Annotated in this window: 51 protein-coding genes and 4 tRNA genes (1 of these 55 running past the window's edge); 29 read left to right on the top strand and 26 right to left on the bottom strand. The window is 41.6% G+C overall.

Annotated features, from left to right (window positions below; all coding sequences use genetic code 11):
* Positions 1 to 589: the end of a S9 family peptidase gene (locus PSH54_RS16175; RefSeq protein ID WP_443197778.1), read on the top strand. Its footprint begins 1,529 nt before the window's first position; the window shows 589 of its 2,118 coding nt (coding positions 1,530-2,118); its start codon lies off the left edge, out of view; the stop codon is at positions 587 to 589.
* Between the two features lie 60 nt (positions 590 to 649).
* Complete coding sequence (locus PSH54_RS16170; RefSeq protein WP_273606593.1) at positions 650 to 1,048, top strand: hypothetical protein; 399 nt, start codon at positions 650 to 652, stop codon at positions 1,046 to 1,048.
* Between the two features lie 16 nt (positions 1,049 to 1,064).
* On the opposite strand, the gene PSH54_RS16165 is transcribed toward PSH54_RS16170, so the two are convergent.
* Positions 1,065 to 1,820, bottom strand: coding sequence for a LytR/AlgR family response regulator transcription factor (locus PSH54_RS16165; protein ID WP_273606592.1), 756 nt, complete (start codon positions 1,818 to 1,820; stop codon positions 1,065 to 1,067).
* A 240-nt stretch (positions 1,821 to 2,060) separates the two neighbouring features.
* Between PSH54_RS16165 and PSH54_RS16160 the strand changes: the two genes are divergently transcribed.
* Entirely contained in the window at positions 2,061 to 5,003 is a 2,943-nt protein-coding gene (locus PSH54_RS16160) for a TonB-dependent receptor domain-containing protein (protein WP_273606591.1), read from the top strand.
* 236 nt (positions 5,004 to 5,239) lie between these two features.
* On the opposite strand, the gene PSH54_RS16155 is transcribed toward PSH54_RS16160, so the two are convergent.
* Positions 5,240 to 5,713 (bottom strand): Dps family protein, encoded by a 474-nt coding sequence (locus PSH54_RS16155; RefSeq protein WP_138540456.1) that lies wholly within the window; start codon positions 5,711 to 5,713, stop codon positions 5,240 to 5,242.
* 346 nt (positions 5,714 to 6,059) lie between these two features.
* On the opposite strand from PSH54_RS16155, the gene PSH54_RS16150 reads away from it, so the two are divergent.
* Positions 6,060 to 6,269: a hypothetical protein gene (locus tag PSH54_RS16150; protein ID WP_055015542.1), complete on the top strand. Its 210-nt coding sequence runs from the start codon at positions 6,060 to 6,062 to the stop codon at positions 6,267 to 6,269.
* Here PSH54_RS16150 and PSH54_RS16145 read toward each other — a convergent pair.
* Positions 6,266 to 6,871, bottom strand: a complete 606-nt coding sequence (locus PSH54_RS16145) for a PGAP1-like alpha/beta domain-containing protein (RefSeq protein WP_055015543.1) — start codon at positions 6,869 to 6,871, stop codon at positions 6,266 to 6,268. The two genes, PSH54_RS16150 and PSH54_RS16145, sit on opposite strands and share 4 nt — an antisense overlap.
* Positions 6,872 to 6,888: 17 nt before the next feature.
* The gene (locus PSH54_RS16140) at positions 6,889 to 7,425 is read right to left on the bottom strand and encodes a YaeQ family protein (RefSeq protein ID WP_024033976.1); all 537 of its coding nucleotides are present in this window, start codon (positions 7,423 to 7,425) and stop codon (positions 6,889 to 6,891) included.
* 91 nt (positions 7,426 to 7,516) lie between these two features.
* Between PSH54_RS16140 and ylqF the strand changes: the two genes are divergently transcribed.
* From ylqF to fusA, 8 genes are all read left to right on the top strand, one after another.
* Positions 7,517 to 8,461, top strand: a complete 945-nt coding sequence (ylqF, locus tag PSH54_RS16135) for a ribosome biogenesis GTPase YlqF (protein WP_054983594.1) — start codon at positions 7,517 to 7,519, stop codon at positions 8,459 to 8,461.
* A 562-nt stretch (positions 8,462 to 9,023) separates the two neighbouring features.
* A complete protein-coding gene (locus PSH54_RS16130; RefSeq protein ID WP_273606590.1) occupies positions 9,024 to 10,265 on the top strand; it encodes an OprO/OprP family phosphate-selective porin in 1,242 nt (413 codons plus the stop codon).
* 11 nt (positions 10,266 to 10,276) lie between these two features.
* Entirely contained in the window at positions 10,277 to 11,248 is a 972-nt protein-coding gene (locus PSH54_RS16125; protein WP_273606589.1) for a Bug family tripartite tricarboxylate transporter substrate binding protein, read from the top strand.
* Positions 11,249 to 11,259: 11 nt separating this feature from the next.
* Positions 11,260 to 11,727 carry a tripartite tricarboxylate transporter TctB family protein gene (locus PSH54_RS16120; protein WP_004587461.1) on the top strand — a complete coding sequence of 156 codons (468 nt, stop codon included), beginning with the start codon at positions 11,260 to 11,262 and terminating at the stop codon, positions 11,725 to 11,727.
* Between the two features lie 3 nt (positions 11,728 to 11,730).
* Positions 11,731 to 13,272, top strand: a complete 1,542-nt coding sequence (locus PSH54_RS16115; RefSeq protein ID WP_004587462.1) for a tripartite tricarboxylate transporter permease — start codon at positions 11,731 to 11,733, stop codon at positions 13,270 to 13,272.
* Positions 13,273 to 13,283: 11 nt separating this feature from the next.
* Positions 13,284 to 14,906, top strand: a complete 1,623-nt coding sequence (locus PSH54_RS16110) for an ATP-binding protein (protein ID WP_273606588.1) — start codon at positions 13,284 to 13,286, stop codon at positions 14,904 to 14,906.
* A gap of 16 nt (positions 14,907 to 14,922) precedes the next feature.
* Complete coding sequence (locus PSH54_RS16105; protein WP_273606587.1) at positions 14,923 to 15,648, top strand: response regulator; 726 nt, start codon at positions 14,923 to 14,925, stop codon at positions 15,646 to 15,648.
* Positions 15,649 to 15,853: 205 nt separating this feature from the next.
* The gene (gene fusA / locus PSH54_RS16100) at positions 15,854 to 17,938 is read left to right on the top strand and encodes an elongation factor G (protein ID WP_024033968.1); all 2,085 of its coding nucleotides are present in this window, start codon (positions 15,854 to 15,856) and stop codon (positions 17,936 to 17,938) included.
* Between the two features lie 352 nt (positions 17,939 to 18,290).
* Here fusA and mdoH read toward each other — a convergent pair whose 3' ends face one another.
* The 14 genes from mdoH to PSH54_RS16030 form a co-directional block, all read right to left on the bottom strand.
* On the bottom strand, positions 18,291 to 20,252 hold the full coding sequence (gene mdoH, locus PSH54_RS16095; RefSeq protein WP_273606586.1) for a glucans biosynthesis glucosyltransferase MdoH: 1,962 nt from the start codon (positions 20,250 to 20,252) through the stop codon (positions 18,291 to 18,293).
* Positions 20,224 to 21,843, bottom strand: coding sequence for a glucan biosynthesis protein (locus PSH54_RS16090; protein WP_054983610.1), 1,620 nt, complete (start codon positions 21,841 to 21,843; stop codon positions 20,224 to 20,226). Before PSH54_RS16090 ends, mdoH begins: the two co-directional genes overlap by 29 nt.
* Before the next feature lie 325 nt (positions 21,844 to 22,168).
* On the bottom strand, positions 22,169 to 24,898 hold the full coding sequence (locus tag PSH54_RS16085; protein WP_273606585.1) for an ExeM/NucH family extracellular endonuclease: 2,730 nt from the start codon (positions 24,896 to 24,898) through the stop codon (positions 22,169 to 22,171).
* A 130-nt stretch (positions 24,899 to 25,028) separates the two neighbouring features.
* Positions 25,029 to 26,039 carry a porphobilinogen synthase gene (hemB, locus tag PSH54_RS16080; protein ID WP_273606584.1) on the bottom strand — a complete coding sequence of 337 codons (1,011 nt, stop codon included), beginning with the start codon at positions 26,037 to 26,039 and terminating at the stop codon, positions 25,029 to 25,031.
* A gap of 12 nt (positions 26,040 to 26,051) precedes the next feature.
* Entirely contained in the window at positions 26,052 to 27,899 is a 1,848-nt protein-coding gene (locus PSH54_RS16075) for a sensor domain-containing diguanylate cyclase (RefSeq protein ID WP_273606583.1), read from the bottom strand.
* Positions 27,899 to 28,684 (bottom strand): TatD family hydrolase, encoded by a 786-nt coding sequence (locus PSH54_RS16070; protein WP_273606582.1) that lies wholly within the window; start codon positions 28,682 to 28,684, stop codon positions 27,899 to 27,901. The genes PSH54_RS16075 and PSH54_RS16070 overlap by 1 nt, the downstream gene beginning before the upstream one ends.
* Positions 28,684 to 29,214, bottom strand: a complete 531-nt coding sequence (locus tag PSH54_RS16065) for a hypothetical protein (RefSeq protein ID WP_054983614.1) — start codon at positions 29,212 to 29,214, stop codon at positions 28,684 to 28,686. Before PSH54_RS16065 ends, PSH54_RS16070 begins: the two co-directional genes overlap by 1 nt.
* 1 nt (position 29,215) lies before the next feature.
* On the bottom strand, positions 29,216 to 29,956 hold the full coding sequence (gene tatC, locus PSH54_RS16060) for a twin-arginine translocase subunit TatC (protein ID WP_004587473.1): 741 nt from the start codon (positions 29,954 to 29,956) through the stop codon (positions 29,216 to 29,218).
* 48 nt (positions 29,957 to 30,004) lie between these two features.
* Complete coding sequence (gene tatB / locus PSH54_RS16055) at positions 30,005 to 30,328, bottom strand: Sec-independent protein translocase protein TatB (protein ID WP_256846361.1); 324 nt, start codon at positions 30,326 to 30,328, stop codon at positions 30,005 to 30,007.
* Between the two features lie 11 nt (positions 30,329 to 30,339).
* Positions 30,340 to 30,594 (bottom strand): Sec-independent protein translocase subunit TatA, encoded by a 255-nt coding sequence (tatA, locus tag PSH54_RS16050; protein WP_004587475.1) that lies wholly within the window; start codon positions 30,592 to 30,594, stop codon positions 30,340 to 30,342.
* 79 nt (positions 30,595 to 30,673) lie between these two features.
* On the bottom strand, positions 30,674 to 32,278 hold the full coding sequence (gene ubiB / locus PSH54_RS16045) for a ubiquinone biosynthesis regulatory protein kinase UbiB (protein ID WP_138577397.1): 1,605 nt from the start codon (positions 32,276 to 32,278) through the stop codon (positions 30,674 to 30,676).
* A gap of 9 nt (positions 32,279 to 32,287) precedes the next feature.
* Positions 32,288 to 32,971, bottom strand: a complete 684-nt coding sequence (locus PSH54_RS16040; RefSeq protein WP_273606581.1) for a ubiquinone biosynthesis accessory factor UbiJ — start codon at positions 32,969 to 32,971, stop codon at positions 32,288 to 32,290.
* An 11-nt stretch (positions 32,972 to 32,982) separates the two neighbouring features.
* Complete coding sequence (gene ubiE, locus PSH54_RS16035) at positions 32,983 to 33,738, bottom strand: bifunctional demethylmenaquinone methyltransferase/2-methoxy-6-polyprenyl-1,4-benzoquinol methylase UbiE (RefSeq protein WP_004587478.1); 756 nt, start codon at positions 33,736 to 33,738, stop codon at positions 32,983 to 32,985.
* Positions 33,739 to 33,833: 95 nt separating this feature from the next.
* Positions 33,834 to 34,820, bottom strand: coding sequence for a GGDEF domain-containing protein (locus tag PSH54_RS16030; protein WP_055019619.1), 987 nt, complete (start codon positions 34,818 to 34,820; stop codon positions 33,834 to 33,836).
* Between the two features lie 355 nt (positions 34,821 to 35,175).
* Between PSH54_RS16030 and PSH54_RS16025 the strand changes: the two genes are divergently transcribed.
* Both PSH54_RS16025 and PSH54_RS16020 read left to right on the top strand, forming a co-directional pair.
* Positions 35,176 to 36,954, top strand: coding sequence for a DUF885 domain-containing protein (locus PSH54_RS16025; protein ID WP_273606580.1), 1,779 nt, complete (start codon positions 35,176 to 35,178; stop codon positions 36,952 to 36,954).
* Positions 36,955 to 37,050: 96 nt separating this feature from the next.
* The gene (locus PSH54_RS16020) at positions 37,051 to 38,532 is read left to right on the top strand and encodes an FMN-binding glutamate synthase family protein (protein WP_273606579.1); all 1,482 of its coding nucleotides are present in this window, start codon (positions 37,051 to 37,053) and stop codon (positions 38,530 to 38,532) included.
* A gap of 36 nt (positions 38,533 to 38,568) precedes the next feature.
* Here the strand turns inward: PSH54_RS16020 and mtnK are convergent, their stop codons facing one another.
* Positions 38,569 to 39,786 (bottom strand): S-methyl-5-thioribose kinase, encoded by a 1,218-nt coding sequence (mtnK, locus tag PSH54_RS16015; RefSeq protein ID WP_126008583.1) that lies wholly within the window; start codon positions 39,784 to 39,786, stop codon positions 38,569 to 38,571.
* Positions 39,787 to 39,914: 128 nt separating this feature from the next.
* Here mtnK and mtnA point away from each other — a divergent pair, with 128 nt between their 5' ends.
* Positions 39,915 to 40,940, top strand: a complete 1,026-nt coding sequence (gene mtnA, locus PSH54_RS16010) for an S-methyl-5-thioribose-1-phosphate isomerase (RefSeq protein ID WP_273606578.1) — start codon at positions 39,915 to 39,917, stop codon at positions 40,938 to 40,940.
* 48 nt (positions 40,941 to 40,988) lie between these two features.
* On the opposite strand, the gene PSH54_RS16005 is transcribed toward mtnA, so the two are convergent.
* Genes PSH54_RS16005 through PSH54_RS15995 form a run of 3 tightly spaced genes read right to left on the bottom strand, consistent with a single transcriptional unit; the run spans position 40,989 to position 42,834 of the window.
* Complete coding sequence (locus PSH54_RS16005) at positions 40,989 to 41,531, bottom strand: 1,2-dihydroxy-3-keto-5-methylthiopentene dioxygenase (protein WP_029772882.1); 543 nt, start codon at positions 41,529 to 41,531, stop codon at positions 40,989 to 40,991.
* Positions 41,528 to 42,211 (bottom strand): acireductone synthase, encoded by a 684-nt coding sequence (gene mtnC / locus PSH54_RS16000; protein WP_096042480.1) that lies wholly within the window; start codon positions 42,209 to 42,211, stop codon positions 41,528 to 41,530. Before mtnC ends, PSH54_RS16005 begins: the two co-directional genes overlap by 4 nt.
* Positions 42,211 to 42,834, bottom strand: a complete 624-nt coding sequence (locus PSH54_RS15995) for a methylthioribulose 1-phosphate dehydratase (protein WP_273606577.1) — start codon at positions 42,832 to 42,834, stop codon at positions 42,211 to 42,213. Before PSH54_RS15995 ends, mtnC begins: the two co-directional genes overlap by 1 nt.
* Before the next feature lie 212 nt (positions 42,835 to 43,046).
* Between PSH54_RS15995 and PSH54_RS15990 the strand changes: the two genes are divergently transcribed.
* The 5 genes from PSH54_RS15990 to PSH54_RS15970 all read left to right on the top strand — a co-directional run bounded on the left by PSH54_RS15990 (position 43,047) and on the right by PSH54_RS15970 (position 47,787).
* Complete coding sequence (locus PSH54_RS15990; RefSeq protein WP_273606576.1) at positions 43,047 to 44,189, top strand: methionine aminotransferase; 1,143 nt, start codon at positions 43,047 to 43,049, stop codon at positions 44,187 to 44,189.
* Entirely contained in the window at positions 44,177 to 44,950 is a 774-nt protein-coding gene (locus tag PSH54_RS15985; RefSeq protein ID WP_055255456.1) for an amidohydrolase, read from the top strand. The genes PSH54_RS15990 and PSH54_RS15985 overlap by 13 nt, the downstream gene beginning before the upstream one ends.
* A gap of 68 nt (positions 44,951 to 45,018) precedes the next feature.
* Positions 45,019 to 46,443: a mannose-1-phosphate guanylyltransferase/mannose-6-phosphate isomerase gene (locus PSH54_RS15980; RefSeq protein WP_273606575.1), complete on the top strand. Its 1,425-nt coding sequence runs from the start codon at positions 45,019 to 45,021 to the stop codon at positions 46,441 to 46,443.
* A gap of 103 nt (positions 46,444 to 46,546) precedes the next feature.
* Complete coding sequence (locus tag PSH54_RS15975) at positions 46,547 to 47,212, top strand: AHH domain-containing protein (RefSeq protein ID WP_096740310.1); 666 nt, start codon at positions 46,547 to 46,549, stop codon at positions 47,210 to 47,212.
* Entirely contained in the window at positions 47,212 to 47,787 is a 576-nt protein-coding gene (locus PSH54_RS15970; RefSeq protein ID WP_096740309.1) for a hypothetical protein, read from the top strand. The genes PSH54_RS15975 and PSH54_RS15970 overlap by 1 nt, the downstream gene beginning before the upstream one ends.
* A gap of 36 nt (positions 47,788 to 47,823) precedes the next feature.
* On the opposite strand, the gene PSH54_RS15965 is transcribed toward PSH54_RS15970, so the two are convergent.
* The 3 genes from PSH54_RS15965 to PSH54_RS15955 all read right to left on the bottom strand — a co-directional run bounded on the left by PSH54_RS15965 (position 47,824) and on the right by PSH54_RS15955 (position 51,344).
* On the bottom strand, positions 47,824 to 49,980 hold the full coding sequence (locus PSH54_RS15965; RefSeq protein ID WP_273606574.1) for an ATP-binding protein: 2,157 nt from the start codon (positions 49,978 to 49,980) through the stop codon (positions 47,824 to 47,826).
* A gap of 116 nt (positions 49,981 to 50,096) precedes the next feature.
* Entirely contained in the window at positions 50,097 to 50,753 is a 657-nt protein-coding gene (locus tag PSH54_RS15960; protein ID WP_004587492.1) for a helix-turn-helix transcriptional regulator, read from the bottom strand.
* Positions 50,754 to 50,972: 219 nt separating this feature from the next.
* Positions 50,973 to 51,344 carry a histidine triad nucleotide-binding protein gene (locus PSH54_RS15955; protein WP_004587493.1) on the bottom strand — a complete coding sequence of 124 codons (372 nt, stop codon included), beginning with the start codon at positions 51,342 to 51,344 and terminating at the stop codon, positions 50,973 to 50,975.
* A gap of 88 nt (positions 51,345 to 51,432) precedes the next feature.
* Between PSH54_RS15955 and PSH54_RS15950 the strand changes: the two genes are divergently transcribed.
* Positions 51,433 to 52,044 carry a DUF2057 domain-containing protein gene (locus tag PSH54_RS15950; RefSeq protein WP_273587904.1) on the top strand — a complete coding sequence of 204 codons (612 nt, stop codon included), beginning with the start codon at positions 51,433 to 51,435 and terminating at the stop codon, positions 52,042 to 52,044.
* A gap of 146 nt (positions 52,045 to 52,190) precedes the next feature.
* On the opposite strand, the gene PSH54_RS15945 is transcribed toward PSH54_RS15950, so the two are convergent.
* Positions 52,191 to 54,035 carry a M1 family metallopeptidase gene (locus PSH54_RS15945; RefSeq protein ID WP_029774313.1) on the bottom strand — a complete coding sequence of 615 codons (1,845 nt, stop codon included), beginning with the start codon at positions 54,033 to 54,035 and terminating at the stop codon, positions 52,191 to 52,193.
* 133 nt (positions 54,036 to 54,168) lie between these two features.
* Here PSH54_RS15945 and murB point away from each other — a divergent pair, with 133 nt between their 5' ends.
* From murB to PSH54_RS15905, 8 genes are all read left to right on the top strand, one after another.
* A complete protein-coding gene (gene murB / locus PSH54_RS15940; protein WP_273606573.1) occupies positions 54,169 to 55,176 on the top strand; it encodes a UDP-N-acetylmuramate dehydrogenase in 1,008 nt (335 codons plus the stop codon).
* Positions 55,176 to 56,168: a bifunctional biotin--[acetyl-CoA-carboxylase] ligase/biotin operon repressor BirA gene (birA, locus tag PSH54_RS15935; RefSeq protein WP_273606572.1), complete on the top strand. Its 993-nt coding sequence runs from the start codon at positions 55,176 to 55,178 to the stop codon at positions 56,166 to 56,168. Before murB ends, birA begins: the two co-directional genes overlap by 1 nt.
* Entirely contained in the window at positions 56,165 to 56,890 is a 726-nt protein-coding gene (locus PSH54_RS15930) for a type III pantothenate kinase (RefSeq protein ID WP_121638133.1), read from the top strand. Before birA ends, PSH54_RS15930 begins: the two co-directional genes overlap by 4 nt.
* Positions 56,891 to 57,001: 111 nt before the next feature.
* Positions 57,002 to 57,077 (top strand) — tRNA-Thr (locus PSH54_RS15925).
* A 40-nt stretch (positions 57,078 to 57,117) separates the two neighbouring features.
* Positions 57,118 to 57,202 (top strand) — tRNA-Tyr (locus tag PSH54_RS15920).
* A 45-nt stretch (positions 57,203 to 57,247) separates the two neighbouring features.
* Positions 57,248 to 57,322, top strand: a tRNA-Gly gene (locus PSH54_RS15915).
* Between the two features lie 11 nt (positions 57,323 to 57,333).
* Positions 57,334 to 57,409 (top strand) — tRNA-Thr (locus tag PSH54_RS15910).
* A 135-nt stretch (positions 57,410 to 57,544) separates the two neighbouring features.
* Positions 57,545 to 57,671, top strand: a 127-nt coding sequence (locus PSH54_RS15905) for a GTP-binding protein (protein WP_033023824.1), incomplete at its 3' end; no start/stop codon positions are given.

The raw sequence follows: 57,671 nt of genomic DNA, 5'->3' as shown, positions 1-57,671 counted from the left end.
TAGAGGCTCCGAAATGCTAGGACGCCACTGGTACGAGCAAGGTAAAAAAGAGCATAAACAAAATAGTTTTAACGACTTTATTGATATTACAAAGGCTCTTGTTGAGCAAGGCTACGGTGATAAAAACAAAGTGTTTGCCTCTGGCGGTAGCGCGGGTGGCTTGTTGATGGGGGCTGTTTTAAACCAAGCGCCAGCGCTTTATTTAGGTGTAGGGTGCCATGTGCCATTTTTAGATGTGTTAACCACCATGTTAGATGAAAGTATTCCACTTACCACTAACGAGTATGATGAATGGGGCAACCCAAACGATGAATATTTTTATGATGTTATAGCTAAGTACTCACCATACGATAATATCAGCGCCAAAGACTACCCGCATATTTTAGTGACCACAGGCCTGCACGACTCTCAAGTACAATATTGGGAGCCTATGAAATGGGTGGCGAAAATGCGAGAGCTAAAAACGGATAATAACATATTGGTTTTTAAAACGGATATGGATGCCGGCCATGGCGGCGCATCAGGCCGCTTTAAAAGTTTAGAGGAAAAAGCGCTCGAAATGGCCTTTTTTATTGCACTAATAAATTAGCTGCAAAATACGCAAAATGTATTAAGCTTTAATGAAGCACTGATAAATATAAGGTTATTTATGTTTGGAGCACACGGAGAGTTTCAGATTTGCTCTCAGCCACCCACTATGTATTTAAAGCTCTTTGGTAGTTTTAATAACGAAGGAATTAATTTACTAACCAATGGTGTGGTTAACGAATTAAGTATGCACCCCAAAGGCGCGGTAAAGTGTGTTGTGGTTAATTTAGAAGAATTTGAGTTAATAACTGTAGATAGCATGGACTCGTTAGAGGCGTACTTTGCCAGCGTAAAAGAGCGTGGCTACGAACGCGTAGATTACTTATATGCAAACATTATTGCTAAAAATATGTTCGAGAAGGTCTGGAGCAACAGCGATATTGAAGTTAACTTTTATAAAGACTCAGAAAGTTACCTACATCATCACCCAGACGATGAATACATTAAAACCTACTGGTAAATAGAATTACAAGCCCCTATGCTACGGGGCTTATAATGCTTTCTAGGCAGTTTTTGTACCTTCTTGATAAATTTAACGAGATATTGTTTTTAAGCTTAACTTTATAGTCGCCGCTATCTGTTGGCATAAGCTCCTTAATGGCATGTTTTCTAACAAGCGTGGAGCGGTGAATGCGTATAAAACCTTCAGGCTCTAGCTGTTGTTCAATGTTTTTCATTGTTTCACGATGTAAAACAGGGGCGCTGCTGCCATTAAAATGTAGTTCTACATAATTACCCGCGCCGTTTATCCATACAATATCGTTAATATCTATTAAACGTACTTTTCCTACATCTTTAACAACAATATGTGCAGCAATAGGTTGCTCGTTTTCATGTGCGGCTTTAAACAAGCGCTCGGCTTGTGTGGCTAGTGGGCATAAATGAATAAGCTTATCGAAGCATTTTTCAAGCCTTGAAGCGGTTGCATCGACTGTTAAAAAATCGACTGCGCCGACTTCAAACGCAAAATTAGCAAATTCAGCCGACCTAGCAATCACCACCACTTTCATTGTTTTAGCCAATTCAGTTAGGTGCACTATTTGAGTAGGATCATTTAAATTAGATAATTCGTAAAAAAGCACATTAAAACGAGAGGTATCTATTTGATCTAAACGCTGCTCGGGCAGTTGCGTTTGCGAATCAAAGTGACGGTGAGCTTGCACCTGCTGAGTTAAGAATGTTGCAAATTTGCTCGTGCTAACTCTAATTAGTGCATGAAAGTAAGTAATCATAAAAAATCCATCTCTAGAGTGTGTAGTTATAAAGACCGTGTATTTAATAAAAAATGTTAAAAAAATTTAATCTAATTTATAACAATCTGGGATAAGTACCTTCATCCCATATATCCTGCTGTTTGTACCTGACTAAATGCCTATTAAATAATGCGCATAGTGTCTTAAAATTATTCCACTTAATGTTGAAATGTTTGTAACCAACCAGTTACAAAAATAACATTTCAGGGACATTATAGTATGAAAAAAATAAATAACTTAGATAGTCGTACATTTAAAAAATCTTCATTGTCTTTAGCACTTAGTGCGACAGTGCTTGCTGGCTTTTCTTTTCAAGGTATAGCCGCAGAAGAAGACGAACTAGAAAAAATAGAACGCGTGCAAGTAACGGGTTCTCGTATTCGTTCAGCCGAGGCGATGTCATCTGCACCTATACAGGTTGTAAGTGGCGAGGCAATTGATGCATCGGGTTCTTTAAACATTCAAAACCTACTGCTAGAAAACCCAGCATTTGGCTCTCCAGCTATTAGCCGTACTAACTCTAACTTTTCAACGGCAAGCGCGGGTGTAGCTACTGTTGATTTGCGTAACTTAGGTTCAAACCGTACTTTAGTACTTGTGAATGGGCGTCGTTATGTATCGGGTGTACCTGGTAGCTCGGCAGTTGATTTAAATACCATTCCTAGCCAATTTATTGAGCGCGTGGAAATTATGACCGGTGGCGCATCATCAGTATATGGCTCTGATGCGGTTGCAGGTGTAGTTAACTTTGTATTAAAAGATGACTTTGAAGGCGTAGAGTTTGAAGGCCAATACGGCGAATCAAGCGAAGGCGATGATGAATCGCGCCAGTTTTCTTTTACCTCGGGTTTAACTACGGGTGATGGCAAAGGTCAAGCCATGTTCCACTTAGGCTACTCAGACCAAGGAGCTGTGTTTTCACGCGATCGTGAGCGCTCTGCAGTAGACCAATTTTCAGGTATTTATTTTGAAGATGATCCGGCGGCAAATCCGGGCTCTATTTTTGAAGCCGTTAATCCGTTTTTCTCATCATTTCCGCCACAAGGGCGTTTTGATGCAGGCGATACACGCTTTACTTACGATCCAAACAACAACTTACAAGACTCGTTTAGCACCAATGGCGGTGATGGTATAGATGCCAACGGCTTTAACCGAAGCGGCGTACGTACCATTGCTATACCAACAGAGCGCTACTTATTTGCCTCAAATGGTAGTTACGAGCTAACAGATAAACACAGCTTCTTTTTTGAAGGGACGTACGCATCTAGTACCACTATTTCAGAGTTAGAGCCTTTTCCGTTTGCCTCAGATGACATTTATGCCAATGGCCGCGTGCCAATTGAGTTTGACGTAAATGGCGAAATGCTCAGAAATGCCTTTGTGCCAGATGATATTTACAATGCAGCAACAGACACCGACGGTGATGGTGCTAGAGATATCTTTTTTGCAAAACGTTTAAGTGATGTAGGTAACCGTGGTGCTCGTGCAGAGCGTGATACATTCCGCTTAGCGGTGGGCTTTCAGGGTGAAATTAACGACAGCTGGTTTTACGATACCTATTATGTGTACGGTAAAACGAAAGAGTCGCAAGTCTCTGGTGGCTTAGTAAATGTACAAAGCTTTCGTCAAGGTTTAGAGGCAGTCATTGATAGCCAAGACTTAGATGGTGACGGCATTACCGACGAAGCGATTTGTATTGATGCAACAGCGCGTGGCTTTAATTGTGCGCCAGTGAACATTTACGGATTTAATTCACTATCGCAAGGTGCAATTGATTTTGTAAGTGCGCCAAGCACGCTTTCTACATCGGTAGAACAAGAAATTATTGGCGGTAATGTCTCAGGTGATTTATTTGAGCTGCCTGCAGGTATGGTAGGTATAGCAGCTGGTTTTGAGTACCGCGAAGAGTTTTCTCGCAGTGAATTTGATGCTCTACAGCAGGCAGGCTTAAATGCCGGTAATGCAATCCCTGCAACCGAAGGCTCTTTTGATGTAACTGAGTACTATGTTGAGGCTAACATTCCAGTGTTGGATGCCGTAACAATGAACGCAGCAGTGCGTTTATCTGACTACTCAACAGTGGGTAATACAGAAAGCTGGAACGTAGGTGTTGATTGGGAAGTGATGGATAGCTTGCGCCTTCGTGCTACCCGCGCCCGCTCTACACGTGCGCCAAATATTGATGAGTTGTTTTCACCGCCTTCGCAAACCTTCCCAAGTGGTTTAAATGATCCATGTATAGGTGTTACAAACAGCGGCGGTGGCGCTGTTGGTGATGCATGTCGTGCCGATGTGGGTGTTGCAAATAATATTGCATCAAACGGGGAGTTTACCCTTAATCAATCTGATTTACAGGGCATTAGTGGTTTTAACCGTGGTAACCCAGACTTAAAAGAAGAGGTTGGTGACTCAGTGACTGTAGGTGTGGTATTTACTCCAGAGGAGTTAATTTCAGGCCTTGACGTTACCCTAGATTATTTTGACATAGAAATCACGGATGCGATTGTATCTACACCACGTCAGTTTATTTTAGACCAGTGTTACGGTGGTGGCGATGATAGTTTCTGTAGCTTTATAACTCGTCGAAGCGGTCCATCAGGTAATAACAGTGCAGGCTCGCTTGAATTTATCGATAGCGGTGTATCAAATAGTGGCGGTTTAGGTACAGAGGGTGTGGATTTAACACTAACTTACTCTGCCGATATTGGCCCAGGCGCATTTAGAACTCGCCTTGCATACACTTACTTGATTGATGGTTACACTATTCCGTTACCTGGTGCAGATAAAGATGAATTTGCTGGTGAAATTGGCGCATCTGAACACAAAGCTAACTGGAACCTAGGCTATAAGCTTGATGACTTTGACTTTAACTGGAGCATGACTTACATAGGGGCTGCTGACTTTGATGATCAATTCTTAAGTGGCTTTGGTATTCCTGCTGGTGGTGTAGGTATTGGCTCAGTAACCTACCACGATGTACAAGCAAGCTACCATATAAGTGACGCGGTAGAGCTATACGCCGGTGCTAACAACTTATTTGATAAAGAGCCTCCACGTATACTGTCAGGTGTAAGTGGCTCAAGCACAGGTACTGAAACCGACGCAGGTACATATGACCCAATCGGACAAACCTTCTACATTGGTTTTAGAAGTAAATTTTAACCATTAATACTGTTAACAAAAGCCTCAGCCATTGCTGGGGCTTTTTAATGCAAGTGCGATAAGGGTGGACTGGATTACTTTAAAATGGTTTACGTACCGCTTAAACCAAAAACAACGCCACTGGTAACAGTGGCGTTGTTTAGTCAGTAGGGGGCGCTACTATAGTATTCGAATCGCAAAGAAATTTACGATTCTCCCTATTTGTAGCCCTCGCCTTTTGAGGGCTTTTTTTTGGTCTAGTCTAAGTACGCTTTTAACATCCATACTAGCTTTTCTTGCTCTGAAATATAATCACCCATTAATGACGCTGTACCTTCATCATCTGCATCACCTGCTTGAGTAAGTACTTCACGTTGCATTTTAATTAGTGTGCTGTAGCCAGCTAATAGGTTTTCTACAGCTGCGGTACCATCGCTAATGTTTTTAGCTTCTTTAATTTCACTTACTTCTAAGTAATCAGAAAACGCATGTAATGGTGCGCCGTCTAACGTTAAAATACGTTCAGCAATTTCATCTACTTTTTCAAGCAGAAGGTTGTAAATCTCTTCAAATTTAATATGTAATTCAAAAAAGTTACGGCCTTTAATATTCCAATGAAAACCGCGCGCATTCATGTATTGAATTTGGTAGCTGCTCAATAATGTATTGAGTGACTTAACAATGCCTTCGCTTTTTGCGCTGTTTAAACCAATTGCATTTACCTGTGACATACCTTGCTCCTTGATGAACCGTTTATTTATGAACTGGTGATCATTATTGCTTAGTGCTGTTAATTAGTAAAATCGTTTAAACCACTCGGTGTAATAGGTCTTGACTATTAGTAACGTAAAGCACAACAAATGACGCATACAATATAGATGGGACGAATTTATTAAAATTCTACCCCTTAACAATAAAATAAAGACAAAACATGGATAAATTATGATCTAAAACAAGTTTTCGACAAGGTTGAATATTGGCTATTTGATGTATTGATCTAAATCAGTAAATGCCTGTGGCCGTAGCGCATAATTCTCTCGAGCTATATAAATATTTTAAATTTATTGGAGAGCAATTATGGATGCAAAAACAGTAAAACAAAATAAAGCAGAATTAATAGTGGTAGGTATAGCCGTTATAGCCTTTGTGTTAGGGCTGGTGGCGCACTTGGCTGGCGCAAGCTTTGCCAATGCTGACACGTTTGGTTACATTGCCGCGCCAATGCCACTTATTTTAGGGGTAATATTTTTAATCAGTTATAAAATAGCAGAGGCGGGAGAAGGCTAGGCTGCTTCGTTAAGGCACTTAATAATGTACTCAAGCACTTGGCGGGAGTAAATCATACTGGTGTGGCTTAAATGAAACACTTTATGCTCAGCCATACCTTTAAGCTTGGTTTCATCAAGTAGTACAGTGCCGTCTGATTGGCTGCCTTTTACAATTAACGGCATTAAGCCAATGGGCAAATCGCCAGCAATACTGTAAAGCTTGGCCTTAAACGGCCAATTACCATTTTTGGTGAGTAAAAATTCAACGCTGTTTTTTAAAAAGGTTTCAAACCCTTTTTGCTTCATTTTTTTCGCTATGTGGCTGCCTTGGTGAGGCGTGCCGAGTGTAATTACTTTAGTGACGCATTGGCTCGCTTGCGAGCCTGCCTCTAAATAAGCGCGCGCAATTAAACCGCCCATAGAGTGGCATACCAATGCAGAAGGCTCATCACCAATAAACTCATCAATTTGTTTAAATATGGTGCTTAAATTAGGGTCGAGCGTATTGTAAGTGAGATTAAGTACTTTAACGCCAGACTGTTCAAGACGAGAGCACAGCGGGCGCATAACAAAGCCCGACATATAAAGGCCGTGTAATACAATAACGTGGTTTATTTTCATACGCCCTTACCTACAATTTACATTAACTGTTGTGGTTTTATTTCAATATTAGCCGTATCAGAGCTGACCCACACATCACCATCTTGAACGGTAATGGTAAGTTTTATATTGCGGTCTGCTAAATCTGCAAGTGCCTGAGTAGCGGCGTAATCAAGGCTAAAAATACTTAAGTTTTTAAAATCGTACAACTTAGGTTGATGTTTTTGCCACCAAATAGCTTGGTTGTTTTCGCCATAGGTATAAAGCACTACTTTTTTAGCTTTATTACAGGCTTTTTTAAGGCGCTTTTCATCTGGCAAACCCAGCTCAATCCACAGCTCTATTTCCTCACTGTAGTTTACATGCCACAGCTCAGGTTCATCGTCGGCACTTAAGCCTTTGGTAAATTCTAAGCCATCACAACTATTTAGTGCATAGGCTAATAAGCGAATCATCAAGCGTTGCTCGGTTTCAGAGGGATGCTGTGCCAACGTTAAATTAAAGTCTTGGTACACGTGGCGGTCCATATCGCTTAACGATAATTGCGCTTTAATAATGGTAGATTTAAGAGCCATAATATCTAATCTAAAAAAATTTGCGCCAGTATAGCGCAATTAAATGAATTGCCAGTTAAAATAGCGTCAAATTATATGTTAGGAGTTAAAAATGGCTATCCAGTGGTTCCCTGGGCACATGAATAAAGCCCGTAATGAGATTAAAGAAATAATGCCGCAAATGGATGTGATCATTGAAGTGCTTGATGCACGCATTCCTTACAGTAGTGAAAACCCGATGGTAACCACGCTTCGTGAAGGCAAGCCGGTCATCAAAATTTTAAATAAGGCTGATTTAGCCGACCCTAAAATGACCCAAGCGTGGAAAGACTATTTTGAGCAAGAAAGTGGCGTAAAAGCCATTGCGTTTGGTCATGATAAAGCCGCTGAGGTGCACCGCATTAATGAGCTGTGTAAAAAATTGGTGCCACACAAAGTAGGGGCTGATAAGCAAATTAAAGCCATGATCATGGGTATTCCAAATGTGGGTAAATCGACATTAATTAATGTACTAGCCGGTCGTATAGTGGCAAAAACAGGGAATGAACCTGCGGTTACCAAGGCGCAGCAGCGCATTAAGCTTGAAGACGGCATTATGCTTTACGATACGCCAGGCATGCTTTGGCCAAAAGTAGAAAACGAGAACTCGGGTTATCGTTTAGGTGCCACCGGTGCAATACGTGATACAGCGCTTGAATACGAAGATGTGGCAAGCTATACGGCAGAATATTTATTGAAAGCCTATCCTGAACTTTTAAAAGCGCGTTATAAAATAGATGAACTGCCAGAAAGTGATTGGGAATTTGTTGAAATGGCGGGTAAAAAGCGCGGCTGCATTCGTGGTGGTAACCAAATAGACACTTACAAAATGTCTGAAATACTCATAAATGAACTTCGTGATGGCATTATTGGCCGCATCACCATGGAAACCCCTGCCATGCGTGAAGAAGAAGAAATAATGGTTGCCGGTCTTCGCGCCGCGGCAGAAGCTAAAAAAGCCGCTAAAGAAGAAGAGAAAAAACAGCGCCGTGCACGTGCACGCAAAAACCGCCGTTAATGGATTAATTTATGTGAGCATGTTGTTCACTAAATTACAGACATAAAAAAAGCCCGTAAGGGCTTTTTTAGTTTCATATCTACCGTCACCGATATGAGCAATGTAGCAAGTAAAATAGTAGGGCGGTTACTCATCATCAACATCAAGGGGCGTTGCGGTTCATAACAAGTAACCATAGCTGTTTACGTGCGCCACACGTTGTTTCAGGGTCGAGAAACAAATTAGTTCATTCCGTCACAAGTGGGTATGCATTCCCGTCTTGTTGATATTGATTATCAGTTAGATCTAATAAACTGTCAATACCTAAATGCAAATAATTCTTATTTTATTTCGTGTGTTTTTTATTCAGGTTCTGAGCGAGTGGTTAACGCTGGCTTGTTTTTTAATTTTGTTCATTTTGCTCATGGTTTTAATGAGCAAAAAGCATTTAACGATCATCAATGCACCTTTCCCTCAAAATATTTCGTTAATTTCCCGTTAACAATAAGCTGCGCGTTAGATAGCAGTTTGTCGTCGCATATCTACCTGACAATAAATACACAAACACAGCGTGGAGAAAATAATGAAAGCAAGTAACACACAGCTCGCTTTGGCAATTACAGCAGCATTAGTTAGCACATCTGCTTTAGCCGATAACGATACTCAAAAACTACAAGCGCAATTAGATGCATTGCAAAAAGAAGTTAACGCTTTAAAAACATCAAGTAGCTTTAATTTGGAGTTTGGAGGGCGAGTACAGCTTGATTACAACTATTTTGAAGGTGCCTATAACGCAGGTAATGATGGCTCAGGCGGGAGCGATTTTTTCCCTCGCCGTATTCGTACCTACGTAGAGAGTGAGCATGGTAACTGGGATCACAAATTACTTTTAGAATTTGGCGAAGGTGATGCCGAAATTGTACTTGCACGTGTACGTTATGCATTTGAAAACGGCCTTAAAATTAAAGCCGGTAAAATCCGCGAAGACATGTCGCTAAACGCACTTACTAGCTCAAAACATATTAATACTATTGAGCGTAGTGCTGTTGCCAATACTTTCTCGCCTTTTTTTCGTTGGGGCGTATCTGCTTATCAATACTTTAAAGACTCAGGCTTTCGTTATGCCGTTGGGGTTTATAAAAATGATGCCTTTGGTGCAACGGGTAATGATGAAAACGACCGCCTAACGCTTGCTATTACAGGGCGTGCTACGTGGTCGAGTTCAGCGCCTGGCGACGTAATTCATTTAGGTGCATGGCATTCGTACCGCGATATGGGTGGCAATGAACTAGGAGCGCGCTTTGCCCGTGGTGAAGTACGTGAAACTAATGTACGCCTAGTTAATTATGCTGCAGGCGGTAAAGCGGTAGCACTGAATAGCTTATCGCAGTCTGGGCTTGAATTTGCTTTTCAGGCTGACTCTTTAACATTAGAGGCAGAATACGCAAGCCGTGCTTTAGATGCGCTCAATAGCAGCGATGATCTAGATGGCGAGCGCTTTGACGGCTTTCATATCTCAGCAAGTTACTTTTTAGGGGGTGAGCAACGACAGTATAAAGCTGGCTCTGCACTATTTGTACAACCTAAAAATATTAAAAATGCATGGGAGTTAGTTGCTCGAGTTTCGCAAATGGATGCAACGAGTAAAAACCAAGGTAGCGAAGTAACTACCTACACACTTGGTACAAGCTATTACGTTAGTAGTGACATTAAATTTATGGGCAATCTTATCTACAGCGATGTAGATGGCCCAGGTACCGCTGCGCTTGTAGGTGATGAAGACTCTGGTATGGGATTTAGTGCACGTATGCAGTATTTATTTTAAGGGGACACACAATGAAATTATTTAAGTCAGTTAAAACAACATTATTAGCGGCATCATTAGTACTAAGCAGCCCTATGGCATTGGCCGATATTCACTTTTTAGTACCAGCAGGCCCAGGTGGCGGATGGGATACAACTGCGCGCGGTGTAGGTGAAGGTTTAGTAAAGGCTGGCATTGATAATAATGCGTCTTTTCAGAATATGTCGGGCGGCGGCGGCGGGCGCGCCATTGCCTACTTAATAGAATCAGGTACTAAAAAAGGCGATATATTAATGGTTAATTCAACGCCTATTGTATTGCGCGCCTTAACGGGGAAAATTCCCTATAGCTACCGAGATTTAACTCCCGTAGCCAATATGATTGCTGATTTTGGTGCCTTTGTTGTTCGTAACGATTCGCCCTATAAAACCTGGCAGGATGTTATTAAAGCGCTTAAAGAAGACCCAAGCTCAATTAAAGTAGCGGGTGGTTCTGCCCGTGGCAGTATGGATCACTTAGTTGCTGCACAAGCGGCTAAAGCAGGCGGGGTTGATGGCCGCAGAATTCGTTACATTCCTTACGATGGCGGTGGTAAAGCAAAAGCTGGTTTACTCTCTGGTGAAGTAAACTTACTTTCTACCGGTTTAAGCGAGGCGTTAGAAGTTGCAAATGGCGGGCAGGCGAGGGTGTTAGCAGTTACATCGCCAGAAGCTTTAGCGGATTACCCTAAAATACCTACGTTAAAGTCGTTGGGTTACGATATGGAGTTTGTTAATTGGCGCGGCTTTTTTGCTGCTCCTAATTTACCTGCCGATAAACTTGCTCAATACACCGAGAAACTTCGTAAATTACAATCAACTCCTGAGTGGGAAACTGTTCGCGCACGAAATGGCTGGTTAAATCTCTTTCAAGAAAAAGATGAATTTATCCAGTCACTCGAAAAACAAGAAGCACAGCTTAAAGTGGTAATGCAAGAGCTTGGCTTTATTCGTAAAGCGGATTAATCGAGGTTTTTATGATGAATCGCGAACTACTAGGGCCAAGTTTATTCTTGGCGCTATTTACACTCTACGCCATTGTGGCGTGGCAAATTCCACTATTACCATTTGAAGAATACGAAACGGTTACTTCTGCTACATTACCAAAAGTATACGCAGCTTTTGGCATTGTGGTGTGCTTGCTTTCTATCGGTTCTACTTTGCTTAAGCCAAACGAAAAAGCGGCAGAAAACCAGCCTCTAGAAAAGTCGCATGTCGTACGAACTTTAGGCTTATTAGTTTTAATGGTGATTTATAGTGCAATGTTGGAGCCTGTTGGCTTTTTAATCTCGACCAGCGCCTTTTTATTAGCGGGTTTTTTTGTAATGGGTGAAAGACGCAAGAAGATTCTATTGTTTGCCTCTATTCCTGTTGCCGTAGTGTTTTGGTTTTTGATGACTCAAGTATTAGGTATTTACTTGGTTCCGGGCGATTTATGGAGTTAAGTTATGTTTGATGGAATTATGCTTGGTTTGTCGACCGTGCTCGACTTTAATAATTTAATGTACGTGATAGCAGGCTGTTTGGTGGGTACTTTTATTGGTATGTTACCTGGGCTTGGGCCAATAACTGCTATTGCATTGATGATCCCTATTACTTACAGCATAGGTGCTGATTCAGGGATGATTTTAATGGCTGGGGTTTATTATGGCGCTATTTTTGGTGGCTCTACATCATCCATTTTAATAAATGCGCCAGGGGTGGCGGGTACGGTGGCTTCATCTTTTGATGGCTATCCGTTAGCAAAGCAAGGGCATGCTGGTAAAGCCTTGGCTATTGCCGCTTACTCCTCATTTATAGGTGGAACTATAGGCGCCATACTACTTATGATTGCCGCACCTCTACTAGCAAAGGTGTCGTTGAGCTTTCAATCTCCTGATTATGTTGTGCTAATGTTTTTAGGTTTAACAGCTATTGCTGCATTTTCAAATAAAGGCCAATTTTTAAAAGCAATGATGATGACAGTATTTGGTTTAATGCTGGCAACGGTAGGTATAGATCCATCCTCGGGAACCGAGCGATTTACCTTTGGACAAGCCGACTTACTCGATGGTATTAGCTTTTTATTAATTGCAATGGCAACGTTTGCACTTGCTGAGGCATTAATTAATGTTGTTAAGCCAGAGAAGAAAGACGCTAAAAGTCTTAATGATTCAGATACGCCGCAAATAGGTTCAACTAAATTAACAAAAGACGAGGTTAAAGATATGGCGCCGGTTGTTGGCCGTTCGTCATTTTTAGGATTTATTGTTGGTGTTTTACCTGGCGCAGGAGCCACTATTGCAAGCTTTATGGCCTATGCCACTGAGCGAAATTTGGCACCTAAAGGCCTAAAAGAAAAATTTGGAAAAGGCTCTTTACGTGGTCTTGCCGCTCCTGAGTCTGCAAATAATGCAGCATGCACAGGCTCATTTGTACCTTTATTAACATTGGGGATTCCTGGCTCTGGCACGACGGCCATTATGCTAGGAGCATTAATAGCATATGGTATTCAGCCAGGCCCTATGCTCATGCAAGAAAACCCAAGTGTATTTTGGTCTGTCATTGTAAGCATGTATTTTGGCAACATTGTTTTATTGATTTTAAACCTACCTCTGATTCCTTATTTTGCAAAAGTATTGGCAATGCCAAAGTCGGTATTAACCATTATGATTTTGTTCTTTAGTTTAATTGGCGTGTACTTGGTGTCGTTTAACACATTCGACTTATTTATGATGGTTGGTGTTGCCTTGGTTGCGTTAATATTACGCCTATTGGCCTTTCCAATGGCTCCTTTGTTACTTGGCTTTATTTTAGGCGATATGATTGAGCGAAACTTTCGTCGCTCAATGATGATTTCGGATGGCTCATTAAGCTTTCTATGGGATAGGCCGCTCACATTAAGTATTTTTATACTTTCTATTTTAGTGTTGTTGTTCCCATTAAAAGATTATTTGAAGCAGCGCCGTGCGGATAAAATAGCTTCTAGGTTACAGCAAGAGCAAGCTTAATAAGGACGTTAATGACAAACACCAACAAACCAAGCCCATTGCAGAGCATGGTAAAAAAACCTAAACGATTAGAAACACGTTTAATTATTTGGGTAACTGGGCTATGTGTTTTACAAGCAATATTGTTTGGGGCGTTGGTGTATCAGCTTACGGCGCAAAGTTTACATAATCACATAGGTGATAAAGCACTCGCTGTAGCAAGTAGTGTCGCAACACGAACTGATGTAATAAATGCGTTAGAGGGAAAAGGTGATATAAAAGCATTTAATTTGCAAATAGAGAGCCTTACGGAGCTAACAAGCGCTGATTTTATAGTGGTTGGCGATATTAATGCACTGCGTATTATACATCCTGATGAGCACAAAGTTGGCAAACCTATGGTTGGAGGTGATAGTCAGGAGGCCCTTCAAGGCGAGCGCTATATATCGGTAGCTCATGGCAGCATGGGGGAGTCAATTCGCGGTAAAGTACCTGTATATAATGCTAACAATGAAATTATAGGCCTAGTGTCTGTTGGTTTTTTGGTGCAATCAATTGATCCGCTTATTTTATCTCGTAGTGCTGAAATACTTATTTGGGGGCTGATGCTTGTTGGTTTAAGTATTATTGCCGCGGTTTATATTGGTCAACGAGTACGTAATGCTATATTTGGTTTGCAACCAGATGAGATAGCAAGATTATTTTCAGAGCAGGATGCTATTTTAAATACTGTACGTAGCGGCATTATTGCACTGGAGCCTGATGGAACCGTGCGTAAACTAAATCAACGTGCCTGTGAAATTCTTGATAAGCCTACATCTACAATCCATAAAAACCTTACTCTAGAGGACCTATTGCCTGAGCATGCTGAGTTTTTACTGCGCAATCAAAGCCGCAAAATTGTTGGGTTTGAGTTATTTGCTGCAGATAAACGAATTATTTTGTCGCGGTTTTCTTTACAAGTTCAAGGTCAGGATGATGGTATTCTGCTCAGTATGCGCCCGTCTGATGAACTGGAATATTTAAGTCAGCAGCTAACAAAAGTACAAGCATTTGCTGAGTTACTTCGTGTTCAAACACATGATTACTCGAATAAATTAAACCTAATTGGTGCTTTAGTACAAATGGGCAAAAACGAGCAAGCAATTGAACTTATAGGGCAGGAAAGTCAGGGTTCTCAAGCACAAATTCACAACTTACTTGAGCGGATTCAAGACCCCGTATTAGCTGGTTTATTGGTGGGAAAATACCACAAAGCACGAGAGCTTAATGTTGCTCTTGAGCTTAACCAAGATAGTTTGCTTGGTGTTATAGAACGTAAGGATATGCTTGAACGAGTGGTTTCTATTTTAGGCAATTTAATAGATAACGCCATTGAAGCTGCTATTAGAGCATCTGATACTCGCCCTGCTAAAGTGAGGGTAACAGTTGACGAAACCAGTCAAACTTTATTGTTTGATGTGGAAGATACAGGGTTTGGTTTAGGCTCTGATCATGAAGTCATTTTTACGCCTCAATTTAGTTCTAAGTCTGGGGCGCAACACGGTATTGGTTTGTACTTAGTAAAAACCAATTTAGACTCCTGCCGTGGTAGTTTAGAAATTGGTGAGTCGGATTTATTAGGGGCGCGGTTAAGTGTTTATATTCCAAAATAATAAGAGTAATTAAGCAATGACCTATACTGTAATTATAATTGAAGACGAAGTTGAAGTTGCACAGCTAATTGCCCAGTACTTATTACTGCCGGGGGGCGCTGCGGGAAGTCAAATTGCAAAACAGAGTTTACGCCAAGGACAGTACCAAGTGGTTGGAATTGCAGGTAATTTAAGTACTGCAACAGCTCTGTTGCAAGCGATAGAGGCAGATCTTATTTTACTCGATATACATTTACCTGATGGTAACGGACTCGATTTATTATCAGATTTACGGCGTCGTGAAATTAAGAGCGAAGTGATGCTACTAACGGCTGCCAAAGAAGTTGAAACACTTGAAAAAGCAATGCAACTTGGTGCCTGTGATTTTTTAGTTAAACCGTTAATGTTAAATAGATTAGATCAAGCTCTTTCGCGCTTTGAGGCGCGTCAACAGTGTTTTTCTGATGCAAACGAAGTGACCCAATCAATGGTTGATGTGTTATTCGGCTCAAAAGAGAAAAAACAGGGTGCTATTAGGCTGCCCAAAGGCGTTGACCAGCTTACATTGCAAAAAATCCATGATGCATTCGTACAGCATGATTCAAGTGCATTTACTGCTCAGCAAATGGGCGATTTAGTGGGGGTAAGCCGCTCAACTGCTCGTCGCTATTTAGAGTTTTTATTAGAGTCTGAAAAGTTAAGTGCTGATCAAAGCTACGGTAGTATTGGCAGGCCAGAGCGTTGTTACAAAATAATTAAGTAACTGAGTGCTCTTCAGATTACAAGAATAAAACATAATCTTTTTAATGGGTTACATAATAATCAGTGCTATTTAACCAGTGCTTGATGTAAATCTAGAAAAATTTTATTGAATTGATTGCATTTTAAGCGACTTGTATGGTGATGTTCGCTTTAAGTAATGCTATACTCCCGCCGAATAATTTATCGACTTTATTAAGAGTAAAATAATGGCAGATTTATCGAAGTACAGAAACATTGGTATTTTCGCGCACGTTGATGCGGGTAAAACCACTACTACTGAGCGTATCCTGAAGCTTACAGGTACTATCCATAAAACAGGTGAGGTTCATGATGGTGAATCTACTACTGACTTCATGGATCAAGAAGCTGAGCGCGGTATTACTATCCAGTCTGCGGCAGTAAGCTGTTTCTGGAAAGATCACCGTTTCAACGTTATCGATACTCCTGGACACGTTGACTTCACAGTTGAAGTTTACCGTTCACTTAAAGTATTAGACGGCGGTGTTGGTGTATTCTGTGGTTCTGGTGGTGTTGAGCCACAATCAGAAACTAACTGGCGTTACGCTAACGAATCAGAAGTTGCACGTATTATCTTCGTAAACAAATTAGACCGTATGGGTGCTGATTTTTACCGTGTAACTGAGCAAGTACGTAAAGTACTTGGTGCTGTACCACTAGTTATGACTTTACCAATCGGTATTGAAGATGACTTCGTTGGTGTTGTAGACGTTCTTACTAAAAAAGCATACGTTTGGGATGACACTGGTCTTCCTGAAAACTACGAAATCACTGACGTTCCTGCAGACATGGTTGACAAAGTTGACGAATACCATGAAATGCTTATCGAAACTGCTGTAGAGCAAGACGATGACCTAATGGAAGCGTACATGGAAGGTGAAGTACCTTCTTTAGAAGATATCAAGCGTTGTATCCGTAAAGGTACTCGTGACCTTGCTTTCTTCCCTACATTCTGTGGTTCTGCATTCAAAAACAAAGGTGTTCAACTAGTACTTGACGCTGTTGTTGATTACTTACCATCTCCTACAGAAGTTGACCCTCAACCTCTTATGGATGAAGAAGGTAACGAAACTGGCGAGCATGCAATCGTATCTGCTGATGAGTCTTTCAAAGCATTAGCATTTAAGATCATGGATGACCGTTTTGGTGCATTAACATTCGTACGTATTTACTCAGGTAAACTTAACAAGGGTGACACTATCCTTAACTCGTTTACTGGTAAAACAGAGCGTGTTGGCCGTATGGTTGAGATGCAAGCTGACGAACGTAAAGAGTTAACTAGCGCACAAGCTGGTGACATCATTGCAATCGTAGGTATGAAAAACGTTCAAACTGGTCACACTCTATGTGATCCGAAAGACAAAGTAACTCTAGAGCCAATGGTATTCCCAACTCCAGTAATCTCGATTGCTGTACAGCCTAAAGATAAAGGCGGTAATGAGAAAATGGGTATTGCTATCGGTAAAATGGTTGCAGAAGATCCGTCTTTCCAAGTTGAGACTGATGAAGATTCAGGCGAAACTATCCTTAAAGGTATGGGTGAGCTTCACTTAGATATCAAAGTAGATATCCTTAAGCGTACTTACGGCGTAGACCTTATTGTTGGTCAACCACAGGTTGCTTACCGTGAAACTATCACTCGTGAAATCGAAGATAGCTACACGCATAAGAAACAATCTGGTGGTTCTGGTCAGTTCGGTAAAATTGATTACCGCATCAAGCCAGGCGAAGCGAATTCAGGCTTCACGTTCACTTCATCAGTTGTTGGTGGTAACGTACCGAAAGAATTCTGGCCTGCAGTTGAGAAAGGCTTCAAGTCAATGATGAACGAAGGTGTTCTAGCTGGCTTCCCAGTACTTGACGTTGAAGTAGAACTTTTCGACGGTGGCTTCCACGCCGTGGATTCATCTGCAATCGCATTCGAAATCGCTGCTAAAGGCGCTTTCCGTCAATCGATCCCTAAAGCGGGCGCACAACTTCTTGAGCCAATCATGAAAGTTGACGTGTTCACGCCAGAAGATCACGTTGGTGACGTAATCGGTGACCTTAACCGTCGTCGTGGTATGCTAAGCGACCAAGAAGCTGGTTTAACTGGCGTTCGCATTAAAGCAGACGTTCCGTTATCAGAAATGTTTGGTTACATCGGTTCACTACGTACAATGACATCAGGTCGTGGTCAGTTCTCTATGGAGTTCTCACACTACGCAGCATGTCCACAAAACGTAGCTGACACTGTAATCGCTGCAGAAAAAGAGAAAAAAGCAGCTAAGTAATTAGCTCTGTAACTCTTTAAAAAAACCCGCACATGTTGCGGGTTTTTTATTGCCTACGATTTAATTACTCTTTGAGTTAGCGTCTCTCAAAAACAGTAATACCAACATTAGCAGCCTAAATAAAAGGCTGCTTAAAGCGGTGCGCAATATATGGTATTTAAAGCTGAAGTGACCGTAGGAGCAATGGCTGCTTAGCTTCGCACAGAGTGCGTAAGAGCGCTCACTTAATACAGTAATCTATACTTGGGTTAGTGAGGCGCAGTTATGAAAGGGAAGTTGTATAGCGGCTTATTTTAGGTATAAAAAAAGGAGCAATCATGCTCCTTTTTGTATTTAGTGCGTGCCCATTGCGCTAATTAAACTTCTTAATTGCTTTAGCTCTTAGCGCTTTCATCTTTGGCAAGCGAGGCTTATTAAAGCTTTGTATTGGCATAACCACTAAATGCTCTTGTGGCAGGGCTGGCACCGTTTTAGGGTATTGCCCAGGCTCTGGTACCGAAATCTCTTTTAAATGCACTTTAAGGTTGTTTAGCATAGGGTCGTTATCAACTTCGCTAGGGCAAATAAATATTCCCATTTTACGCAGTTGCACACCTAACTTAATGCTACTGGTGTAGCGTATTATTGGCGCTCCAAGTAATAGACCAAGTAATATAGGCGATAACCACCAAAAGAACACTGGCGTAAAGTAATAGGCTGTAGCGCCCCATACTATGGCAACCAAGGTAGAAAATAGTGTGTAATTAAACGCCTCTTTCCACGGTACCATGCGGCCTTCGCGCGGTTGTGCATCCCACTTAACTTTTTTACCCAAAAATACACACACTACAAAGTAAGCATGAAAAACCATCATAAGTGGTGCCACAATAATGGCAAATACTGTCTCTATTATTGAGCCTAGTATTAATTTAAACGAGCCGCCAAAGCGCTTATTTCTGTGCACTAGCGTGACAATTACACCCATTAATTTAGGCACCAATAATATAATAATGGTTAAATAAAGTAGTGAATCAATTAGGTCTGTTTTAGCTATTTGCCACGTTGGGAATAACTGATAAACCCGATTAAAGTACACATCGCTATTTAATGCACGTGTTACCGCATCTATGGTGCTTAGTGCCAGCATAGATAACCAAATAAGTGATGAAATATAAGCGGTTGCGCCTAATAAAAAGTGAAACTTACTCATTAACTTTAATTTAGACGAGCCTAATAAGCCAAGGTGCTGAATGTTACCTTGCACCCAACGTCTGTCGCGTATGGCATAATCTAAAATGTTACTTGGTACTTCTTCGTAGCTACCTTCAATATCGCTAAGTAATAAAACATCCCAGCCTGCACTGTGCAGTAGTGAAGCTTCTACAAAGTCATGACTTAAAATTTCGCCACCAAAGGGGGCATTGCCTTCAAGCGTAGGTAAACCACAATAGTTAATAAATGCTTCAACACGAATAATGGCATTGTGGCCCCAATAATTAGCTTTGTCGGTTTGCCAAAAAGCAGAACCCGTTGCCAGCATTGGGCTGTAAAGCACAGAGGCAAATTGTAAAAAACGACCAAAGTAGGTGTCTTGACGAACTGGAATAGGAATAGTTTGAATTAAGCCAGCTTGCGGGTTGTTGATCATGCTTGTGGTCAGCTCTAGCATACATTTACCCGTCATTACGCTGTCGGCATCAAGTACAATCATGTGATCGTATTGGCTGCCCCAGCGCTCGCAAAAGTCGGTTAAGTTACCTACTTTACGGTGTTTATTATCTTCGCGGCGACGATAGAAAACCTGTTTTGCAGTATCGCCTAAACGCTCACATAAAGCATGCCATGCGCTTAGCTCGTTTTGTGCTATTTCAGGGTCTTGCGTGTCGCTAAGTAAATAAAAGTCAAAATTGGCAAGTTGCCCAGTCTCTTTTAGCGATTGTAAGCTCACTTCAAAGCCGGCAATAACACGGTGCGTGTCTTCGTTATAAATAGGCATAACTACCGCGGTTTTTTGCTGTGCAAGCGCGGCATTGTCAAACTCAATAGGCTTAATGCGTCTTAGGGTGAGCGGGTCAATACGAAATAATTGCAGTACAAATCCTATCGTGCCGCTACAAAATGCCGTAACAATCCATGCAAAGGTTATTGAAAATAAAACCAATAGCGCATATTCAAGCAAGGTCATTCCGTTTGAGCTTAAAATTTCAAACATAATGGAGATGCCGTACCCTGAAACAGTGAGTGCAGCAATAGCAAATAACCATACGCGCAGTGTTTTGAATGGCATGGGTGTGCCCTTTACTTTATTACTTGATGTCATTTGGGTACCAAACATAGCTCCATACCTCACTAATTTCTTTATCACGAAGTTTTAACGATAAACGCATATCTACGGGTTGATCGTCCTGTGGTGCAATTTTAAACGCTACTCGCCAACCAAGAGATTTAGGAAGTTTTTGCACTGTTACATCCCTTACTTCACCTGTTGTAAGCTGAATGTCGGCTTCAAGAGTTAGCTTTTCAGACAGGTTGTTTAAATCGGGGCCTGCAAAGTCAACGGTAAACTGGCGATGGCTTTGCGGTGGTGGATTATCTTCACCTGGCAGCGCTGCGCTACCAATGCGCGTGCGTGTTACACGCGCCTTTTGGTGTTGAGTTAAATGGGCGTTAAAGGTGCTCATTTTGTAGCTTAGCTTTAATGAATCACCAGCTTTCATTGGCTTTTCAGGCACCCAGTAACTCACTATATTGTCGTTCGTTTCTGTATCTGTTGGTATTTCTACTAGCTCAACTCGGCCATTTCCCCATTCACCTTTTGGCTCTATCCACAGGCTTGGACGGTCGTGGTAGTGCGCTTCAGTGTCTAGGTAATTGTTAAAGTCACGGTCACGCTGTGCTAAACCAAACCCTTTAGGGTTGGTGTACGAAAACGACGTAACGCTTAACTGTGTTGGGTTGTTAAGCGGGCGCCATACCCATTTGTTATCAGCTGACTGTGTTAACAAGCCGTCTGAGTCGTGCACTTCTGGGCGGTAGTCATCAAAAAACTTAGTACTGTTTTCACCGTGGTAAAACATACTTGTTAAAGGGGCTACGCCTAGCTTTTTAATATCTTTACGGGCAAAAATTTGCATATCAACATCAACTAACATGCTGGTTGTTGGGTCAATATCAAATTTGTAAGCGCCTGATACCGAAGGGCTATCAAGCAATGCAAAAATAGTGATGTTAGTTTGCTCAGCCTGGGGCTTAACAAGCCAAAACTCTTTAAACATAGGGAACTCTTCACCCGATGTTTCGGCGGTATCGATTGCTAATCCGCGTGCTGATAAACCATATACTTGATTAGGACCAACAACTCTAAAATAAGAGGCCCCTTGAAACACCATTACCTCATCTTTGTATTCGTTTGTGTTAATTGGGTAATGTAAGCGAAAGCCTGCATGGCCTAGTTGCGTGCCGGCTACGCTTTTTGCTATTTCGTCTTTTAAAGGGGCGGCTGTGCCATCGTATTGATAAAAATCAGTACTAAAAGGTAGGCGGTTACGTTTTGAGTCGCCTTCTACGGTATTAATTGTTACCGGTGTTTTATATAAAAAACCAGGGTGAAAGAGTTGTAGCTCATACAGGCCTTCATCTTTCCACACTGATTTGTCCTGCTTAAATCGAATTGAGCGGTAATCTTGGTAATCAATATTATTTAATGCTTCTAGCTCTATATTTTTTGGAGGTGCATATTCTTGTTCGGCTAGTTTTTTAGCGCGGGCGCTTATTACTTCAAATAGGCTTTCTTGCGGAATTGCTGCATCAACACTTGCTGCTATTGCCTGCGTGCTATAGCCCCAGCCAGAAAAAATAAAAAGTAGACCCAATAATGGCGTTGCTTTTTTCTGCCAAGTAGGAGGTGTTTGGGTTAATTGTTTCATTTCCATTCCTTTATAAAAACACGACTTATTTTTACGCTTAGGGTTTGTTACTTAACTACTACACAAGGGTGACGAACTTATAGTGCAACTTTTAATCCGTAAATAAAGTGTTTACATTTCAACAGTTAAATTTATTAAAAAGGGTTTTAACTACGGCTTATGTGTAAAAAATACTCATTTAATGTATTTGTTGCGCGGCTAATTCTATTAATAGTTAATAAACGGTATGGAAGATATTAAGGGTTGTTTACTGAAGCTTGTCTGAATTACATTTTTATAAGCATAAAAAAAGCCGCAAAAATGCGGCTTTAAAACAAATCACTCGTTATTTTTTCTTAAATCTGCGCACTAATGAAAGTGGTGCTAATAAAAGAGATAACCAAAGCAATGAGCCTGAGTCGTTATCGTCATCACCACGTAGGTTGTTTACTCTTACTACAACCGTTTGTGCTTCAGATACGTTACCTACACTATCCTCTGCTTGTACTGTAAGGGTAATACGATTTTCAAACTCGTAATCTACTTCGCTTGCAACAATTAACTGACCTTGCTCGTTAATTGATACAGAATCGTTACCTGATACGATAAATTTAACCACAGGTGATACATCAGCATTAGGATCGCTAAAATCAAGTGTACCAATCACAGTGCCTACAGCGCTGTTTTCATCTACTGTGAATATTTGATCAGGTGCAATTACCGGTGTTTGCTCTTCAGGGGTAAGTACTACTTCAGATTTTATATCTACAATAACTGGGTCGTGATCAGATGCACGGTATGGCCCTTCTGCGTATAGCGTAGATTGATGACCTTCGCTTTTATACTCTAGGTTGTAATCAAGCACGATAGGCTCATCAGCATTGATATGCCAATCATTTGCTGCAACAACTTTGCTTAGTAAAGACTCGGTTGCTAAAGCATGGTCAAGGCTACCTGCACGACCAGAGAAGCTATAAGAGTAGCTTAGTGTATCGCCATCAAGCTCTGCGACTACGTTTTTATAGCCTTTTTCATCAAACTTACGGATTGGATCTTCCATTGCATAAGCGTTCATATCACCAACAAGAATGATATCTTCGTCATCTACGCCAGTAGGTTTGTTGTCTAACCAATCAGTAAACGCATCAGCAGCTTCGGTACGAATTTCATTCCAACAGCCTTGGCCATCACCTAGGTCGTCGTTGTTATCATCACCACAGCTCCCTTTAGATTTAAGGTGGGCTACAGAAACAGTAAATACTTCATCTGTTGAAAGTGACTTAAAGCTTTGTGCAATTGGGGCACGGTTGCTGTAATCAAACGGGTAATCAGTAGTAATAGCGGCTGTGCCTACTTCTTCTACTTTATCTGCGCGGTAAATAAGGGCAGTGGTGATTTCGTCGGTACCAATTTGGGCTACGTCAAAATCTACAAACGCGTAGTTGTTAGCGCTGTCAGCATCGTTTAATGCATTTACTAAACTTGCTATAGCACTGAACTCTCCAAAGCCATCATTTTCAATTTCCATTAAGCCAACAACATCAGCTTGCATTGCACTAATAGCACTTACAAGTTTTGCTTCTTGACGTACAAACTCTTCTTCTGAGTCTGCACCACGGCTAGTAGGGAAACCACCGCCTTGGCCATCACCGTTAAAGTAGTTAAGTACGTTAAAGCTGGCGATTCGTAAATCGGCTTCTTCACTTTGCTCAGGCGCATCTTCACGCGCATTAGTCGCTATAAACTGTGGTGTAACTGTTGGGTGAATGCGATACGTGCTAAAGCTGTATGTAACTACCCCTGTTACCGCATTTACAGTATCACCGGTACGTAGAGTATTTTCTGCCGATAGGCCTGGCGCTGGGTAAGCCGTTGGATCTGAGTTTTGAGCTGTAGAGCCATCATCTAATAAGATTTTTTTAGTCAAGTTAGCCGCTTCAACAGCATTGGCTGCATCACCTGGCAATGCAACTTGAGTACCTTGGTATAAACGCTCAGTGGCTAGCTCTACTTCACCATAGCGACCTAAGCCGTAGTTGTTAGTAACTACAAGTGTTTGATCTAGGCTTACTAGCATACCTTCATAAGCTTCTAGGTCAGCTTGGCTCTCTAAAGGTAAGCTTATTGAGGTTGCAGAGGCCACTTCGTCAGTACCACATACTGCAATTTGTGTTACATCTGCAAGTTGTGTTGAATCATAGTATTCATCAACCGTACCCTGTACGCGCACGTGGTCACCTACATTTACATCGGTATCAGTAAAGTATACAAATAGACCTTCAGAGGTCATTGGGTCGTTATCTACATCTGCAGCAAGCGAGCTTACAAAGAAACCATCTAAGCCATCTTCACCTTGAAAATCGGCAGTGACAATACCTTCAATTTCAACAAGGGTATCTACTAACGGGCTTGCTTCACCAGAACCTTGCACAGCGCTAATTAGCGTTTTATCTGCGCCACATACAAGCGGTTCTAATGGTTCTGGCTCAGGGTCTGGCGCAGGAGCCGTACCACCATCGCCAGCATGCGAGCCTAAGCCGTCAAAGGTGTCAATATCAAACTGTTCCCATTCATCGCTAGGATTAAAAGTTGCAGTTGAGTCAGTTCGACCCGTTGTGATGCTATTTTTTCTTCGTAAGGTTTTATTTTGAGTTTGTACGGTATCATCAGACCAAAAAGAGCCAGGATCAACACCCACTTGGCCAAAGCTATCAACTACCACACCATCTTTAGTTAAAACAAGGGCATCGTCACCGTTGTAGTAAGTTACTGTGCTGGTTTCATCTGCAATATCAAGAATGGCAGCGTCTGCACTAGGGTTTGAAATTATATAGGTGGTATTGGCAGCCAATGTGCCTGATAAATCAATTGAGTTACCTACCGAACTACTACCATTTGAATAAAGTCCTAAAGTATAACCTTCAAGAGAAAGCTCTGTATCAGCATTGTTATAAAGCTCAATCGCTTTATTGTTGCTGCTGCCTTCGATGTATTCAGAAATGATTAGATCGGCGGAGGCTGGTGCACTGAGGCTTGCTAATACAAGCGCCAGTGGCGTTATTTTCGTTTTTAACATTTTTTATTATTCCCGTGTATTTAAATCCCAAAATGGGACACCAGTTTAGGCAATCTAAATGACAAAAAGAATACAAATATGTTAATGATTGTAAAAAAATTAAGGCGGCGTACCGCCTTTGATAACATGTTTACTTATTTTGCAGCCATTGCGCGGCCTGCTTGGCAAAATACGTTAAAATACCATCCGCTCCGGCGCGTTTAAATGCCAGTAAAGATTCCATAATTGTGGCCTCTTCACTCAACCAGCCGTTATCGATTGCCGCTTTGTGCATTGCATATTCGCCACTGACCTGATATGCGAAAGTAGGTACACCAAACTCATCTTTAACACGACGAACAATATCAAGGTACGGCATACCGGGTTTCACCATCACCATGTCGGCGCCTTCTTGTAAATCAAGTGCCACTTCACGAATTGCCTCATCAGAGTTGGCAGGATCCATTTGATACGTTTTTTTGTCGGCCCCTTTCAAGTTACCTGCAGAGCCAACAGCGTCTCTAAACGGCCCGTAATAGCTAGAGGCATATTTAGCTGAGTAAGCCATTATGCGTGTGTGAATATGTCCATCTGCTTCAAGTGCTTCGCGAATAGCACCAATACGGCCATCCATCATGTCAGAGGGTGCAACAACATCGGCACCTGCCTCGGCGTGCGAAAGCGCCTGCTTAACAAGAATTTCAGTGGTTATGTCATTAATTACATAACCTTCATCATCAATAATGCCGTCTTGGCCATGAGTAGTAAATGGGTCAAGGGCTACATCGGTAATAACCCCAAGCTCAGGAAAAGCTTCTTTTAAAGCACGAACTGTGCGTTGTGCTAAGCCATCTTCACTGTAGGCTTCTTCGGCCATCAAAGACTTTTTGTCAGCAGGGGTTACCGGAAAAATAGCGACGGCAGGTACACCTAAATCTACAAGCTCTTTAGCTTCTTCAAGCAATAAATCAATTGATAAACGCTCAATTCCTGGCATTGATTCAATTGCTTCGTGGCGGTTTTTGCCTTCAAGCACAAAAACAGGGTAAATAAGATCATTAACACTCAGCTGATTTTCAGCCATAAGGCGACGAGAGAAATCATTACGGCGCATTCTACGCATGCGAGTATATGGGAAAAGGTCGAGTCCTGATTGGGCCATGTTACTAAGCTCCTACTGTGGAATTGGAAAACTAATTACTTGATTTCGGCCATGTTGTTTAGCGAAATAGAGCGCTTTATCTGCGTCGTCTGTAAATAGCTCAGGGTTACTAATATCGTTTACTACAGCGCTGTTTACGCCAGCACTAATGGTTACTTTTACGGATGTTCCGGCTACGTTTACGGTATTACTCTCTACGGCTTGGCGAATTTTTTCAGCAATATCAACAGCCCCTTCTTTTGGGGTGTTAGGTAGCAAAACAACAAACTCTTCGCCGCCGTAGCGAGCCACTTCATCCAACGGGCGTTTTAAATGCTGTTTTATAATGTCGGCTACAGCGCGTATTACTTGGTCGCCGGTTAAGTGCCCGTAGTTATCATTTACGCGTTTAAACCGGTCTATATCGAGCATAATCATACTCAAAGGCGTTTGTTCACGCCGAGAGCGACGCAGTTCCATCACTAATTTTTTATCAAAAAAGCGACGATTTTTAACGCCACTCAGCGCGTCTTCCATATTAAGTAGCTCAAGCTCGCGGTTTTTATCTTCTAGTTCACGCAAAGTGACTTGTAGCTCAAAGGTGCGCTCATCAACTAACGACTCTAATTCTTTTTGTGTTTGGGCTTGCAGCGCGAGTCGCTCATTTAATAGTGTATCTTGGGCTGCATTTTCAGCAATCAAGGTTTGTTGAGCAATAACTTGTTCATCACGCTCTAAAATAAAGCGCTTCATAACGCCATAACATAGGCAAAATGTACTACCAAAAAAGCATATAAAAACAAAAGCTAAGCTACTTCTACCTAAAGGGTATAAGCCAAATACCGCAACAATAAGGTACACCATAACAAGTAAAAATAGCATGAGTGCAATTAGTAGTGCTTGAATTGGTTTTGAAGGCGCATTTTGCTGGCAGATGTAGGCGCTTACCAAGCAATAAATAATAACAATCGGGCTCGCCAGTAAGCTAAATGGGGTAAACACTGTGCTAGGTAAAGCCCACATAAACAGCAGGCTAATTGCGTAAATATTAGCAACAATGGTTTGCCATTTTAGTAGTTTAGAGGCTTTAGGTTGGCACAGTTGTTTTTGTAGCGGCACAAAAGCAAGCGTAGTGAGCATTAGTAAAACAGGTATCATTACTTGCTGTAATGAAGGCGAATTTGGATGAAAATAACGAGCGCCAAAACCGCATAAATAAGCCAGTAGCACACCTAAGGTCAGCGTAACAATGCCTGCATAAGCAAAATACAACTTGCGCGAAAACCCATACAAAACCAAGCAACTTATGGCCAATGAAAATAAAAAACCAATGAGTAAGCCATAAATTAAATTAAGTTTACCTTTATGCGCTAGGTAGGCATCTGGTTGCCATAAAGTCAGCGGGATGCGTAGCCCAGCACTGTTGTTAACCTTCATTATTACGGTGCTAATACTATTTGCCGGCAGCCTCAAGGTTGCTAATAAAGATTCACTTTTTATTAGCCGTGATGAGAGCTTAAAGTTATCGCCAGTTTGCATGTGTGAGAGCAGTGCTGAATTATAAAAATGAAAAATTTGCGCTTCATTTAACAGCGGGTTATCGAGCGATAAAATAGGGCTTATATTGTTATTTAAGGTATTTTTAACTGTAAACTTGACCCATACAGGGCGTTGTTCAAACCCTAAATTTAATGGCTTATCACTTACTGTTTGCCAGTCGTTAACCTCATGGTAGGCATTGTTTGCTGTGGTGGGCGTAAACGAATAGCTCAGGGTGTCTATTTTTATTGCTTTAAAATTTTCAGAAATTACGGGGTTTGCAACACTGCAAAATGAACAAAGGAGCATAAATAGGCTAAATAGCGCCTTTGGGCTTGTCATTAGCGACCTGCTATATCAAATAAGCTATAAAAGTTAGCCGTACTATGGGTGGCAATAGTACTTGGTTCAACGTTATAAAGCTTAGCGAGTGTTTCACACACATAGCTAAGATAGGCGGGCTCATTTTTACGTGATTTTGGTTTAGGGGTTATTGTGCGTGGAATTAAAAAAGGCGCATCGGTTTCTATTAATAACCGCTCAAGCGGGATACTTGGCACCAATTGTTGCAATGCTTTACCGCGGCGCTCGTCACACACCCACCCAGTAATGCCAATATAAAGGCCTAATTCTAAATAATCTTTAAGTGCTTGGGCATTGCCTGTAAAGCAATGCAGCACACCACGTACGTTATAGTTAGCCAAAATATTTAGCATATCTTCGCTTGCGTCACGTTCGTGTAAATAAACAGGTAGGTTTAGTTTTTCAGCTAACGCTAACTGGCGTTTTAATACGCTGCGCTGAATATCGCGAGGAGAAAAATCGCGATTATAATCAAGCCCACACTCACCAATGGCCACAACGCAATCGTTACTAGCAAGCTGCGTTAAAGTGGTTTCAAGTTCATCGGTGGCGTCTTTAGAGTCATGTGGATGCACGCCAGCAGTAGAAAACTGATTATATTGTTTTGCTAATGTAAGCGATTGTTCGCTACTAGGCACATCGCAGCCGATCAGTAACATAGCTTGCACGCCCGCGGCATTTGCGCGGGCAATAATGGCCTGATGCTCACCTTCAAACTGGTGATTGGTTAAATTAACGCCGGCATCAACTAACGTGTAGGTCATTACTGAGTGCGCTTCACACGGATTGAGCGGTTTTGACCATCTTTACGAAGTAAAAAAGAATTAAATACACCGCGGCTAATAACCACTGTGTCTGACTCTTTTAATTTAAGACTGTCAGAGCCAATTTGACGCCATTGCTGATCGTTATCAAGGGTAATAATGAGCTCGCCATAAGGAGCTTTTCTAACTGATGATACTAATGCTGTGATATTTTCGTCTTTATCTTTAGTGATCTCTTTATGCTCAAGGCCAAAATCATCTGCTTTAGCAGCAGGCGCTGCTTTAGAAACAGCTGCAACAGGTGCACTTACGTTTGGCGATACATTGGTTACGGCTTTTGGTGGGGTAAGGGTTTTTTTCTCACTAGGCTTAGTAAGTGGTTTACCTGCCACTGTGTTGTCATAACATAGTAAACGGTTAAAGTCGTTTTCAATAAAGCTACATGCTTGTAAAGCTTGCACGTTAATTTCTTGCGCTGCAAACGTCGGTGCGCTTAGTAAAACCAGTAGTGAGAGTAGTTGTTTTTTCATTTTATTCCTCAGATTCCTGTTGTTCTTTAGCGCTATAAAATTTCGCTAAAATTAACCCTAGCTCAAATAAAAGCAGCATAGGAAGTGCTAATAGTGTTTGTGATAACACATCGGGCGGTGTTAAAAACATCGCCACAACAAATACACCAACCACAATATAAGGGCGTTTTTGCTTTAAACTCTGCGTGGTTGTAGCGCCACTCCAACATAGCAACATTATGGCTACGGGTATTTCAAACGCCACACCAAATGCAAAAAATAGCTTAAGTACAAATCCTAAATAGCTACTAATATCCGGTGCTAGGGTCATCATTTGCGGCCCTACACTAGTAAAAAAGCCTAATATAATAGGAAGCACTATAAAGTAGCAAAAAGCGATACCGCCATAAAATAGCAAAATACTCGAGGCCAAAATTGGCATTAGCATGCGTTTTTCGTGTTGGTATAAGCCAGGTGCTATAAATCCCCAAATTTGATGCAATATCCACGGAATAGCGCCAAACAAGGCAACAAATAGCGTTAGCTTAAACGGTGCAAAAAACGGTGCCGTAACATCGGTAGCTATCATAGTGGCAGTGCTTGGTAAATGTGCGACTAAAGGGGCGGCTACAAACTCATATATATCATTGGCAAAATACACTAGGCCAATAAATATCACTAAAATACTAAAAAGTGATTTAATAAGCCGATCGCGCAGCTCAATTAAGTGAGCGACGAACCCTGATTTAGCTTGTTCAGACATTATTTTTTATACCACGTAATAAGTTGACCACAAATAGGGGAATTAATTTCACTTTTTTTCATCGAGTTGTTCGTTAGGTGATGTGCTTGAAGTGTTTTTATAGCTATGAGTAACCGACTGCGCTGCTTTTTGCAGTTCATCAACCGATTGTTGTAGCTCAGGGCTTAAATCTTTAAGCTCTTGTTGCTCTGCTTTTTTTAGATTTTCGTGAAGCTCGTGTATGCGTAGCTCTTCACTCACTTCTGCTTTAACTGAGTTGGCCATCGACTTAACGGTTTTTACCCAGCGCATTACGGTGCGAATGGCAACCGGTAACCGCTCAGGGCCAAGTACCACTAGGCCAACAATAAAAACAACAACGAGCTCCCACATTCCCATATTGCTTAAACCTTAGTATCGTCTTTGGTTTTTTCAGTGCTTTGTGTCTGTGTTGGCGCTGCTTTTTGAGACTCTTGGATTTGCTCTGCTTTTTCGCTTTCAGTCTCTTTAGTTTGATCATCAGACATGGCTTTTTTAAACCCTTTTACTGCACCGCCTAAATCACCACCCATGCCGCGTAGTTTTTTAGTACCAAAAAGAAGTACGATAATCGCTAAAACAATCAATAATTGCCAAATACTAATGCCACCTAAACCCATGGTTATCTCCAACTGATAAATGCTTAAATGTTTATTTTAAGTACTAATTATACGCCCTGTGGCATAAATAGCACTTAGTTTATGTGTTACGCCACGCCACAATAAAGCTAATTGCAGACGCTGCTAATGTTACGCCTGCCGCTATGAGGTCGTGCTGCAGATAACACAGTGCCGATACAATCAGTGTAGCACTGCCAAATAGGCTAAGTACTAGCGCTTTGTGTGACACTTTACTTGGCTGAGAATGCTGTATTTGCGGACTACGTTTTAAATTTTGATAAATTAAATCAGGTAGTTCTGGCATTTTTTCAGCCCAAAATGGCAAGTTAGCATACATTTGTTTCATTACTGATAACGGTCCAACTTGTTGTTTTACCCAATCTTCTAAAAATGGCTTAGCGGTTTTCCACAAATCAAGCTGAGGATAAAGCTGACGCCCTAAGCCCTCAACGTATAATAACGTTTTTTGTAATAATACTAACTGCGGCTGTACTTGCATGTTAAAGCGGCGTGCGGTGTTAAATAAATTAACGAGTACATGGCCAAACGATATCTCAGCCAGCGGCTTATTAAATATAGGTTCGCACACGGTACGAATTGCAAATTCAAACTCTTCTATGCTGGTATCAGGCGGAACCCAGCCCGAGTCAACATGTAGCTGAGCAACTTGGCGGTAGTCACGATTAAAAAAGGCGATAAAGTTTTCTGCGAGATAGCGTTTATCTTCTTTGTTTAATGTGCCAACAATGCCACAGTCGATACCAATATACATGGGGTTTTCAGGGTGCTCGCGAGAGACAAATATATTGCCAGGGTGCATATCAGCATGAAAAAAACTGTCTCTAAATACTTGGGTAAAAAACACTTCTACACCGCGCTCAGCGAGTAATTTCATATTGGTATTTTGCGCAATTAACGACTCAGTATCTGAGACCGGGATTCCGTAAATACGCTCCATAACCAAAACGTTACTGCGGCTATAATCGCTATAAACAGCCGGGATATATAACGAATCAGAGCCTTCAAAGTTACGCTTAAGTTGTATGCCATTTGCGCCTTCGCGCATTAAATCGAGCTCATCTAGCAAGGTTTTTTTATACTCTTTGACCACCTCGACAGGGCGTAACCTTTTTGCTTCGCTGTGTACATTGGCAAGCACTTTAGCGAGCTTTTCCATAAGTGCTAAGTCGGCATTAATTTGTGTTTTTATGTTTGGCCTAATCACTTTTATAACAACATCTTGGGTATTGTTATGGGCATCAACTAGCTTAGCAGTATGCACTTGCGCAATAGACGCTGAGGCCAATGGGGTTTGCGAAAACTCACTAAATAACTGGTTTATATCGCTGATTTCGAGCGCTTTTTCAATTATTTTTTGGGCAAGTTCGCCCTCAAAAGGCTCGACTTGGTCTTGCAAAAAAGCAAGCTCTAACGCAATGTCGTGAGGAAGTAAGTCTCGGCGGGTAGAAAGCATTTGGCCAAACTTAATCCACACTGGGCCAAGCTCTTGCAAGGCTAAGCGCAGGCGCAAGCCCGCTGGCTTATTTTTGTGCTGGTTACGTAACCAAAACAAGCTACCACGCGCAATTTTAGCGTACCAAGGTATTTTTTGTTTTGGTATTAACTCATCTAATCCGTAGCTAAGTAATGTTTTAGTGATGTAATACAATCGAGCAGTCGACACAAAAAATCCTTAGCGGCTGTTGGTGTTAGAAGAGTTGATTAATGCATTTATGCGTTGTTCAATAGCGGCCACTTGCCCTTTTAACACTCGGTTTTGTTGTTTAAATTGTTCAAGCTCTAAAGGGTGAATAGTTACAGCGAGCTCATCTTGGCATAGGCTGGTTAATGTGGTGCTAATTTGCTGACGCGCTTTACGCTCTTTACTGCGTAAAGCGTTTAGCTGTATGTAAAGTTGTTGTGCGGGCGCATCGCCAATATAGTGCGATAGTTGCTCAGGCCAATCTATATCTAGCCCAGAAAATGCGGCGCTGTATGCCTGAGCGACGTTTAAGTCGCCTTGCAGGTCTAGCTTATCTTGACGAATGAGCTGTGTAAGCATGGCTGGGTCTTTAAGCGCCATAAGAGTATCTATATCTGCGCTGATCATACACTCTGCGCTATTTTCATCGCTGGCACTGTAAAGGTGTAATAGTTTACCATCAAAGGTTAATACTATTTGCTGCTGCCAATTGCGGATTTCGACCTTTAATGGTTTGTGCTTAACTGCACTGAGCTTATCTATTAAGGTGGCGTCGAGTTGCAGTACCTTATTAAGCACTCGCTCTATAAGCGAAAGTACAAAATTAGGTAACATAAAAAACTGCGAACCGGGTTTTGCTGCGACCACATGCTCGCTTTTTTGCTCAAACGCCATAACTGCCTGCCTTAATATTTAAAACCACGGTGCAGTGCAACAATACCACCGGTTAGGTTTTGATACGTTGTTTGTTCAAAGCCTGCTTCTTCCATCATTGCTTTTAAGGTTTCTTGGTCTGGGTGCATACGAATCGACTCAGCTAAGTATTGGTATGACTCGCTATCGTTCGCTACTACTTTACCCATAGTTGGTAATAGATTGAACGAGTAAAAATCGTACGCTTTACTTAAAATTTCATGCTCAGGTTTGGAAAACTCTAATACTAATAAACGTCCACCTGGCTTTAATATACGGTACATAGAGCGAAGAGCTTTGTCTTTATCGGTTACATTACGTAGGCCAAAGGCAATCGTGATCACATCAAAGCTGTTATCTGGAAATGGCAGCATTTCGGCATTCATTTGCACGTAGTCGATATTGCCGACTAAACCCAAGTTGTGCAGCTTTTCACGGCCCACTTTTAACATTGATGAGTTAATGTCACCTAAAACTACTTGGCCGGTGTCACCGACTAGTTGGCTAAATTTTGCTGTTAGGTCGCCAGTGCCGCCTGCTAAATCAAGGACGTGGTGGCCTTTGCGCACACCTGAGCTGGCTATAGTTTGACGTTTCCATAATCGATGTACACCAAAAGACATTAAATCGTTCATTACATCGTACTTTGCTGCAACCGAGTGAAATACGTCTGCAACCATTGAGGCTTTATCGTTTTCGGCTACGGTTTTATAGCCAAAATGCGTGGTCTTTTGCTCTGTTTCGTTCATGGTTAGTCTCTATCGTGGCAATAAAGACTAGTGTACTTGATTGTACACTGCAGGTGCAATTTGAATATGATTTATCAGGTAATTTAGCGTAAAACCTAGTGGCCAGCTGTAAAGCTACTTTGCCCCAGTGAGCGTGCTTTAAATGCCGCTTGCGAGGCTTTTTTAGCTAACTGGTTAAAGTCATCATTTTTGAGTTGCTGCGCTATGCCTAAAGATAAGTTAATGCCAGGCAGCTTAGTGCCGCTTTTTGAGCTAACAAAACGAAGTTTTTCTACGCCATTACGCACTTTTTCAGCAATAACATTGGCGGTTTCGGGGTCTATATCTGGCAGTAATACGGTAAATTGGTCCTTTGCTGTGCGCCCAGGTAAACCACTTTGAAAGACATATTTTTTTACTTGTTTAGCCACTTTGTTCAAAATAACTTCGCCAATTATATCGCCGTAATTATCTACAAAATGATCTAAATTATCTATTTGAATAGCAATTGCGCAAATTGATTTGTCTTGGTTGCTCCATAGTTGGGTTTGCTGCGTTAAATAATGACGTTTATACAGCCCCGTTTGTGAGTCAATAATGTGCTGCTTACGTAATTGCGCCAGCTGTTTTTGGGTTTTTTCGTGTAACTTTTTAGCTTTATATAGCTCGTGTTTAAAGTGCTTGTGTTGCTCAAGTAACGTGGCTGATTGCGTGTTTAACGTATCGAGTGCTTGGCGGCTTTGCTCTATATTATTCTCATCAAGCGTGTGCATGCACTCACTTACTTGGCCGGCAAAGCTAACAATTTGTTTTTCGGTTGATTGCGCATTGCGCGACAGTGAATCAATAACCCCATTTACGTTATTAATCATTGCCACTTGCGTGGTATGCCCTTCGTTTAAAAACTCAAAGTAGAGCTGCTCAATCAAAATACTATCAATTTGGGCTTTATTAGTAATGGCCTCATCTATGGCGTTATTTAGCTGAGGATTTACTTTACTAATATAGGTATAGGCAACGTGGTAATTTAACGGAGAGGGAGGCAGCGTATGACGTTCTAAAAACAGGCATACATTCGTCATTTTTTCTTGAGCTACAGCCATGGAATCATGGAACATCATTTTAACTACCAACTAAGTACGCATTAAATTACACATTAAAATAACTCTTCAATGAGGCGGCAATGCATCCAAGCTTTATTATTTTTTTACTACAATAATCGTTAAGCAGGCTATTTAAAAGTAAAAACCAGTATTAGTGAACTTAAATTTTTACTTTTGCTGCCTAATAGCTGATTTTATCATCAAAGAGCACGTATTTAGCTTAATTTAGGCGGGTTCGGCTTATTTTACCCGCTCCAATTAAGCGTGTGTTATTGAGATTAATCGCATTTGTCTTGCTATTTACTCAGCCTACGATAGTTTTGTGAAATCTATTGTATGGTTAAGTAAAACTAAAATGAATTATTCCTTACCCCCGCGAATTTGCCGCACACTGCTTGTGCTATCACTTTTTGGCACGCTAAGCGCATGTACATTAACAAGCCCCAATGCAAACACGCAATTTGAACAAGTGGCGCAAAGTATTGTTGATTACCGCAAACGTGTTAATCCCTACACACAGCCTGAAGGGGTTGATGGCTATTTATTACCTAATTTATCGGCCGAATTTTTAAAGCAGCAATATGAGGAAAAAACAGCATTATTAAGTCGTTTAGATGCAATTGATAGCGATGAGCTTTCAAGTGAAAACAGTATTAACCTCAGTATTATTCGTGCGCAAGTACAAAACAGTGTTGATGAATATGTATTTAATGCGCACTACATGCCGCTAACTTCTGAGTATGGGTTCCATTCTAGCTTGTCTTATATGATTAATAGTTCGCAGTACAAGCAACCACAACAGTTAGAAACGTATTTAGCCCGCCTTGAACAAGTGCCGCGCTTTTTTGAGCAAAATATACATTGGATGAAAAAGGGGCTCGAAACGGGGCTTACTCAGCCACAAGCGGTATTAGCTGGGTATGAAGACTCAATAAGCGCATACATAGTAGATGATGTAACACAGTCAGACTTTTACTCCCCGTTTAAAACGAACACAGCTGGGCTAAGTGAAAACGACTTTAAAGCGATACAGCAAAAAGCTAAACGCATCATAAAAAATGATGTTATTGCCTCTTACAAAGCGTATTTAACATTTTTTACTACGCAATATCAGCCAGGTGCACGCACTACGATTGGTATTTCGCAAACCCCTAATGGTAAGGCATTTTATAAAAACCGCGCACAGTATTACACCACCACAAATATGAGCATTGATGAAATACATCAGCTGGGGTTATCTGAAGTGGCGCGTATCCGCAGTGAAATGCAGGAAATAATTAAAGAAGTAGGCTTTGAAGGCTCGTTTGCCGATTTTATCCACTTTTTACGTACCGATCCGCAATTTTACGCCACCACTCCAGAGCAGTTATTAAAAGAAGCTGCTTATATAGCTAAAAAAATGGACGCGCAGCTGCCTAAGTTATTTCATACACTGCCACGTATGCCCTATGGCGTTGCACCTGTACCTGCAAATATAGCCCCTAAATATACAACCGGTCGCTATGTTGGCTCAAGCCGAAGCGATCAAGCGGGTTATTATTGGGTAAATACATATGCGCTAGATAAGCGCCCATTGTATGTATTAGAGGCGCTAACCTTACACGAAGCCGTACCGGGGCATCATTTACAAATATCGCTTAATGCAGAGCTTGAAAACTTACCAAGCTACCGACGTGATGCCTACCTTTCGGCTTTTGGTGAAGGGTGGGGGCTTTATTCTGAATACTTAGGTATAGAAGCAGGCTTTTACCAAGACCCATACAGCCGATTTGGCCGTTTAACCTATGAAATGTGGCGTGCAGCTCGTTTAGTGGTTGATACAGGTATGCACATGTACGGTTGGAGCCGCGAGCGCGCTATGAACTTTATGAGCGAAAACACAGCGCTTTCATTACACAATGTTAAAACCGAAACCGACCGCTATATTTCGTGGCCGGGGCAAGCTTTGTCGTACAAAATTGGCGAGCTGACTATCAAGCGTTTACGCACAGAGGCCGAGCAAGCGCTTGGGCCACGTTTTGATATTCGTGAGTTTCATCATCAAGTATTGCGTCATGGTTCTGTGCCGTTATCAGTGCTTGAAGAGCAAGTTCGTTTGTATATAAAAGCTGAGCTTGAAAACACGCAAAGCTAATTATCTAAAGGTATAAACCTTGAACAACGAAAGGTGTTGTGTCATTTTGACGCAACACCTTTTTTATTTTTAAAAACAGCCATCAAGGGGCCTTGGATGAGCGATTTTATTATTTTTAGTATTGATGTATTTGCGAGTATTTTTATTGTTGCATTAGGATTAATTGTACTTACCGTTATTGTTTTTTATTTTCGTGATATTACTCAAACAAAGCATGCAATTAGGCGAAATTACCCGGTTATTGGTCGCTTTAGGTACTTTTTTGAGCGCCAAGGCGAGTTTTTTAGGCAGTACTTTTTTGCCCTCGATAGAGAAGAAATGCCGTTTAACCGAGCAGAGCGTAGTTGGGTGTATCGTGCTGCAAAAGATGTCGATCGTACCGCTGCATTTGGCTCCACGCAAAGCTTAGAGGTAACAGGTACAGTGATGTTTATGAACTGTGCTTTCCCTACCTTAGATGAAGAGGCGCTGGACCCAAGTAATGTAACTTTAGGCCCTTATTGTAAAACGCCGTACACCACTAACTCCTTGTTTAATATATCGGGAATGAGCTTTGGTGCGCTCTCAAAACCGGCTGTTAGAGCGTTATCAAAAGGGGCAAAATTAGCCGGCTGCTGGATGAATACGGGTGAAGGCGGGTTAAGTCCTTATCACTTAGAGGGCGGAGCCGATTTGGTGTTTCAAATTGGTACGGCTAAATATGGTGCGCGCGACGAGCTTGGAAATTTAAGTATTGATAAACTTAAAGAAATTGCGGCGCATAAAAACGTAAAAATGTTTGAGCTTAAATTAAGCCAAGGCGCCAAACCAGGTAAAGGCGGTATGTTACCAGGTAAAAAAGTTAATGCTGAAATTGCTAAAATAAGGGGCATCCCTGAGGGTAAAGATTCAATTAGCCCAAATGGGCACCCAGAGATCAAAAAGCCAAGCGACATATTAGATATGATTGCTACAGTGCGAAACGCCACAGGCAAACCTACCGGCTTTAAAGCCGTTATTGGTGATTACACTTGGCTAGAAACACTATTTGCAGAAATAAACCATCGCGGGCTTGAATCAGCACCGGATTTTATCACTATTGATAGTGCCGATGGCGGTACGGGCGCAGCGCCACAACCCTTATTAGATTCGGTAGGTTTACCGCTGCGCGAAAGCTTACCGCTGGTTGTTAATATGCTTGAAAAACATGGCTTAACAGGGCGGGTTAAAGTCATTGTATCGGGTAAGTTAATTGTGCCCTCTAAGGTGGCATGGGCGCTTGCTTTGGGTGCTGATTTTGTTGTTTCTGCGCGTGGTCATATGTTTGCGTTAGGCTGTATACAGGCCATGCAATGTAATAAAGACACCTGCCCAACCGGTGTAACTACCCATAACGAGCGGCTACAGCGTGGGTTAAATGTTGCAGATAAAGCCCAGCGAGTTGCCAATTATAATAAATATATTCATTACGGTGCTGGCTTAATTGCCCACTCATGTGGTGTAACGAGTGCGCGGGAATTAAGGCGTAAACACGTGCGTATAGTGCAAGAAAGCGGGCTGTCGGAGCCGCTCGATAAAATTTACGAAAACTACCAATAACAGTATTAGTATAAAAAAGGCGCTTTGGCGCCTTTTTTAATTTAGTTGGCTTATTAATAAACTAAAAAAGGCATCTTTGTTGTCACAGCTTTTGGCATTTAAAATAAGTTGCTCACCTAAGCTCAGCGTTTGTTTTTGTACTGCAAGGCGCGTATTTTCATCTTCAATGCTGTCAATATCTACCACATGCGCGAGCCCTATGGTGCGCCTAATTAGTTCTGTTCCACAATAACCTATGGCGTCTTGTAATACGGTTTTCATAAAGTACTGTGGGTAGCCCTCGGTATTAAGGGTGCGATCTGTGCTGTGGTTGGCAATTAAAGCTAACCATTGTTGCTCAAATAAATTATAGCTTTCAACAATGCAGCTAAGTAAATGCGTTTGATAGTTTCGTCGTGCTACAAACTCTTCAATATGCCCTGCTTGTGCGCAGTAATTTAATAGTAAATTGCCAATAAAAGAGCCTATATCAAAGCCAACAGGGCCAAAAAAGCCAAACTCGGGGTCAATCACTTTAGTGGTATTGGTATCTACAAAAATACTGCCGCTGTGCATATCGCCGTGCAGCAATGTTTGCGGGTTAGATAAAAAATTAGCTTTTAATTTCGCAACTTCTAACTTAAGTGCCGTGTTATCGCGCAAAGCGTGTACATGTGTAGTAAGTTGCTCGTCAAAGTGATTGCGTTCGTGATCTGTATACGGATCGCTAAAAAATAAATCTTCTGTAATTTGGCAAAGCTCAGGGTTAGTAAATTGCTGCACTAGGGCCTTTTTATGCTGGGCGGTTAGGTAAAAATCTGAATTATAAAACCCGGTATGGCTTAAATACGTAGCTACGTGCTCGGCTAACTTAGGAAATTGCTCCGCGTTATTCTGCGCAGTGCGCAATATTTTTAAGTGACCTAAATCTTCTAAAATAGTAAGTGCGTAAGCTTGGTTATAGTGCAGTACTTTAGCGGTGTTTTGTGGGCAAATAGCCCCATGGTTAAGTAACACTTGCGCCTCAATACGGGCTCTATCAAGCGTGAGCGGCCATGATTCACCTACACAACGAGCATAAGGCAGTGCTTGCTTTAAAATAATGCTGTTATGGTGCTCATCGCTAATTCTAAATACTAAATTAAGGTTACCGTCACCAAATTCGTACGCAGTTAAGTGTGCGCCAGCATTAAAAAAATCATACTGCTTAGAGTCAATTAGCGAATTTACATATTCAATTGCGCGCTGCGCATCAAACGCGACATAGTTAGCCATAGTGAGTTCTCAAATAACCTTTTTGGGCATTCTATACCTTTAAATGTTTAGATGTCTACAAGTCTAACTTGAGAGTTATTCAAACTGATGTAAAATACCCTTACGCATTTTATTTAAGCAGCCTCATCATGCAAAACCTAATCGCAAGCAGTTTAAAATATGAAAACGGCACATTAAGTGTGCTTGACCAGTATTTACTTCCTCATCAGCAGGTATGGCACGAATGCCATAGTGTTGAGACGATGAAGGAGCTGATCATCAGTTTAAAAATTCGTGGCGCACCATTAATAGGCTTAGGTGCGAGTTTGCTGGTTGCTCATTTAGCGCAGCAGGGGGGAACTCAAGCGGCGCTTGCAAAAGCAATTGATGAGCTTGAAGCCACAAGGCCAACCGCTGTTAATTTAATGCATTGCATGGCTACATTAAGAGAGGCCCTTAAAAGCGATGACTTTGTAGCAGCAGTGGTGTGCAGCGCAGAGCGCCTTTTTATTGAAGACATTGCCCTATGTGAGCGCATGGCAACGCGCGGAGCTGAGCTTATAAACAGCGGCGACAATATTTTAACCCATTGTAATACCGGCGCATTAGCGACTGCTGGTATTGGTACAGCATTAGGCGTTATTTACAAAGCGCAGCAACAACACGGCAATATACATGTGTGGGTTGATGAAACGCGGCCCTTGTTGCAAGGCGGGCGTTTAACCGCGTTCGAACTTGAGCACTGGCAAGTACCGTATACGCTTATTTGCGATAATATGGCAGCAAGCTTAATGGCCGCAGGCAAGGTAGATAAAATAGTGGTAGGCGCCGATCGTATTGCTGCTAATGGCGACTTTGCTAATAAAGTGGGAACTTATAATTTAGCTGTATTGGCGCATTTTCATGATATTCCTTTTTATGTTGTCGCGCCTTTAACTACGCTTGATACACAAACAGCTTGCGGTAGCGATATAGCAATAGAGCAGCGAAATAGCGCAGAGGTACGCGGCGTAAGTGGCAGTTTTGGTGAGGCGCTGTGGGCACCCACTGATGCCAATGTGTATAATCCCGCATTTGATGTAACACCTGCAAAACTAATAACAGCTTGGGTGTTAGATACCGGTGTTTACAATAAAAGTGATGTAGAGAGTGGGGCGTTAACAGCGCTTAAGTAGTTTTTAAACAGCGCCCCACTTATCCCTTTGTGGAGCGTATTACTTTTGCTATGCGAGCAACGGAAACTGCTTCGCAATTTCAGACTCGGTGCTTTTTGCAACCCAGCCCTCGGTATTATTAAATAATCGAATGGCGGTAAACTCTGGGTCGCTCCCCATATCAAACCAATGTGGTGTAAGAGTTGGGACCGAAATTAAGTCACCTTGCTGGCATAATACTTGGTAAATTTTGGCATCAATATGTAGGCAAAATAACCCTTGGCCTTTTACAAAAAAGCGAACTTCGTCTTCACTATGAGTGTGCTCAAATAAAAACTTTTCTCGCATTTGTGCCGCTGCAGGATTACCTTTTGCAAGCGAAATAACATCCACCGTTTGGTAGCCATTTTGCGCTTTTAAGCGCGCTATATCATTTTTATATGCTGCGATAATTTGCTCATTTGTGGTGTGCTCATTAATGGGTGCAGTTGCTTGCCATTGTTCAAAACGTACATTTACCTTTGCTAATTGCTGAGTAATTTCGCTTAAATCACAGGTGTTTACCAGCGCATTACTTGGATTGTTGTTAGCATAAATTGTTAATTGGCTCATGCAAATTGCTCCAATTTAACTGTGCTAAAGTCATGTACGTATGGGTGCGCGCTATGTGCTTGGCCATCACGTATTAAGTGCAAGGTGTTAAGCCCTGCGGCTTTGGCTGCATCAAGCTCACCTGCCACATCACTTAAAAACAAGATTTCGTTAGCACTAAAAGGGAGCTGGTTAACTATAGTGTTATAGGCTGCTTGCTCTTGCTTTGCGCCGACTTTGGTATCAAAAAAATCATTAAACAGGGGGCGTATATCGCCATAGTCACTGTATTTAAAGAGTAACTGCTGCGCCCTTACCGAGCCTGATGAATACACATAGAGTGCGGTGCCTTGAGCGTGCTGAGCTTGTAAAAACTCAAACGCATCTGCGTATAGGTGGCCTTTAAAATCACCGTGCTCGTAGCCCGTTTGCCAAATTAGCCCTTGTATTTGCTTCAAAGGGGTAATTTTTTTATCTTCTTCAATCCACTTTAGTAACACGCTAATGACATTTTCTATATCGGCATCTGGCTCATTAATAATGGCTTTAACAGCCGCTATTTGCTCAGCGACATGGGGTTTATTTTCGTTTAAGCGCATAAACGTTGCTAGTTGTTTAGCTGCATACGGAAACAGCACCTCTTTTACAAATGAGATACGTGTTATGGTGCCTTCAATATCAGTTAAAATTGCTTTTATCATTATTGCTGTGCCCCAATACCTTCTATTTTTAACCGTTCCAGCTCGCAACTAAATAAAAACTCTAACCCTTCTAAATGGCGAAGTGCTTGCTTGTAATTACGCCCTACTACATAAACGCCATGCCCACGAATTAACACTGCATGTTCAATGGGTGTATGTAAGTGGTGATCGCTAAGCAGCAAGCTTAAGCGGTCTATGTCTTGGTCGTTTTCAAAAATAGGAATGCTGAGCGTATCTAAATGCGAAGTTACCCCACTGAGTGACTTTTGCATTTCGTAACCGCTTAAATTTAATGCATGGCTTTTAATTACACGCGATAGTACGGTGGCTGCTACTGAGTGAGTATGCAGCACCACGTTTGCGTGCGGAATAAGCTTATACATGCCTAGGTGCAGTTGCGTTTCGGCCGATGGGTTGCCAGCACCTTTAGTGCGATTACCTTGATGATCAAGCTCAATGAATGTGTGTGTACCGAGTTGACCTTTATCAAAGCCGCTAGCGGTAACCACATACCCTGTTGCGGTGCGCGCCGAAAAATTTCCGCCGGTGGCGGGGACCCAGCCTTTTTGACTGATCCATTTTCCGGCTTCAATAAGTTGCGAAATAGCGGTATTGTTGTGCATACATTCCTCACCAATGAGTGTAATACCAATGCGTAATAATACTTAATGCATTTGAGGCGCTAAACCAAACGCGAGCTGCGTTTTTGCTACCTCAAAATAGCTCAGTTAATTAAGCAAATTGATATAAAGCTATTTAATTTTAGACGGCTATACTTCTGTTTTAAGCAATGATAGCATCGCTTTAAGCGCAAAACCATCATTAAGGGCCTGTCGTGTTTGAAAGTAAATTACCAAATTTAAGTGTTAGTATATTTAGCCAAATGAGTGGCTTGGCAAGTCAGCATTCGGCAATAAATTTATCGCAGGGTTTTCCTGAGTTTGATGCGCCAGAACTACTGAAAAACCAGCTAAATTTTTATGTTCAGCAAGGGGTTAATCAATATTCGCCATCCAGTGGTGTGCCCCGTTTACAGCAACAAATAGCAAATTTAGTTTCGCGTAAATACGCGGCTAATATTGATGCAGCTGAGCAAGTTACGGTAACGTCGGGCGCCACCGAAGCATTATTTGTGGCTATTCAAACTATAGTACGCCCCGATGATGAAGTCATTGTGTTTGACCCCGCTTATGACTCTTACCAGCCTGCCATTGAGCTTGCTGGCGGTAAAACAGTTCATATTGCATTGCATGCCCCCGATTATGCTATTGATTGGCAAGCTGTTCGCAGTGCAGTGAGCAAAAGCACGCGCGCTATAATTATTAATACGCCACATAATCCAAGCGGAAAAATACTTAAAAGCCATGATATAAACGCGCTTAAATCGTTAGTGAACGATCACGATTTATATGTAATAAGTGATGAAGTTTACGAACACATTACCTTTGATGGCGATAAGCACTTAAGCATGCTTTGTGATGAGCAACTACGTGAAAAAAGCTTTGTTATATCAAGCTTTGGCAAAACGTTTCACAGTACCGGCTGGAAAATGGGGTACTGTATTGCGCCTGCACCGCTTGCTATTGAATTTAGAAAAATACACCAGTATGTTACTTTTTCAAGTTTTACACCTGCACAACACGCATTGGCCGACATGCTTGAACAACAAGGCGAGCATGTCGATGAGCTGAGTAATTTTTATCAGCAAAAGCGCGATTTACTGGCACAGCACTTAAGTGATAGCCGTTTTAATATTTTACCAAGCCAAGGTACGTACTTTTTATTGCTCGATTACAGTGAAGTGTCTGATCTTAATGATGTAGATTTTTGCCACTGGTTGGTAGAGCAAGCTGGGGTTGCTGCTATTCCTTTAAGTGTGTTTTATAAGCAATCTTCAAATGATAAAGTGATTCGACTGTGTTTTGCTAAAAACGATGAAACCTTAATAGAGGCCGCGCAAATATTATGTCAACTTTAACGCTTACACTCGTTCAAAGTGCGCTGCATTGGCTTGATAAAGACGCCAATTTAGCCATGTTTGATAAAAAATTAGCAGCGATGAGCGCTCAACCTGATTTAATTTTACTACCCGAAACCTTCGCCACAGGCTTTGCTATTAATCTTGATTGCGCAGAGCCCGAAAATGGCAAAGTGCTGAGCTGGCTAAAAACCCAAGCACATAAACATAAAGCCGTTATTGCAGGTTCGGTTTTGGTTGCTCAAGGCGATAAAAAAGCGAATCGCTTTTATTGGGTGACCCCAAGTGGCGAGGTAAATTATTACGATAAACGTCATTTATTTCGCTTAGGCAGTGAGGGCGATTACGTTGTCGCAGGGCAAGCACGTAAAACGTTTGAAATTAACGGTTTTAAGTTACTGCCGCAAGTATGTTACGACTTGCGCTTTCCGGTTTTTCAGCGCAACAATAATGATTACGACGTAATGATAAACGTTGCAAACTGGCCTGCGGTTCGCCGCCATATTTGGGATACGCTATTAATGGCGCGTGCTATGGAAAATCTATGTTATGTAGTAGCTGTTAACCGTGTTGGCGACGATGGCAATGGTGTTGCGCACAATGGCGGCACGGCTGTATACGACTTTAAAGGCGATACAATCGCCAAAGCAAAAGACAATACACAAGAGTTACTTACCGTAACACTTGAAAAAGCACCGCTCGATGATTTTAAAGCCTCGTTTCCTGCTTATTTAGATGCCGACGCGTTTACCTTGGTATAAATCGCTAAGCATTAGCGCCTAGCCAATAAAGTGCTAAAATAGCCGCTGATATGTTTATTGGCGGCTTTATGAATACAACCCTTATTACACCGGTAATTTTAGCGGGCGGCATTGGCACACGGTTATGGCCGCTTTCTCGCCAAGCTATGCCTAAGCAATTTTTACCTCTGCTTGATAACAAACACTCACTATTACAAAGCACGTTAGCGCGTGTGTCGGGCAAGGAGTTTGCAAAGCCAATACTTGTTTGTAACGAGCAGCACCGCTTTATTGCTGCTGAGCAAAGTGCACAGGCCCCTCCTCATGCACTTTTGTTAGAGCCGCAGGGTAAAAATACCGCGCCGGCCATTGCGCTGGCAGCACACTACGCTTTACAGCAAGGCATAACAGGGCCAATACTGGTGATGCCTGCCGATCATCATATATCCAACTTTACTGAGCTCACACTTAAATTAAACGATGCAATTGAATTAGCCCAGCAAGGTATGTTGGTCACGTTTTCAATTACACCAACACAGCCCCACACTGGGTTTGGCTACATTAAGCAAGGTAGTAAAATAGCAGGCTCAAATTGCTATAAAGTGGCTGAGTTTAAAGAGAAGCCAAGCTTGGCTAACGCTGAGCATTATTTAACTCAAGGCGGTTATAGCTGGAATAGCGGCATGTTTTTATTTACGCCGCAAGCCTATTTAAATGAACTAGAACGCTTTGCCCCAAAAATTGCACACAGTGTAAGTGAGGCGGCTAATTTCTCTGACGATTTAGGGTTTACAAGGCCGGTAAGTGAGCCACTTAAAACCTGCCCAAGTGACTCTATCGATTACGCCATTTTAGAGCGCAGTAATAATGTAGCAGTATTGCCTGTTGCTCTTAATTGGAGTGATGTAGGCAGCTTTAGTGCCTTGGCTAGCCTTATTAAAAAAGATGCACATGGCAATAATGAATACGACAGCCATACCGCGCAAAATAGTACGAATAATTTTGTTATAAGCGAAAACGATCACAGCGTTGCTACCCTTGGGGTTAGCGACTTAGCTATTATTCATACCCACGATGCCACTCTCGTTGCCAATAAAAACAAGCTCGATGGTCTGCCTTTATTGCTCAAGCAATTAGCGGTTAGCCAAAGTGATAAACTCAATCACCATCAGGTTGTGTATCGGCCATGGGGCAATTACCGCACTTTAGTAACAGGGGCAGGTTTTAAAGTTAAAAAAATAACTGTTAATAGCGGTGCTAAACTTTCAACGCAGCGCCATCAGTATCGTGCAGAACATTGGGTGGTGGTATCGGGGATTGCAGATGTACGTATTGATAAGCAAGCATTAACACTTAGCCACGACCAATCTTGCTACATTGCAGCAAAACAAATACACAGCTTAGCGAACAATCAAAAAGAGCCGCTAATTGTCATTGAAGTACAAACTGGCACCGTACTAGATGAAAGTGACATAGAGCGTTTTGATGATAAGTATGGAAGGTTAGGTATTTAAATAAAGTGGTTTTCTAGTGATAAACTTAAGTAGCGAGGTTGTTGATTGAAATAAAAAGTTATTTAAAATACTATGTTGTCAGTTAAAATTATAGGGACGTTACATGGATAAATCTTTGATTACAGCTGTTCAAGTAGAACCTGGTGAACTCCTTCAAGGGTTACGCCAAAGTATAAGAGAATCAGGTGTTATTTATAAGTTTAGAGACTCAGAAACACTTATTTCAAACGAGTTGGAGAAAACTTTAAAAGAGACCGAACGTAAACTTACTGAAGCTGAAATTGCTCAACATGCTGCTCGCCTTTATAATAAGATAGCTACTCGGAGTGTTAAGTTTGGTTTATTAGCATATTCTCGTTATGCAGAGATGGCAAATAGAACAACAACAGAAGCTCTTTTGAAAGAAAAACACCGGCCGCAAAGAATGGCAAGATATATGTCTGCAACAGGAGCTGGTAAAAAGCCACCAAATACGGCTACCCATGCGATTGTATCTGGTACTCATGAGCTGGCGCGAGCTGCTAGAAAGATACTTGCTAAATTTAAAATTCGAATAGATGATCCAAGTAATGGAGTCTTTTTGCCAAAGAACGAAAACTACGTTCCTCACCCAGCTATGCCTGACGCTTCTAATCATGCAAAAATTCATACAGAGTTATATTATCTAAATATTACTAATCAACTATCGTTAGCAAACACACGTAGTGAATGTGCAGCGATTTTACAATCAATTGCTATATCGCTACAAAATGGAGTTTATGGGTACTAATGAGTAAAGTTATTTATAAAATCACGCCAAACGTTAACCATTACAGAGTCATATTTCCTGATAGCGAATCTTTATGTGAGCCTGACCTATGGAAGCCTGATGGTTCATCAAAAGAGTCAACATTAATAAATTTTAGTGCGCATTACAATCAAGAAAAAAAGACACCTATAGGTGATATTACAGCAATAAATTTACAAGGCCTTGCTATAAAAGAGCACGTAGCAAATGAACTGGCAGATATTTTTGAAGATTCGGGAGAGTTACTACCTTTCTATGTAGGTGATGAAAACTGGTACTTTTATAATGTCACTAGAACAATAAGGGGATTTTTGGATGTTGAAATGAGTACTTTTATGCTACCAGGTTTAAATATTGGATTACAAAAAGCGGTATTCAAAAAAGAAAAACTACCAAAGCATAGTTGTATATTTAAAATTCCAGAGGATCGATTTGAAGGTACTTATGTTCTTGACTCTCGTGTAAGTGATAGAGACATTTCTCTAAATCTATTTTGTGCTTTGCAAGCGCACGGCTTTACTGGGCTAAGCTTTGAAGAAGTTGCCAGGTTTGAATAAATAAACTAAAGCATCCAAGGTATATGCTTTTCAATGCTAACCCAACTGCCCGCGCACGTACTTTAAGTATTGTTCTAGGCTGCGCTGCCATAGCTCTAACGCCTCATCTAGCAGGTTATTATGGGGTTTGTTATCAAGCAGGCGGCGCTCTATTTTTTTAAGCTCAATACCATAACGGTTAAAGCCTAATTGCAACGCGGTGCTTGCTTGGCGGTGCAATAATTTAATGCACTGCTCTGGTTGCTGGTCAATAAGTTCTTGGCATCGGGTTAGTTTAGTCCGTGCTGAGAGTACAAATTCATTGTAAATCGACGACACTTCATCCTCACTAAATGAGCTAGTTAGCGTTTCTGCTGCGGTTTCGTCGTATAAGGTGTCTACTAGCTCTACAGCTATATTTGCAGTTTGATTGGATTGTGAATCACTCAGTGCTTGGCGAAGCTTTTGCTGCTTAATTGGTTTGCCTACTATGTCTTTTATTCCCAGAGCTAAGTATTCTTTTACCTCATCAGGGCTTAAGCTTGCTGTAAAAGCCAGTACGGGCGTGCGCTGGTTTTTATGCTCCAAACGCTGCAGTCGTTTTAATACTTCTTGGCCGGTAAAGTCTGGCAGGTTCATATCCAGTAAAATAACGTCAAAGTGATGCGTTTGCAGCAGTTCAATAGCGCTTTTGCCATCTTTGGCGAGCTTTATTTTATGCTCATCTTCGGCCATAAATTCAATGGCAATTTTTTGATTTAAATCTAAATCTTCGACTAGCAGTACTTCAAGGCCGGTTAAGTAGTCTTTGTTTTGATGTCGCTGCTCTACCAAACTAAGTTCCCCTAGCGTAAAGGTGATAGTAAAGCTAAATACGCTACCAGTGCCTAATTGACTGGTTATTTCTAAGCGGCTGCCTAGCTTTTCTAATAAGCGGCTGGTGATGGCAAGCCCAAGGCCGGTGCCGCCTTTTTCTTTGCCGGCGCTACTTTGTACGTAGGGTTCGGTTAAGTAGGCTATTTCGTCTTTTTCGATACCAGGGCCTGAGTCTTTAACGCTAATTTTTATGGTGTGCTCAAGCTGCCTGTCGCTTATTAAATCAACCTGAATTTTTACTATACCGTGGTCGGTAAACTTAATGGCGTTACCTACAAGGTTAATAATAATTTGCCTTAATTTTTGTTGATCGCAGTAGTAACAGGCTTGTTCAGGGATATTACATACCAGTTCAAACTTAAGTTGTTTTTGCTCCGCTAATGGGCTGAGCAATAAACATAAATTGTTTAACCAGGTTTTAAATTCAATGTCTTCTTCGTAAAGTGCTTCATCACTTTGATCTAGGCTTGCGTAGTCGAGCACTTTATCAACCAGTAAATTTAATGACTCGGCTGAATTAATGATGGCCTCACAATAGGCTTTATTGCGGGTGTCGGTGCTTTGGTTCATAACCAATTGGGCGCTGCCTAATATGCCATTAAGGGGGGTGCGAATTTCATGGCTAATCGTTGATAAAAACAGGCCTCTAATTTCTAAATCTTTTTGGGCTTTGTCGGCCAGCTTGTTAAGATTTTTTTCTCTGCGTTCATTACACAAAAGCGCCATACCGGCGGCATAAAACATAGGTGCAATAACGCCATTTAAAAACAGTAAGCTGCTAAACCATGGGCTTTGCAATAGCAGGGGTTGTTCAATATTAACCATAAATAGTGAGCGGCTAATAAAGCTCAGGCCAACTAAAGTTAATATTAAAATATAAACAATAGTACCGTTAGGATAGGGCTTTCGAGCATATTTAATAAATAAAAACAGCAAAAAAGCGGCTTCTGCAATGTGCTGTACATCCGAGACGTAAATACGCTCGCGTAAAGAAGGGTCAATAAAAGAATAATATCCCAACATTACTGCGCTAAACGCGGTAAAGGAGCACAGTAGCTTAAAGCCAATACCCCGATAATCTAAAAATTGGCATATAGCCAAGCTGTGCACAATTGATGCGCCAAACATCATACTGCTGGCAATACTAATCACAATAAGGTTGTGCGTTTTACCAATCAGCGTAAAGCCAATTACTGCGCCTAGTAATAAAACCGGGTAAAAAATATAAAGCAGAGTACCTGGGGTACTTTTGTTGGTACGCCATGTTAAAAAGTTAAGAAGGGTCATAACAATAATAACGGCAATGCTGGCAAAAAAGAGGGTAAATGAGTCGAGCATAGAGGTTCCAGCAATGGGTACTTTAAATAGAGTAATAAAAAGCGATTAATTTAACAAGCATGCAGCATAAACAAAAACAGGCACCATAAGTGCCTGTTTTTAAATTACGAAATTGATTAACGAATTTCGTCTGGAATGTTTTGTTGAGCCCAAGATAGTAGCTCAATACGGTTACGACATTTAGTTTTTCTAAATGCGCTGTATAAATGTGTTTTAACTGTGTGCGGGCTGATGCTTAAATCTTCAGCAATTTCTTTGTTTTTAGAACCCTTACTCATTAACGAGATTATTGCTTTTTCTCGTTTAGTGAGTTTAATTGGCTCTATATCGCCTTCGGTCAGCTTGTGTAGTGCGTCTTTATTAAACTGCAGCATGCGGTTTAATGCATTACACATAATGTCACGTCTGTACCAAAGCTGATCTTCTAAAAGTAAGCGAATACCTTTCATTAATACATCAGCGTTATCTGTCGTATAAAACACGCCACGAATACCGCTCAACAGCGCGCGGTTAGCGAGCTCTGGGTTTTCGTCTAGGTTAAATAATACGATATCGCACTTGGTGCGCAGGTTAACTAGCTGTTCTTTTAGTTTACCCCATGCATCGTTACTTGATGTTTCAATGAACAGTAATCGAGTCCCTTCTGGTACATCTAAAATATTTGTACCCGTGGTTACGTCAAGGCCTTGCGTTTTTAACAAAGGTTCTAAAACGTTAATGCCAATGGTGTTAATTGGCTCTTGATCTAATAACAAAAAGGCTGAACTGCTCATGTTTTTATACTCTTTTTATAAAGCTGACTAGTTAAGTTTATCACGACTTCCACACCTTTTGTATTAGAAAGTCGGGTTTCGCCTTGTGAACAAGTACGATTTTACGATTATTTAAACATAAAATGTTGCAAATAAGTAATTATTTTTCACTTTATATACATGATAAACCATAACATTTGTAACTAGCTAAATACTAATAATTCCAGTGAATTTTTATTATTAAATTTTTAATTTTTTAGCTTCTTGATACGGAGGCCAGCCCATTTCTTTGCCTGCAAGCATATGTAAATGTATGTGATACACGGTTTGCCCGCCGTGTTTATTGCAGTTCATTACGACTCTGTAACCATCGTCACTAAAGTTAAATTGCTTGGCTAATTTAGCAGCAACCTCGTATAAATTTCCAACTAAATGTGAGTTTTCGCTGTTAATATCATTGATAGTAGCAATTGCCTTTTTTGGAATAATTAACACATGAAAAGGGGCTTGCGGGTTTATATCTTTAAATGCAAGGGTGGTGTCGTCTTCGTAAATAATGTCGGCAGGAATTTCGCGGTTAATAATTTTTGTAAATATTGTTTCTGTGCTCATAATCGTTTCAGTGTAAGGGTTGAATTTAAAGTCACTAATGACAAATTTTGTTTGCAGTGTCAAACTCAAAACAAATAAAGGAGTTTTTATGCGTAAACCAATGTTAATAACTGCAGCTGCGGCACTATTGATGAGTATGTCAGTAAGTGCCGGGAATATTCACTTCCCTGAAGAGTTAGTGCCTTTACAAGTCGGCGAAAGAGTGATTGAAAGCTCTCTATTTAGCCGCGTTGACGACATTGAACTTGCCCCTGGGTCTTATCGATTAAAATTAAAATACACCGATTTATACGAGCTAGGCTTTGACGACCATGAGGTAATAGAGTCTGAACCGTTTTGGGTAGATATTACTATTGACGATAACAAAGACTACGACATGGTGTTTAATCGTGCCGATAACGCGGTATCAGCGAAAATATTTGCTGAGGCACCACAGGTAAGTTTAAAAGCAAAGGGCGCGTCTGTGGCACAGCCGCTTAGTGTTATTTCAAATACACAGCTTGCAAGTCAAAAGCCTGCTTTACAAAATACGGTGCCAGCGGGTCCAACGCGTCCAAGCCAACCTATTAAGCCTATTGCGCCTATTAATGGCAAAGGCATGCCAAGTGCACCGCAAATGCTAGAATTTTGGTGGCAGCAAGCAACGCTTGCTGAGCGAAAGGCCTTTTTAGAAAAGGTAACGAACCAAGGCGTTGAATAATAAACTTATCTCAAGCTAATAATGTTAAGCGCTAACTGCGCTGAGCTTAGTTACAGTATTAAAAAAGGCCGATAAATCGGCCTTTTTTAATAGTTTTGCTGTTTTACCCTAAAGGTCTAAACACCTTTTGGGGTGGCACAGGTTGGCTATTTATCAAATAAAGCGTCAATGGTGCCTTGTGCAAGCGGGTGGTAGCCTGGGCGTGCTTTGATGTATACATCATGTGCCCACTCACGCTTACCATTTTTAATAAGTGCTTTGTATAACGGCACAATTAATTTACGGCGGCCAATACCTGATAAGTGCTTATCAAGCGCTGGGTAAATAGGTTGGTAACCATTACCTACCGCTAGCATAAACCATGCAAACGCGCGCTCTGCATTGGTTGATTGCGTTAAGTTAAATTGCTTATCAAGCTCGCTCATTTTATCTAAGCTTAAATCACGTGGTAGGTTATTTAAAAAGTGTAACCACTCGTGCACTGTCCATTGAGCCGTAGGTAATTGTGCTGCGCTTGTTTCACCTTTTAACCATGCTGCGCTTGCTGTATCTACTTTATCAAACGCATCCGATGTGGGGTTAGGCGCATCGCTTGGTAAACCTGGCTCAAAAATCCACTCATTCACTTTATCCATGCTTACAACGCCTGGATATTTTTCAATTAAGTTAGCTTTTAAATAAGTAACAAATTGCGCAGTGGTCAGCGATTTAAATGCAAACTCATTAAAGTAGGTCTTAACAAAGTCATCAAACTTATCACGGCCGTATTTTTCTTCTAGGTAGATTAAAAATAGCTGCCCTTTAGTGTATGGCACTGAGCTAAATGCATCATCTGGATCGCGGCCATTAAGTTTTAAATTAAGGCGCGTATCGGGTGCATCAATGGTTTTAAGCTGAGCACGTAAGCCTGCTGCATCTAAAGCTTGCTCCATTACGGCGCGGTCGCGGCCAAATACTTCTTCCATGATGCGGTTTTCAACGTAAGAGGTAAAACCTTCGTTTAACCATAAATCTTCCCACGTAGCGTTGGTAACTAAGTTACCAGACCAAGAGTGTGCAAGCTCATGCGCAATAAGGTTTACTAAGCTTTTATCGCCAGCAACTACGGTAGGGGTAATAAACGAAAGACGCGGGTTTTCCATACCACCAAACGGAAAGCTAGGCGGTAACATTAATAAATCGTAACGGCCCCATGCATACTCACCATACATTTCGTTGGTTTTGTCGATCATGGCTTGGGTGTCGTTAAACTCGGCAACCGAAGCGTCTAAAATTTCAGGCTCGGCAAATATACCAGTTTGTTTTGACATGGCTTTAAATTCTAAATTACCTGCACCAATTGCAATTAAGTACGGCGAAATAGCTTGAGGCATCTCAAAGTGGTAGTCGCCATCTTTGTATAGTGCGTCTTTGTTATCGGCGCTCATTACGGCACGTATATCTTTTGGTGTATGAATACGGGCAGAGTAAGTAACGCGCATGGCAGGGGTATCTTGTACTGGTAACCAGCTACGAGCGTGAATAGCCTGCGATTGGCTGTACATAAACGGGTGCGTTTTGCTGGCAGTTTGCTCTGGTGTTAGCCATTGCAGGCCAGATGCTTCTGGGCGGCTGTTGTAGTAAATACGTACTTTTGGCGCTTGGCTTTTTAAAGTAATTGTTAGTTTTGAGCCTTTAACATCATCGCGATCTGCCAGTGTAAATTTAGCTTTGTGCCAATCGCCCGAGGTGTCTTGGTACATTACTTTATCAATGTCTAAGTCGCGGGTATCAAGTACCAGCTTTTTACTCGTGTCATTGTTCCACTTTAGCGTGTGCTCAACAAAACCTTCTAATTGCTTGTCGGCAAAATCGACATCTAAATCAAGGTTTAAGTGTGTTGTTACCACATCATCTAGGTTGGCGTATGAGTTTTGATCAATCGCGTTTGCCATTGCTTGCGAGCACATACCGGCCATAGCGAGGCTTAAAAAAAGAGGTTTAATTTTCATAAAATACCCTGAACACTAATAATAAGTGCAGGTTTTATATCATGATTGATACAGCGGGTTGAGTGATTTTTACATTCTTTGCGACAATAAGGTAAACTACTGCGATTAGTTACCAGTACACTCAGAGACCTTTGTGGCGCATTCATTAAAACCTTTACATACCTTTGCACTAAACAATCAATGCCAGCATTTTGTTGAAATAACCTCGGTTGAGCAACTTAAAGCACACCGTTTTAGTGCTCCGTTTTGTTTATTAGGGGAAGGTAGCAACACAATATTTTTAGAAAACTACGCAGGCACCGTAATTAAAATGGCCACTAAGGGCATTACTATTACCGAGCGTGAAAATGATGTATTAGTGAGTGCAGCTGCGGGCGAGAACTGGCATAAGCTAGTAAGCTATTTACTTGATAAAAATATTGCAGGGCTTGAAAACCTAGCGCTTATTCCGGGCACTGTTGGGGCGTCGCCGGTACAAAATATTGGTGCTTATGGTGTTGAGCTTGCTCAATTTGTAGAGTCGGTTGAATACATTGATATAGCCACAAAAACCAAGGTGACTTTAACTAACGCACAGTGTGAGTTTGCTTATCGTGACTCTATTTTTAAACATGCTTTAAAAAACAAAGCGGTGATCACTCAAGTCAATTTGGCGCTCCCTAAAATGTGGCAGCCAGTTTTAAGTTATGGCCCACTCAAAGTATTGCAAAATCCCACCCCTAAAATGGTATTTGAGCAGGTTATTGAAATTCGTAACGCTAAGCTGCCAAACCCATACACTTTAGCCAATGCGGGTAGCTTTTTTAAAAATCCGATTATTAGCAATGCGCGTTTAGAAGCGCTGCTTGTGCGGTTTGGTGATTTACCGCATTACCCCTATGGGGAAAACCATCACAAAGTGGCGGCAGGTTGGCTAATTGACCAAGCGGGCTTGAAGGGCTTTACAGTAGCAGGGATTGAGGTGCATCAGCAGCAGGCGCTGGTATTAGTTAATCATGGTGATAGTAAAGGAAGCGATTTAATTACTATGATCACGCATATACAAAATACGGTGTTTACACGTTACGGCATAATGCTAGAGCACGAAGTAAGGCTTATAAACACAAATAGTGAATGCCATATTACTACGGAGCACGCGTAATGAAAGCACCAGATGGAAATAAACTAGCTATATTAAACGCACTTAACCAAGGTGGCTTTGTATCGGGCCAAGTCCTTGGCGAGCAGCTGGGTATAAGCCGTGCTGCAGTAAGTAAACATATTCAAACACTGCAAGGCATGGGGCTCGATATATTTAAAGTGACGGGTAAAGGTTACAGTTTAAACAATGCGGTGGGATTGCTAAACCAAGCCGATATAACCAAACATTACCATGCATTAGGTGCCAATACAGCCCAAGTGGAAGTACACCCTATTATAGATTCAACCAACAGTGAGCTAATGCGCCGTATTCAAAATAAAGTCACGCTTGAGTCTGGCACTGTTGTGGTTGCCGAAATGCAGCAAGCCGGGCGCGGAAGGCGAGGGCGGGTATGGCAATCTCCATTTGGCGCCAATTTATATTACAGTTATTTTTGGCGCTTAGATGATGGCCTGCAAGCTGCTATGGGTGTATCAATTGCAGTAGGGCTTGCGGTATACGATGCTATAAAAGCACTTTACGATATAGACATTGAACTTAAATGGCCAAACGATATATACATAAATAAGCAAAAACTAGCCGGAGTATTAGTTGAGCTAGATGGGCAACCGCAAGGCCCTTGTCAGCTAGTCATTGGTATTGGCATAAATCTACACATGCCGCAAAACACCAGCGAACACATTGACCAAGCATGGACAGATTTAAGCCAACACACCACCGCGCTTGATAAAAACCAGTTAGTTGCTTCGCTTACCTTTTATTTAGAGCAGCGTTTGGCAGATTACCAGCAAGACGGGCTAAACAGCATGTACGCACAGTGGAACGCCCTAAACGCCTTTGCAGGAGAATGCGTAGAGCTAAATACGGGGCACAGAAGCTGGCGGGGTATTTGTGAGGGTATTGATCAGCACGGCGGAATACGTATTCGCCAAGACGGCGAAGTTAAAAGTTACTATGGCGGCGAAATCTCGTTAAGAAAGGCCGAATTATGAAACTGCTAATAGATGTAGGTAATACGTCATTAAAAGCGGCCTTATGGCGCGAGCAACAAGCAACGCCCGTTTCTATGAGCGACGTGCCGTGGCAAGCAATAACTGAGGTTGTGTATGCTTGTGTAGGTAACAGTGAATTATTAAATGACGCGCTCACATTAGCCGCCAAAAAAAGTATTCCGTATTTTGAGGCGCATGTTAGTAAAAATCTCAGTGGCTTAAGCTGCGCATATGAACAGGTTAGCAATTTAGGTATTGATCGATGGCTTGCGCTGGTGGCAGGTTTTACACTTTACCCTAACACACCATGCATTATTGTTGATGCTGGCACTGCAACCACTATTGATGTACTGAGCGGCGAAGGCGAGCACTTAGGAGGCTGGATATTGCCCGGCCTTGACTTAATGACTCGCTCATTAACACAAAATACTCAACGCGTGTTTGATGATGCCAATACCCCCTTTTTAAACGAGCTAGGTAAAAACACACCCAATGGATTAAAAAATGGCGCGCTGGTGGCAACATTAGGCGCTATTGAACAGGCCAAATATCAACTTAAACACGTAACAGGCGAACAAAAACCACAAATTTTGTGCGCCGGTGGTTACGGTTTGCTGTTACAGCAACAAATAAGTGGCAGTATTTTTGATTCTTTATTGGTTATGAAAGGATTAAATTATTGGCATGAGCTAAGTAAAAACGACGAAAAACAGCAAAATTAAGCACTTTTGCATGAATTGTGAGCATTTAAGCTAAAAAATTACATTTTTTTTAATTTTATAGTTGCATCATAATAAACCTTACTCTAATATCTCGCCCCGTACTAAAGCAGTGCCGACTTAGCTCAGCTGGTAGAGCAACTGACTTGTAATCAGTAGGTCAACCGTTCGACTCGGTTAGTCGGCACCACTTTCCTTTTACCGAAAGTGAATTAGTAAAGAATTATCGTGGAGGGGTTCCCGAGCGGCCAAAGGGATCAGACTGTAAATCTGACGGCTCAGCCTTCGCTGGTTCGAATCCAGCTCCCTCCACCACTTTATTCTTGACGGTTAGAGGTAGTTTAAGAACAGGTTCCTAAAGCGGGCATCGTATAATGGCTATTACCTCAGCCTTCCAAGCTGATGATGCGGGTTCGATTCCCGCTGCCCGCTCCAATTATGGTGTTGCTGATATAGCTCAGTTGGTAGAGCGCACCCTTGGTAAGGGTGAGGTCGGCAGTTCAAATCTGCCTATCAGCACCAGTCATATGAATCTCCTTGAATACTTCCTTTATCTGTCAGAAAAAACTATTTGAAATTTGAAAAAATTAAATTAATCTACCTCTGGTGGATTATTTTCATATGTAATCTAGATACACAAAACTGATAGGTTCCGTCATGGCAAAAGAAAAGTTTGAACGCGTAAAACCGCACGTAAACGTTGGTACAATCGGCCACGTTGACCACGGTAAAACTACACTAACTGCAGCAATCACTAACGTACTTGCAAAAGTATACGGCGGTG

Source organism: Pseudoalteromonas sp. Angola-30, from assembly GCF_028599215.1.
Lineage (GTDB): Bacteria > Pseudomonadota > Gammaproteobacteria > Enterobacterales > Alteromonadaceae > Pseudoalteromonas > Pseudoalteromonas atlantica.
Note: the sequence above shows the minus strand (reverse complement) of the source record. Positions and strands in the feature narration are given on the sequence as shown.

What these genes read in the sequence shown, in the direction of transcription:
- PSH54_RS16170 (WP_273606593.1), top strand. Translation starts at nt 650, where the DNA reads ATGTTTGGAGCACACGGAGAGTTTCAGATTTGCTCTCAGCCACCCACT.
- PSH54_RS16165 (WP_273606592.1), bottom strand. Translation starts at nt 1,820, where the DNA reads ATGATTACTTACTTTCATGCACTAATTAGAGTTAGCACGAGCAAATTT.
- PSH54_RS16160 (WP_273606591.1), top strand. Translation starts at nt 2,061, where the DNA reads ATGAAAAAAATAAATAACTTAGATAGTCGTACATTTAAAAAATCTTCA.
- PSH54_RS16155 (WP_138540456.1), bottom strand. Translation starts at nt 5,713, where the DNA reads ATGTCACAGGTAAATGCAATTGGTTTAAACAGCGCAAAAAGCGAAGGC.
- PSH54_RS16150 (WP_055015542.1), top strand. Translation starts at nt 6,060, where the DNA reads ATGGATGCAAAAACAGTAAAACAAAATAAAGCAGAATTAATAGTGGTA.
- PSH54_RS16145 (WP_055015543.1), bottom strand. Translation starts at nt 6,871, where the DNA reads ATGAAAATAAACCACGTTATTGTATTACACGGCCTTTATATGTCGGGC.
- PSH54_RS16140 (WP_024033976.1), bottom strand. Translation starts at nt 7,425, where the DNA reads ATGGCTCTTAAATCTACCATTATTAAAGCGCAATTATCGTTAAGCGAT.
- ylqF (WP_054983594.1), top strand. Translation starts at nt 7,517, where the DNA reads ATGGCTATCCAGTGGTTCCCTGGGCACATGAATAAAGCCCGTAATGAG.
- PSH54_RS16130 (WP_273606590.1), top strand. Translation starts at nt 9,024, where the DNA reads ATGAAAGCAAGTAACACACAGCTCGCTTTGGCAATTACAGCAGCATTA.
- PSH54_RS16125 (WP_273606589.1), top strand. Translation starts at nt 10,277, where the DNA reads ATGAAATTATTTAAGTCAGTTAAAACAACATTATTAGCGGCATCATTA.
- PSH54_RS16120 (WP_004587461.1), top strand. Translation starts at nt 11,260, where the DNA reads ATGATGAATCGCGAACTACTAGGGCCAAGTTTATTCTTGGCGCTATTT.
- PSH54_RS16115 (WP_004587462.1), top strand. Translation starts at nt 11,731, where the DNA reads ATGTTTGATGGAATTATGCTTGGTTTGTCGACCGTGCTCGACTTTAAT.
- PSH54_RS16110 (WP_273606588.1), top strand. Translation starts at nt 13,284, where the DNA reads ATGACAAACACCAACAAACCAAGCCCATTGCAGAGCATGGTAAAAAAA.
- PSH54_RS16105 (WP_273606587.1), top strand. Translation starts at nt 14,923, where the DNA reads ATGACCTATACTGTAATTATAATTGAAGACGAAGTTGAAGTTGCACAG.
- fusA (WP_024033968.1), top strand. Translation starts at nt 15,854, where the DNA reads ATGGCAGATTTATCGAAGTACAGAAACATTGGTATTTTCGCGCACGTT.
- mdoH (WP_273606586.1), bottom strand. Translation starts at nt 20,252, where the DNA reads ATGTTTGGTACCCAAATGACATCAAGTAATAAAGTAAAGGGCACACCC.
- PSH54_RS16090 (WP_054983610.1), bottom strand. Translation starts at nt 21,843, where the DNA reads ATGAAACAATTAACCCAAACACCTCCTACTTGGCAGAAAAAAGCAACG.
- PSH54_RS16085 (WP_273606585.1), bottom strand. Translation starts at nt 24,898, where the DNA reads ATGTTAAAAACGAAAATAACGCCACTGGCGCTTGTATTAGCAAGCCTC.
- hemB (WP_273606584.1), bottom strand. Translation starts at nt 26,039, where the DNA reads ATGGCCCAATCAGGACTCGACCTTTTCCCATATACTCGCATGCGTAGA.
- PSH54_RS16075 (WP_273606583.1), bottom strand. Translation starts at nt 27,899, where the DNA reads ATGACAAGCCCAAAGGCGCTATTTAGCCTATTTATGCTCCTTTGTTCA.
- PSH54_RS16070 (WP_273606582.1), bottom strand. Translation starts at nt 28,684, where the DNA reads ATGACCTACACGTTAGTTGATGCCGGCGTTAATTTAACCAATCACCAG.
- PSH54_RS16065 (WP_054983614.1), bottom strand. Translation starts at nt 29,214, where the DNA reads ATGAAAAAACAACTACTCTCACTACTGGTTTTACTAAGCGCACCGACG.
- tatC (WP_004587473.1), bottom strand. Translation starts at nt 29,956, where the DNA reads ATGTCTGAACAAGCTAAATCAGGGTTCGTCGCTCACTTAATTGAGCTG.
- tatB (WP_256846361.1), bottom strand. Translation starts at nt 30,328, where the DNA reads ATGTGGGAGCTCGTTGTTGTTTTTATTGTTGGCCTAGTGGTACTTGGC.
- tatA (WP_004587475.1), bottom strand. Translation starts at nt 30,594, where the DNA reads ATGGGTTTAGGTGGCATTAGTATTTGGCAATTATTGATTGTTTTAGCG.
- PSH54_RS16040 (WP_273606581.1), bottom strand. Translation starts at nt 32,971, where the DNA reads ATGGCGTTTGAGCAAAAAAGCGAGCATGTGGTCGCAGCAAAACCCGGT.
- ubiE (WP_004587478.1), bottom strand. Translation starts at nt 33,738, where the DNA reads ATGAACGAAACAGAGCAAAAGACCACGCATTTTGGCTATAAAACCGTA.
- PSH54_RS16030 (WP_055019619.1), bottom strand. Translation starts at nt 34,820, where the DNA reads ATGGCTGTAGCTCAAGAAAAAATGACGAATGTATGCCTGTTTTTAGAA.
- PSH54_RS16025 (WP_273606580.1), top strand. Translation starts at nt 35,176, where the DNA reads ATGAATTATTCCTTACCCCCGCGAATTTGCCGCACACTGCTTGTGCTA.
- PSH54_RS16020 (WP_273606579.1), top strand. Translation starts at nt 37,051, where the DNA reads ATGAGCGATTTTATTATTTTTAGTATTGATGTATTTGCGAGTATTTTT.
- mtnK (WP_126008583.1), bottom strand. Translation starts at nt 39,786, where the DNA reads ATGGCTAACTATGTCGCGTTTGATGCGCAGCGCGCAATTGAATATGTA.
- mtnA (WP_273606578.1), top strand. Translation starts at nt 39,915, where the DNA reads ATGCAAAACCTAATCGCAAGCAGTTTAAAATATGAAAACGGCACATTA.
- PSH54_RS16005 (WP_029772882.1), bottom strand. Translation starts at nt 41,531, where the DNA reads ATGAGCCAATTAACAATTTATGCTAACAACAATCCAAGTAATGCGCTG.
- mtnC (WP_096042480.1), bottom strand. Translation starts at nt 42,211, where the DNA reads ATGATAAAAGCAATTTTAACTGATATTGAAGGCACCATAACACGTATC.
- PSH54_RS15995 (WP_273606577.1), bottom strand. Translation starts at nt 42,834, where the DNA reads ATGCACAACAATACCGCTATTTCGCAACTTATTGAAGCCGGAAAATGG.
- PSH54_RS15985 (WP_055255456.1), top strand. Translation starts at nt 44,177, where the DNA reads ATGTCAACTTTAACGCTTACACTCGTTCAAAGTGCGCTGCATTGGCTT.
- PSH54_RS15980 (WP_273606575.1), top strand. Translation starts at nt 45,019, where the DNA reads ATGAATACAACCCTTATTACACCGGTAATTTTAGCGGGCGGCATTGGC.
- PSH54_RS15975 (WP_096740310.1), top strand. Translation starts at nt 46,547, where the DNA reads ATGGATAAATCTTTGATTACAGCTGTTCAAGTAGAACCTGGTGAACTC.
- PSH54_RS15970 (WP_096740309.1), top strand. Translation starts at nt 47,212, where the DNA reads ATGAGTAAAGTTATTTATAAAATCACGCCAAACGTTAACCATTACAGA.
- PSH54_RS15965 (WP_273606574.1), bottom strand. Translation starts at nt 49,980, where the DNA reads ATGCTCGACTCATTTACCCTCTTTTTTGCCAGCATTGCCGTTATTATT.
- PSH54_RS15960 (WP_004587492.1), bottom strand. Translation starts at nt 50,753, where the DNA reads ATGAGCAGTTCAGCCTTTTTGTTATTAGATCAAGAGCCAATTAACACC.
- PSH54_RS15955 (WP_004587493.1), bottom strand. Translation starts at nt 51,344, where the DNA reads ATGAGCACAGAAACAATATTTACAAAAATTATTAACCGCGAAATTCCT.
- PSH54_RS15950 (WP_273587904.1), top strand. Translation starts at nt 51,433, where the DNA reads ATGCGTAAACCAATGTTAATAACTGCAGCTGCGGCACTATTGATGAGT.
- PSH54_RS15945 (WP_029774313.1), bottom strand. Translation starts at nt 54,035, where the DNA reads ATGAAAATTAAACCTCTTTTTTTAAGCCTCGCTATGGCCGGTATGTGC.
- birA (WP_273606572.1), top strand. Translation starts at nt 55,176, where the DNA reads ATGAAAGCACCAGATGGAAATAAACTAGCTATATTAAACGCACTTAAC.
- PSH54_RS15930 (WP_121638133.1), top strand. Translation starts at nt 56,165, where the DNA reads ATGAAACTGCTAATAGATGTAGGTAATACGTCATTAAAAGCGGCCTTA.